At 58.9% G+C, this 53,672-nt stretch carries 61 protein-coding genes and 2 tRNA genes (1 of these 63 running past the window's edge); 23 read left to right on the forward strand and 40 right to left on the reverse strand.

Annotated elements, in window-relative coordinates; all coding sequences use genetic code 11:
• Positions 1-52 precede the first annotated feature (52 nt).
• Positions 53-244, reverse strand: coding sequence for a hypothetical protein (locus tag AACR93_RS07150; protein ID WP_043850296.1), 192 nt, complete (start codon positions 242-244; stop codon positions 53-55).
• 244 nt (positions 245-488) lie between these two features.
• Here AACR93_RS07150 and AACR93_RS07155 point away from each other — a divergent pair, with 244 nt between their 5' ends.
• The 7 genes from AACR93_RS07155 to AACR93_RS07185 all read left to right on the forward strand — a co-directional run bounded on the left by AACR93_RS07155 (position 489) and on the right by AACR93_RS07185 (position 5,650).
• Positions 489-1,037 carry a hypothetical protein gene (locus tag AACR93_RS07155; RefSeq protein WP_043850297.1) on the forward strand — a complete coding sequence of 183 codons (549 nt, stop codon included), beginning with the start codon at positions 489-491 and terminating at the stop codon, positions 1,035-1,037.
• Positions 1,034-1,336, forward strand: a complete 303-nt coding sequence (locus AACR93_RS07160) for a YkvA family protein (protein ID WP_052497052.1) — start codon at positions 1,034-1,036, stop codon at positions 1,334-1,336. Before AACR93_RS07155 ends, AACR93_RS07160 begins: the two co-directional genes overlap by 4 nt.
• Positions 1,337-1,358: 22 nt before the next feature.
• Complete coding sequence (locus AACR93_RS07165) at positions 1,359-1,985, forward strand: hypothetical protein (protein ID WP_052497053.1); 627 nt, start codon at positions 1,359-1,361, stop codon at positions 1,983-1,985.
• The gene (locus tag AACR93_RS07170) at positions 1,982-2,434 is read left to right on the forward strand and encodes a DUF2787 family protein (RefSeq protein ID WP_052497054.1); all 453 of its coding nucleotides are present in this window, start codon (positions 1,982-1,984) and stop codon (positions 2,432-2,434) included. Before AACR93_RS07165 ends, AACR93_RS07170 begins: the two co-directional genes overlap by 4 nt.
• A 490-nt stretch (positions 2,435-2,924) precedes the next feature.
• Positions 2,925-4,166: a tyrosine-type recombinase/integrase gene (locus AACR93_RS07175; protein WP_043850298.1), complete on the forward strand. Its 1,242-nt coding sequence runs from the start codon at positions 2,925-2,927 to the stop codon at positions 4,164-4,166.
• Between the two features lie 284 nt (positions 4,167-4,450).
• Positions 4,451-5,344: a helix-turn-helix transcriptional regulator gene (locus AACR93_RS07180; protein ID WP_043850299.1), complete on the forward strand. Its 894-nt coding sequence runs from the start codon at positions 4,451-4,453 to the stop codon at positions 5,342-5,344.
• A gap of 126 nt (positions 5,345-5,470) precedes the next feature.
• Positions 5,471-5,650: a hypothetical protein gene (locus AACR93_RS07185; RefSeq protein WP_029304370.1), complete on the forward strand. Its 180-nt coding sequence runs from the start codon at positions 5,471-5,473 to the stop codon at positions 5,648-5,650.
• 360 nt (positions 5,651-6,010) lie between these two features.
• On the opposite strand, the gene AACR93_RS07190 is transcribed toward AACR93_RS07185, so the two are convergent.
• Complete coding sequence (locus AACR93_RS07190; RefSeq protein ID WP_197077940.1) at positions 6,011-7,912, reverse strand: DUF927 domain-containing protein; 1,902 nt, start codon at positions 7,910-7,912, stop codon at positions 6,011-6,013.
• Between the two features lie 505 nt (positions 7,913-8,417).
• The gene (locus AACR93_RS07195) at positions 8,418-9,569 is read right to left on the reverse strand and encodes a tyrosine-type recombinase/integrase (protein ID WP_042658476.1); all 1,152 of its coding nucleotides are present in this window, start codon (positions 9,567-9,569) and stop codon (positions 8,418-8,420) included.
• A 732-nt stretch (positions 9,570-10,301) separates the two neighbouring features.
• Here AACR93_RS07195 and AACR93_RS07200 point away from each other — a divergent pair.
• Positions 10,302-10,377: transfer RNA gene (locus AACR93_RS07200), tRNA-Phe, on the forward strand.
• A 4-nt stretch (positions 10,378-10,381) separates the two neighbouring features.
• Positions 10,382-10,457 (forward strand) — tRNA-Asn (locus AACR93_RS07205).
• A 40-nt stretch (positions 10,458-10,497) separates the two neighbouring features.
• Here AACR93_RS07205 and AACR93_RS07210 read toward each other — a convergent pair.
• Positions 10,498-10,632 (reverse strand): hypothetical protein, encoded by a 135-nt coding sequence (locus AACR93_RS07210; protein ID WP_269429846.1) that lies wholly within the window; start codon positions 10,630-10,632, stop codon positions 10,498-10,500.
• Positions 10,633-10,895: 263 nt separating this feature from the next.
• Between AACR93_RS07210 and AACR93_RS07215 the strand changes: the two genes are divergently transcribed.
• On the forward strand, positions 10,896-12,170 hold the full coding sequence (locus tag AACR93_RS07215) for an alpha/beta fold hydrolase (protein ID WP_043850301.1): 1,275 nt from the start codon (positions 10,896-10,898) through the stop codon (positions 12,168-12,170).
• 76 nt (positions 12,171-12,246) lie between these two features.
• Here the strand turns inward: AACR93_RS07215 and AACR93_RS07220 are convergent, their stop codons facing one another.
• From AACR93_RS07220 to AACR93_RS07300, 17 genes are read right to left on the reverse strand one after another with little or no spacing between them, the layout of a single operon-like run.
• The gene (locus tag AACR93_RS07220) at positions 12,247-13,488 is read right to left on the reverse strand and encodes a beta-ketoacyl-ACP synthase (RefSeq protein ID WP_043850302.1); all 1,242 of its coding nucleotides are present in this window, start codon (positions 13,486-13,488) and stop codon (positions 12,247-12,249) included.
• Positions 13,485-14,210: a 3-ketoacyl-ACP reductase FabG2 gene (locus tag AACR93_RS07225; protein WP_043850303.1), complete on the reverse strand. Its 726-nt coding sequence runs from the start codon at positions 14,208-14,210 to the stop codon at positions 13,485-13,487. The genes AACR93_RS07220 and AACR93_RS07225 overlap by 4 nt, the downstream gene beginning before the upstream one ends.
• Positions 14,207-14,665 (reverse strand): ApeP family dehydratase, encoded by a 459-nt coding sequence (locus tag AACR93_RS07230; RefSeq protein WP_043850304.1) that lies wholly within the window; start codon positions 14,663-14,665, stop codon positions 14,207-14,209. Before AACR93_RS07230 ends, AACR93_RS07225 begins: the two co-directional genes overlap by 4 nt.
• The gene (locus tag AACR93_RS07235; protein ID WP_043850305.1) at positions 14,662-15,828 is read right to left on the reverse strand and encodes a beta-ketoacyl-[acyl-carrier-protein] synthase family protein; all 1,167 of its coding nucleotides are present in this window, start codon (positions 15,826-15,828) and stop codon (positions 14,662-14,664) included. The genes AACR93_RS07230 and AACR93_RS07235 overlap by 4 nt, the downstream gene beginning before the upstream one ends.
• The gene (locus AACR93_RS07240; protein WP_156152918.1) at positions 15,825-16,379 is read right to left on the reverse strand and encodes a DUF3261 domain-containing protein; all 555 of its coding nucleotides are present in this window, start codon (positions 16,377-16,379) and stop codon (positions 15,825-15,827) included. Before AACR93_RS07240 ends, AACR93_RS07235 begins: the two co-directional genes overlap by 4 nt.
• On the reverse strand, positions 16,379-18,694 hold the full coding sequence (locus AACR93_RS07245; RefSeq protein WP_052497055.1) for an MMPL family transporter: 2,316 nt from the start codon (positions 18,692-18,694) through the stop codon (positions 16,379-16,381). Before AACR93_RS07245 ends, AACR93_RS07240 begins: the two co-directional genes overlap by 1 nt.
• Positions 18,681-19,277 (reverse strand): outer membrane lipoprotein carrier protein LolA, encoded by a 597-nt coding sequence (locus tag AACR93_RS07250; RefSeq protein WP_043850352.1) that lies wholly within the window; start codon positions 19,275-19,277, stop codon positions 18,681-18,683. The genes AACR93_RS07245 and AACR93_RS07250 overlap by 14 nt, the downstream gene beginning before the upstream one ends.
• Positions 19,277-19,699, reverse strand: a complete 423-nt coding sequence (locus tag AACR93_RS07255; RefSeq protein WP_442853468.1) for an acyl-CoA thioesterase — start codon at positions 19,697-19,699, stop codon at positions 19,277-19,279. The genes AACR93_RS07250 and AACR93_RS07255 overlap by 1 nt, the downstream gene beginning before the upstream one ends.
• A complete protein-coding gene (locus AACR93_RS07260; RefSeq protein ID WP_442853469.1) occupies positions 19,692-21,242 on the reverse strand; it encodes an HAL/PAL/TAL family ammonia-lyase in 1,551 nt (516 codons plus the stop codon). Before AACR93_RS07260 ends, AACR93_RS07255 begins: the two co-directional genes overlap by 8 nt.
• Positions 21,243-21,249: 7 nt before the next feature.
• Positions 21,250-22,926 carry a glycosyltransferase family 2 protein gene (locus AACR93_RS07265; protein WP_043850310.1) on the reverse strand — a complete coding sequence of 559 codons (1,677 nt, stop codon included), beginning with the start codon at positions 22,924-22,926 and terminating at the stop codon, positions 21,250-21,252.
• Positions 22,923-23,288, reverse strand: coding sequence for an ApeI family dehydratase (locus AACR93_RS07270; RefSeq protein WP_043850311.1), 366 nt, complete (start codon positions 23,286-23,288; stop codon positions 22,923-22,925). The genes AACR93_RS07265 and AACR93_RS07270 overlap by 4 nt, the downstream gene beginning before the upstream one ends.
• Positions 23,288-24,679 (reverse strand): AMP-binding protein, encoded by a 1,392-nt coding sequence (locus tag AACR93_RS07275; protein ID WP_043850312.1) that lies wholly within the window; start codon positions 24,677-24,679, stop codon positions 23,288-23,290. Before AACR93_RS07275 ends, AACR93_RS07270 begins: the two co-directional genes overlap by 1 nt.
• Positions 24,676-25,239, reverse strand: a complete 564-nt coding sequence (locus AACR93_RS07280; RefSeq protein WP_043850313.1) for a hypothetical protein — start codon at positions 25,237-25,239, stop codon at positions 24,676-24,678. Before AACR93_RS07280 ends, AACR93_RS07275 begins: the two co-directional genes overlap by 4 nt.
• Complete coding sequence (locus tag AACR93_RS07285) at positions 25,239-25,484, reverse strand: acyl carrier protein (protein WP_033114589.1); 246 nt, start codon at positions 25,482-25,484, stop codon at positions 25,239-25,241. The genes AACR93_RS07280 and AACR93_RS07285 overlap by 1 nt, the downstream gene beginning before the upstream one ends.
• Before the next feature lie 5 nt (positions 25,485-25,489).
• Positions 25,490-25,750 carry a phosphopantetheine-binding protein gene (locus AACR93_RS07290; protein ID WP_033114590.1) on the reverse strand — a complete coding sequence of 87 codons (261 nt, stop codon included), beginning with the start codon at positions 25,748-25,750 and terminating at the stop codon, positions 25,490-25,492.
• Positions 25,731-26,525, reverse strand: a complete 795-nt coding sequence (locus tag AACR93_RS07295; protein WP_043850314.1) for a lysophospholipid acyltransferase family protein — start codon at positions 26,523-26,525, stop codon at positions 25,731-25,733. The genes AACR93_RS07290 and AACR93_RS07295 overlap by 20 nt, the downstream gene beginning before the upstream one ends.
• A complete protein-coding gene (locus tag AACR93_RS07300) occupies positions 26,510-27,223 on the reverse strand; it encodes a beta-ketoacyl synthase chain length factor (protein WP_043850315.1) in 714 nt (237 codons plus the stop codon). Before AACR93_RS07300 ends, AACR93_RS07295 begins: the two co-directional genes overlap by 16 nt.
• Before the next feature lie 252 nt (positions 27,224-27,475).
• On the opposite strand from AACR93_RS07300, the gene AACR93_RS07305 reads away from it, so the two are divergent.
• Genes AACR93_RS07305 through AACR93_RS07315 form a run of 3 tightly spaced genes read left to right on the forward strand, consistent with a single transcriptional unit; the run spans position 27,476 to position 29,176 of the window.
• Positions 27,476-27,871 carry a hypothetical protein gene (locus tag AACR93_RS07305; protein ID WP_043850316.1) on the forward strand — a complete coding sequence of 132 codons (396 nt, stop codon included), beginning with the start codon at positions 27,476-27,478 and terminating at the stop codon, positions 27,869-27,871.
• 12 nt (positions 27,872-27,883) lie between these two features.
• The gene (locus AACR93_RS07310) at positions 27,884-28,945 is read left to right on the forward strand and encodes a methyltransferase (protein WP_043850317.1); all 1,062 of its coding nucleotides are present in this window, start codon (positions 27,884-27,886) and stop codon (positions 28,943-28,945) included.
• 18 nt (positions 28,946-28,963) lie between these two features.
• Entirely contained in the window at positions 28,964-29,176 is a 213-nt protein-coding gene (locus tag AACR93_RS07315) for a hypothetical protein (RefSeq protein ID WP_050513450.1), read from the forward strand.
• Between the two features lie 41 nt (positions 29,177-29,217).
• Here AACR93_RS07315 and AACR93_RS07320 read toward each other — a convergent pair whose 3' ends face one another.
• Both AACR93_RS07320 and AACR93_RS07325 read right to left on the reverse strand, forming a co-directional pair.
• Positions 29,218-30,126: a pseudouridine-5'-phosphate glycosidase gene (locus AACR93_RS07320; protein ID WP_043850318.1), complete on the reverse strand. Its 909-nt coding sequence runs from the start codon at positions 30,124-30,126 to the stop codon at positions 29,218-29,220.
• Positions 30,120-31,211, reverse strand: a complete 1,092-nt coding sequence (locus tag AACR93_RS07325) for a PfkB family carbohydrate kinase (protein WP_043850319.1) — start codon at positions 31,209-31,211, stop codon at positions 30,120-30,122. Before AACR93_RS07325 ends, AACR93_RS07320 begins: the two co-directional genes overlap by 7 nt.
• Before the next feature lie 203 nt (positions 31,212-31,414).
• Between AACR93_RS07325 and AACR93_RS07330 the strand changes: the two genes are divergently transcribed.
• On the forward strand, positions 31,415-31,879 hold the full coding sequence (locus tag AACR93_RS07330; protein ID WP_043850320.1) for an RNA methyltransferase: 465 nt from the start codon (positions 31,415-31,417) through the stop codon (positions 31,877-31,879).
• Positions 31,880-31,885: 6 nt separating this feature from the next.
• Here the strand turns inward: AACR93_RS07330 and AACR93_RS07335 are convergent, their stop codons facing one another.
• Complete coding sequence (locus AACR93_RS07335; RefSeq protein ID WP_043850353.1) at positions 31,886-32,638, reverse strand: substrate-binding periplasmic protein; 753 nt, start codon at positions 32,636-32,638, stop codon at positions 31,886-31,888.
• Positions 32,639-32,833: 195 nt separating this feature from the next.
• Between AACR93_RS07335 and AACR93_RS07340 the strand changes: the two genes are divergently transcribed.
• Positions 32,834-33,265 carry a universal stress protein gene (locus tag AACR93_RS07340; RefSeq protein WP_033114597.1) on the forward strand — a complete coding sequence of 144 codons (432 nt, stop codon included), beginning with the start codon at positions 32,834-32,836 and terminating at the stop codon, positions 33,263-33,265.
• Positions 33,266-33,332: 67 nt separating this feature from the next.
• Here AACR93_RS07340 and AACR93_RS07345 read toward each other — a convergent pair whose 3' ends face one another.
• The 4 genes from AACR93_RS07345 to crp all read right to left on the reverse strand — a co-directional run bounded on the left by AACR93_RS07345 (position 33,333) and on the right by crp (position 37,133).
• Complete coding sequence (locus AACR93_RS07345; protein WP_043850321.1) at positions 33,333-33,968, reverse strand: murein L,D-transpeptidase catalytic domain family protein; 636 nt, start codon at positions 33,966-33,968, stop codon at positions 33,333-33,335.
• Between the two features lie 176 nt (positions 33,969-34,144).
• A complete protein-coding gene (locus AACR93_RS07350; protein ID WP_043850322.1) occupies positions 34,145-35,257 on the reverse strand; it encodes a porin in 1,113 nt (370 codons plus the stop codon).
• 328 nt (positions 35,258-35,585) lie between these two features.
• Positions 35,586-36,386: a putative RNA methyltransferase gene (locus tag AACR93_RS07355; RefSeq protein WP_043850323.1), complete on the reverse strand. Its 801-nt coding sequence runs from the start codon at positions 36,384-36,386 to the stop codon at positions 35,586-35,588.
• 108 nt (positions 36,387-36,494) lie between these two features.
• Complete coding sequence (gene crp, locus AACR93_RS07360; RefSeq protein ID WP_005335304.1) at positions 36,495-37,133, reverse strand: cAMP-activated global transcriptional regulator CRP; 639 nt, start codon at positions 37,131-37,133, stop codon at positions 36,495-36,497.
• Between the two features lie 333 nt (positions 37,134-37,466).
• Between crp and AACR93_RS07365 the strand changes: the two genes are divergently transcribed.
• Together AACR93_RS07365 and AACR93_RS07370 are read left to right on the forward strand one after the other, a co-directional pair.
• Entirely contained in the window at positions 37,467-37,871 is a 405-nt protein-coding gene (locus AACR93_RS07365; protein WP_033114601.1) for an OsmC family protein, read from the forward strand.
• Positions 37,872-37,920: 49 nt separating this feature from the next.
• Positions 37,921-38,217 carry an MliC family protein gene (locus AACR93_RS07370; RefSeq protein WP_043850324.1) on the forward strand — a complete coding sequence of 99 codons (297 nt, stop codon included), beginning with the start codon at positions 37,921-37,923 and terminating at the stop codon, positions 38,215-38,217.
• 88 nt (positions 38,218-38,305) lie between these two features.
• Here the strand turns inward: AACR93_RS07370 and AACR93_RS07375 are convergent, their stop codons facing one another.
• From AACR93_RS07375 to AACR93_RS07385, 3 genes are read right to left on the reverse strand one after another with little or no spacing between them, the layout of a single operon-like run.
• A complete protein-coding gene (locus tag AACR93_RS07375) occupies positions 38,306-38,839 on the reverse strand; it encodes a DUF4136 domain-containing protein (RefSeq protein ID WP_043850325.1) in 534 nt (177 codons plus the stop codon).
• 16 nt (positions 38,840-38,855) lie between these two features.
• On the reverse strand, positions 38,856-39,725 hold the full coding sequence (locus tag AACR93_RS07380; RefSeq protein WP_041210528.1) for a phosphoribulokinase: 870 nt from the start codon (positions 39,723-39,725) through the stop codon (positions 38,856-38,858).
• A gap of 52 nt (positions 39,726-39,777) precedes the next feature.
• Positions 39,778-40,002 carry a YheU family protein gene (locus AACR93_RS07385; protein WP_041210529.1) on the reverse strand — a complete coding sequence of 75 codons (225 nt, stop codon included), beginning with the start codon at positions 40,000-40,002 and terminating at the stop codon, positions 39,778-39,780.
• 97 nt (positions 40,003-40,099) lie between these two features.
• Here AACR93_RS07385 and AACR93_RS07390 point away from each other — a divergent pair, with 97 nt between their 5' ends.
• Positions 40,100-41,251 (forward strand): GGDEF domain-containing protein, encoded by a 1,152-nt coding sequence (locus AACR93_RS07390; protein ID WP_043850326.1) that lies wholly within the window; start codon positions 40,100-40,102, stop codon positions 41,249-41,251.
• On the opposite strand, the gene AACR93_RS07395 is transcribed toward AACR93_RS07390, so the two are convergent.
• The 3 genes from AACR93_RS07395 to AACR93_RS07405 all read right to left on the reverse strand — a co-directional run bounded on the left by AACR93_RS07395 (position 41,230) and on the right by AACR93_RS07405 (position 43,992).
• Positions 41,230-42,216: a hydrolase gene (locus tag AACR93_RS07395; protein ID WP_043850327.1), complete on the reverse strand. Its 987-nt coding sequence runs from the start codon at positions 42,214-42,216 to the stop codon at positions 41,230-41,232. The genes AACR93_RS07390 and AACR93_RS07395 overlap by 22 nt on opposite strands.
• A 67-nt stretch (positions 42,217-42,283) precedes the next feature.
• Entirely contained in the window at positions 42,284-43,183 is a 900-nt protein-coding gene (locus AACR93_RS07400; protein ID WP_041210532.1) for a chemotaxis protein, read from the reverse strand.
• A gap of 158 nt (positions 43,184-43,341) precedes the next feature.
• Positions 43,342-43,992: a hypothetical protein gene (locus AACR93_RS07405; protein ID WP_043850328.1), complete on the reverse strand. Its 651-nt coding sequence runs from the start codon at positions 43,990-43,992 to the stop codon at positions 43,342-43,344.
• 39 nt (positions 43,993-44,031) lie between these two features.
• Between AACR93_RS07405 and AACR93_RS07410 the strand changes: the two genes are divergently transcribed.
• A complete protein-coding gene (locus AACR93_RS07410; RefSeq protein WP_033114610.1) occupies positions 44,032-44,235 on the forward strand; it encodes a YheV family putative zinc ribbon protein in 204 nt (67 codons plus the stop codon).
• Between the two features lie 143 nt (positions 44,236-44,378).
• On the forward strand, positions 44,379-45,050 hold the full coding sequence (slyD, locus tag AACR93_RS07415) for a peptidylprolyl isomerase (RefSeq protein WP_043850329.1): 672 nt from the start codon (positions 44,379-44,381) through the stop codon (positions 45,048-45,050).
• Between the two features lie 83 nt (positions 45,051-45,133).
• Here slyD and AACR93_RS07420 read toward each other — a convergent pair whose 3' ends face one another.
• Both AACR93_RS07420 and AACR93_RS07425 read right to left on the reverse strand, forming a co-directional pair.
• On the reverse strand, positions 45,134-45,349 hold the full coding sequence (locus AACR93_RS07420) for a SlyX family protein (RefSeq protein ID WP_033114612.1): 216 nt from the start codon (positions 45,347-45,349) through the stop codon (positions 45,134-45,136).
• A 14-nt stretch (positions 45,350-45,363) separates the two neighbouring features.
• Complete coding sequence (locus AACR93_RS07425; protein WP_043850330.1) at positions 45,364-46,332, reverse strand: WD40 repeat domain-containing protein; 969 nt, start codon at positions 46,330-46,332, stop codon at positions 45,364-45,366.
• Between the two features lie 118 nt (positions 46,333-46,450).
• Between AACR93_RS07425 and fkpA the strand changes: the two genes are divergently transcribed.
• Positions 46,451-47,245 carry an FKBP-type peptidyl-prolyl cis-trans isomerase gene (fkpA, locus tag AACR93_RS07430; RefSeq protein WP_041210536.1) on the forward strand — a complete coding sequence of 265 codons (795 nt, stop codon included), beginning with the start codon at positions 46,451-46,453 and terminating at the stop codon, positions 47,243-47,245.
• 150 nt (positions 47,246-47,395) lie between these two features.
• A complete protein-coding gene (locus tag AACR93_RS07435; protein ID WP_043850331.1) occupies positions 47,396-48,802 on the forward strand; it encodes a sigma-54-dependent transcriptional regulator in 1,407 nt (468 codons plus the stop codon).
• A gap of 56 nt (positions 48,803-48,858) precedes the next feature.
• Here AACR93_RS07435 and AACR93_RS07440 read toward each other — a convergent pair whose 3' ends face one another.
• The 3 genes from AACR93_RS07440 to AACR93_RS07450 all read right to left on the reverse strand — a co-directional run bounded on the left by AACR93_RS07440 (position 48,859) and on the right by AACR93_RS07450 (position 50,677).
• Complete coding sequence (locus AACR93_RS07440) at positions 48,859-49,728, reverse strand: tetratricopeptide repeat protein (RefSeq protein ID WP_043850332.1); 870 nt, start codon at positions 49,726-49,728, stop codon at positions 48,859-48,861.
• Positions 49,729-49,841: 113 nt separating this feature from the next.
• Positions 49,842-50,177, reverse strand: coding sequence for a hypothetical protein (locus AACR93_RS07445; RefSeq protein ID WP_042030818.1), 336 nt, complete (start codon positions 50,175-50,177; stop codon positions 49,842-49,844).
• A 155-nt stretch (positions 50,178-50,332) separates the two neighbouring features.
• Positions 50,333-50,677, reverse strand: a complete 345-nt coding sequence (locus AACR93_RS07450; RefSeq protein ID WP_043850333.1) for a DUF2956 domain-containing protein — start codon at positions 50,675-50,677, stop codon at positions 50,333-50,335.
• 259 nt (positions 50,678-50,936) lie between these two features.
• Here AACR93_RS07450 and ushA point away from each other — a divergent pair, with 259 nt between their 5' ends.
• Positions 50,937-52,661, forward strand: coding sequence for a bifunctional UDP-sugar hydrolase/5'-nucleotidase UshA (gene ushA, locus AACR93_RS07455; protein WP_043850334.1), 1,725 nt, complete (start codon positions 50,937-50,939; stop codon positions 52,659-52,661).
• A 457-nt stretch (positions 52,662-53,118) separates the two neighbouring features.
• On the opposite strand, the gene AACR93_RS07460 is transcribed toward ushA, so the two are convergent.
• Positions 53,119-53,672, reverse strand: the 3' portion of a protein-coding gene (locus AACR93_RS07460; RefSeq protein WP_043850335.1) for a Tim44 domain-containing protein. 307 nt of this gene lie beyond the right edge of the window; 554 of the gene's 861 nt are visible here — the last part of the coding sequence; the start codon falls outside the window, past its right edge; the stop codon is at positions 53,119-53,121.

Genomic DNA, 53,672 nt, shown 5'->3' on the forward strand with positions numbered 1-53,672 from the left:
GAAGAATCCCTGTCCGCATACTTTCCGGAAATGGTGTTCACAGATTCCGGAATCACTGTTCAACTTCACCGGAATACGCACCGATGTGGACATGTTCAAGATCTTCGCCGAAAACAAACATCAATGCGCCGTTTATCTTGTCGTCAAACCGACGCAAATCTAATTGTTCGCGATAGTCACAACTCACTAGCTCATTGGCTTGATAGTCGTCAATGGTGGGATGATAGTAATGTGGGTAATGCATGATGACTCCTTGTTCATCAGGGTGGGATTAGAGGGCATGAAAATTTGCCCCTATATGTATGTTCAAACGCCAAACCCCTTTATCTGACTGGCCTTTTTCAAAACCACTTTTTACCCGCTATCGCTTGCTGGTAATCCTGATTTGCAGCCCTCCCCTTGCCGTAAAAGCCCCTTTCTCAAACATATATGAATTCCTTGATCCCCCATGACCATGCAGGTCTGGGCAATCCAAGGAGAATATATCTATGTCTGAATTGTCATTGTTCGATGCGGTTGGTGAAGGCAAAACAGCAACGCAGGATTATCTCGATACTCTGTCTCGGGCTTTGCAGCGTCATCATCAACTGGTCAAAGCCATTCGCATCTACGGTCGTTATGTACCGGAGTCCCTGCCCATGCCCGGTTTACCGGTGCTGGTCGCCGTGTTTAACCACACCAATATCTATGCCTTGCACCAACTCCCCTCCGCTCAGATAGGGCAATTGGTGTTGTCCATTGCCTCGTTCTCCGGTCAAGCCACCCATGATGTCGAGTCCGGGGTGTTTGAGGAGGTCTGGAACATGGGGGCCAGCAGTTTTACCACCGACAGCGCCGAGCAGGCAGTGTACTGGTTGCCGTTACCGGAGAGCTGGATTGCTCTGGATGGTTCGCAGTCGGTGTTGAGTGACAAGGCTCATCCGGTGTTCAAGCTGTTGCACGTTACCGGTCGCGACTCCGGTCCGGTCGTGGATATCAGTGACGGCGTGGTGAGCCTGGCACTGGAGTCTGAATGGGATGGGGAGTGGGCCGCATGACCGATATCAATCGCTCCTCGTTGCTCGCCAAGCTCAAGCATATCAAGGGCATGAAGTTACTGGTTGAGCAGGCTGTCCTGCTTTACCTGTTGATGACCGACGAACAAACGCCGATGTGGGTCAAGACCATCGTGGTCAGCGCCCTCGCCTACCTGTTGTGTCCGGTCGATGCGATACCGGACTTTCTGCCCGGTGTCGGTCTCACCGATGACTTAGGGGTAATCAGCGGAGCCATAGCCTCGCTAGGCAGTCACATCCATCAGGGTCATCGCAGCAAAGCGGCTGACTTCTTTAAGTAATCCATTCTCAAGGAAAATCATCATGACTAAAGCCACTCAACCGGCAGCGCTGGCTGCTCCGGTCTGGACTGTTATTAAATCGGCCAAGGCTCCGAAGATGAGTTCTCGGGCCAATGGTCTCTTGCACTATGAGGTTGGCAAAAACGACGAGGGTCGTTATGCATTGCGCATTACCGCCAACGACACGGGCGGTCTGTTCAGCAAGCACTGGTTATCTCTGGATGACATTCTGGCGCTGTTGGATTTGCTCAAGGATGCGCCCTTTAAATCGGTAGCCCTCAAGGCGTTGTTTGTTCGTGGCAGTGCCAACAACCACGGTTTCCTGGCTGCCGTTCTGCGAGCTGAGAAGCTGTTGCTTGCTGCCGAGCCCAACTCCCCCTTCCATCGGATTGGGTTGTCATTGAGCGACTGGTTAACTCAGCTGGGTGAACCGGCGTCTATGGATAAACCGACCCGCAAGGGAAAGGCCAAGGGCCAGAAGGGACAAGAGACCTCGGACAGTGCCACAGGTAACGAACCATGCGATGAGCCCCCGTTTTTGGAAACAGCCAATGACGAGGCCAGTTTGTCAGACAAGATGGATGAGACCGGGGCCGATTCTGAAACCGAAACCGGTGACACTGCGGCCAGTGAGGAGACTCACCAATGAATCGCCGTGACCCAATCAATAACCGTGACATAGCACTGAACTGGCAGGGGTTGCCCCTGCCGGTTTCATTGAAGCTCGCGGTATGTCTGACTGAGCTGCTGAACACCCACAAGCCCACATGGCAGCAAGCGCGTGCTGTGACGATGAACTTTCGTGACCCGAGCTATGGCCCGGAGAGTGGTGGTTTTCATCCCGTGGAAATCCGTCTGCAACGCCGAGGAAATCTATGGTCCTTGGTCTATATGACGGACTTTTCCTATGTCGGTATGGGGGATTACGCAGAGCTGGCCAAGGAGGTGGATTTTGATTTCTCAAGCCAGGAAGGGTTGGTTGCTCATGTTCATATCGTGCCGCTGTCTGAGCTGCATGAGTTCTATGAGCTGTGGGAGAGCAACTTCCTGAGCTACCTGTCGCTGGGCGTCTACACCCTCACCCTCTCGTGTGAATAATCCCCCTGTTATTCCCGCAAATTTCACGGGTTCACGGGGTTGGAACGGAAAAGCCCAATCACGCCAAGGGAAAAACCTGTCCCGTGACTCCCCATTTTTGCGGGGCAGACACGGGGCGCAATCCGAATTTACGGGGCAACCCGGTCACATCAATATCCCACCCACTATTCCCGCAAATTTCGCGGGTTCACGGGGTTGAGATGGAAAAGTCTAATCACTCAAAGGGAAAAACGCGCCCCGTTTCCCCCCGTTTGTGCGGGGCGGACACGGGGCTCGGTAGCATTTTTACGGGATCGGACCGGGTAGCGACCGGGGCGGCCATCTGTTCACTCACCTTTCCCGCGTTGTCATCGTGCCGGGCCAACCAGGCCAAGGCGCGATGAGCAACGACCACTTCAATCGCCAAGCCAGAGACGGGGATTTGGCCTCCTTTCCACTGTGAAGGGGGCCTATGCCGTGTCTAACCAGCTCACATGTTGAGGAGCGAACCATGAACGAAACACCTACCCGATTTAAATTCACCAATCGGCGAATTGCCGATCTACCCCCTAACCCAGATGACGCTCGCAGTACCGAAGCGGAGTATTCAGATACTGATGTGACCGGTCTGCGCTGTCTGGTGGGCAAAGGGGAAGGCCGCCGCAAGTTCCTGCTGCGTTATCAGATACATGGGCGCAAACGGGCGATTGCGCTGGGGCACTATCCCGCATTGGATGTCAGCGTGGCTCGCAAGCTGGCGCTCGACTACAAACGCAAGATCGCCGAAGGCGTTGATCCACAGCAGGCCAAGGAGGACAAGCGCAACCAGAAGACCCTGAGCAATTTGTTTCAGGAAGACTATCTGCCCTATCTGCAATCGAGAAATCGCAGTTGGAAGACGGATGAACATCGCTTCCGTAATCACCTACGGCCAATCTTCGGCAACCTGATCCCGGAAGAGATCACCGTTACCCGCATCCAGAACATGCAACAGATGCTGCTCAAGCGCCTCACCCCGGCCACCAGCAATCGCGTCTTGGCATTGCTCAAGGCCATCATGACCTGGGCGACCCGTGCCGGGCTGATTAAAGAGAATCCCGCAGCCTTGGTGTCGTTGCTGCGAGAGAACAATCGGCGCGAACGCTACTTCACTCCAGATGAAATCCGTCGCCTGTTCCGGGCTGCTGATCGGCATGAAAGTTTCTATACCGGTCAGTACGTCAAGATGTTGCTGCTCACCGGCTTGCGCCGGGCCGAGCTGGCAAGGGCCAAATGGCAGCACTACAACAAGGAGGACAAGACCCTATACATTCCACACACCAAGAACGGCCATAGCCGTGTGTTGCACCTGAACCATATGGCGGTGGAGCTGTTGAACTACTTACCGGTGACACAGGGAAATCCCTACCTGTTTCCCGGCAAGCGGCAAGGGCAGCCATTGCAGAATCCCACCAAGGGGTTTCAACGGATGCTGGCGCGAGCCGGTATAGATAAGGAGGGGGTTTGCTTGCACACCTGTCGTCATTCGGTCGCGGCGTTGATTGTCTCCAACGGCGGCACCCTGTTTGATGTGCAATCCCAGCTTGGGCACCGGAGCAGTCAGACATCACTGCGTTATGCTCACCTGCATAACACGCGGATGCAGCAGACCAGCCAGAAAATAGCCAACTGCATCCATGATGCCCTGACCAACTCTGTACCATCCAAGCCGCTGCCGCTTCCCGAAGAGGGCGAGTGGGTTCAGGCCAGCTAGATATGTCGGTATCTCATCCAGTGGTGAGATACCGATATTGCTGTTTAGCAGCCCAATGATCCGTTTTCAGCGACCGTCCCGACAAACCGCTACACAAAACCTGTCGTCGTTTATGAGCCTTCTCAATCGCTCCTCGCCGGTTGATAACAAAACCCCTCACCTGATGACAAAAGCCCATCGCCGATGATGGATTCTGCGAAAAACTGCCTGCCATCCAATTCGTCACGCCGTGTCGCGGCCTGTTTGGATAATCCGCGACACGGTTATTTCCCTTCTGTGATGGTATGCACGAACACGACAAGATTGCTCAGCGCCTCGGTATGCTCCTCACCCGCCTGTACAGCGGTGAGAGGCTACACCTGAGTGATCTGGCCACCGAGTACAACGTCACCGTGCGCACCCTGCAGCGGGATTTCAATCAACGCCTCAGCTATCTACCGATAGAGCACCGCAGCCAGCAATACTGGCTGGATCCGGAGTTTCTCAATCACAAGAACGACAGAAAACTGCGAAAGCTGGCCGAACAGTTGGGCATCACCGACCTGTTCCCCCACGCCAGTGAACATCGTTTGGGTCAGCTGCTGGACAGAGGCAACCCCAGCCTCTTCGCCATCAAGGGATTCGATGGTCAATCAGCTGACTCACTGAGCCATCAGTTACCGGTATTAGAGCAGGCACTGACCCAGCATCTACAATGCTGGCTCATCACCAAAGACCAGCGCAAGCAGCTGTTTAGCCCCTATCAGCTCGTCAACTACAAGGGTACTTGGCACTTGGTCGGTGTCAGCGAGGGGAGGTTGCAAGCCTATCCGCTGAGCAACATCACACTGGTTGAGCTATCGCAACAGACCTTCACCCGTGACGCGTACATTCAACGACAGATCGATACCGACCCGACGCTCTGGCGCTCCGGCATGATCGAGGTGCTCCTCAAGGCCAGTGCCTCCATCGCCATCAACTTTCAGCATCGCCCGTTGCTGCCCGAGCAGGAGATTGTCAAAACCCTAGATGACGGTGCGCTGTTATTGAGCAGTCGCGTACTCGATGCCAATCAGATTCTGCCCGTCGTCAAATCTTGGATGCCGGAACTCACCGTGATCTCGCCCGGCTTTATCCATGAGCAGATCGTCCGTGATTTACGCCATTTATTGACCCTGATGAGTCAGGCTCCGCCCTGATTCATTTGTGACAAAGATCCCAGTTTATACATCTGGCGACAGCGCCTGACATGCTGCGACACCACCTGTCGCCGCTGTTCTGCATTGTCGTCAACCATCAAGCAGTAGCAATCCAAGGAGTGATGCATGAGTAAAATGATCCAGATGAAAGAGTCCACCGCAAAGCGCGAGGTGAAGCAGGAATACGGCCTGACCGAAACGGATGGCCAGGCTTTCTGGGATCGGGTGAACCGGGTGATCGGTGAATCCCGAGAGGAAGTCGATAATGAAGACCGCGTTCCTGCCGGATATGAAGTGTATCGATAACGTCAACGCGTACATGTTAGTTGGTCATTAGTTGACTCCTGTGAGCGATATCTGCCACGAAACGCTCGTAACGACAAAGCGGCCAGTTCTACTGGCCTCTTTTTTTTTTTGGACCGTTCGACAGCACCGGCTGAGATCACACCAGTGAGCAATACTGGGGTAATCCCCGCATGCCGAGGCACCTGTATCGCGGTTTAGCGACCCAATGAGCCGTTTTGGCCGCACCGCCCTCCAAACCTCCGCAACAAGATCATCCTGGCCTTCTCGGCCTGCTAAAACGTTCCTCCCCTTGCTGCCTGCTTTTGCCACCGGATCCCATAAAAGCAAAGGGGCCAGTTCGCACTGGCCCCCTTTCATTTTTTAGAATTTTTCGACTTCCACCGATATCTCTGGCATGTCTGGTGAGGACTCAACCATCACGCACCCCGTCTCGCTCGTCGCGCGGCGGGTGAAACTCGGAGCGGGGGAGCCAGGGGCCGTTGATGAACCAGTACTGCAAGGTTGGACGAGGCTCTCAGTCCGTTCATCAAATAGCGGGCTTCTAAATTGAAATACCTTGTTCACCGAGAATACGTAATAATTGCCAGGAAGGCTGTCTATTACGATCTCTTTGACATATCGTCCGTCAGCATAGTGCACTATGTACCCGTTTTCACGAAGCCACTTCATGACCAGCTTCGGCTTGCTTGTCAACAGTTTCTGAAGCTGGGTCATTTCGACATAAAGCTTTCCGTCTTCCGTGAATCCTAATAGCTCCCGCACTTCCATGGATGGCTTGCCGATGTGGATCTTTCTTCGTTGCTCGGAGAGCGTATCCAATAACCGATAAGCCTCTCTGGTGACATCATCCATGATGCCTTCCATCGACATGAGCCACCGTCGGAAGCATACCAAAACTGCATTATCTGCATACGCCACATCAAACGGCAGAATACCTAGCTCAACGGCCAATCGCCCCGCTGCCATGACGTTTGCGAAGCAACCAGCACCACGAGCAGCAAGAGGCGGAGGGTTTTCTAATCCCGAGCGACTCATCAGCAACTCTTGGCACTCCTCACGCTTAGCAGCAAAGATAACCGCTAAATCAGCAGGGGTATCGATGTCTGGCATATTCAACAGCGCCTGAATATATGCAGGCATCGCCGTACCGTAGTACTGAGAGGTTGCAGCTTTAAGGCCATTCACCCGGCAACGAGTCAGCTCAAGGCTCTCACCCGCCAGCGCGACATCCTCCGCCATCATCTCAATATCCAGCAGTCTGACGAATATCCCCCCTTTAGTGCCCGCCTTGCTCCGCTCTAGCAGTTCCTTGAAGGATTCCTCCCCCGAAGAGGGAGCACAAACATTCGATGCCAATGGGCTCCTATTACCTGTGCCCTTCAAATTGCCAAGCACTCTCGACTGTCCACCCGTCACCGAATAGGCAAACTGAAGCGGATCGTTACTAGACAATGAGCCCAGTTCATCCAAACAAATGCCAATGCCAGTTCGTTGTTGAAACATGCCTTTGAACCCAGCAGATGTTCCGTCCCATTTCACAATCGCCGTTGCGGGGCCCGCACTTGGGTCAGATGCCACGCCTGACACACTCTGCCCCACTTGTAGAAGCGTCGTTTTGCCACAAGAGCTTGCACCATAGAAGTGAAAAATCATGGTCCCTGTATTTGATAACTTCATGAATACATTGGATAGATTTGCCATGATTGCAAAGAGCATAGTTGGTGACTCTTTGACAGGAAGCGCGACGTTCTCTTTCCACTCCAGCAACGTTCCATTCGAGTGGATAGCGTCATGCTCACCAGGCGCGGACAGCAGCTCGTGCTGAGGACCACTATAGCCCGTTTTGTAAATTGACCGACCTACCCAGACATAGCAGGGATGTTCGCTAACAAACCCCGCTTGCAGATGCTGATGGACCACGCTGATATCTTGGATACTGATGCTGGCGGACATGTATGACAGTAGCCCCTCCTCCCGTGCACCTGGGCATTCAATCCCCGCGCGGTATAGCGCAGCCCTCACTGTTTTGTAGTCCTGAATCACCCTATCGAATAATAGGTCGATGCGCTGGCATTGCTTCCGCTCATCCAGATACATGAAACGAACACCACTGATGTCTGTACTGTCAGCTTGGAGTATCGATACCGGCAGCAATGGCTTACCGAGTATCGTTTTTGGCTTGCCATGATCGCTAGCCAATTTCCCCCACGGGGACATCGCAAACCCATCAGGAATAGCTATCGAATGAACCGGTTTTTTCATCTCCGGCTCAGACCTGGAAAGCACCACGCCATCTAGGTCACACACAGTCCCATCAGAGGCAATCGAGCAACGCCCCTCGTTGTACAACCTGTATTCTGCTGAACACTGATCCAGCATAAGAAGCTCACGCCGAACAAAAGACTCATATTGAGTCTCATTGTCAGGATATGGCTGACAACATTCGTGCTGTTCGGACAATGGGCTCACAGCATCGGGGGCAATATTCGCTCGATGAGCATCACCATGGTGTGCATCAAGGTTCGTGTCCTCCACCAGTAACGGCAGCGAGTCAGGAGCGACTGCAGGGTGCGATTCTGGCGCTGATGCCTCCTGATCCGAGTCCGGTACCGAGTCTGTCGGCGGTACACCCTGACTTGCCATCCTATCAAGAGATGCTTGAGTCCCTGGACGACGGGCAAAAAGCCTCGGGGGGTTATCACTACTAGATCTGGGTCTACGCATAATTCTTTATGGGGGAGTCTCCTCCCCCATTCTCCAAAAATTGTTAACAGGTGATGCGTGGGAGGTCCCACAAGGTGTGTAATTCGTTGACGGCCTTGACCAGCGTGGTGTCGTGGAGGCGTGCGTATCGCTCAGTCATTTTCGGCGAGCTATGGCCTAGGACTTTTTGCAGTACATCCAGCGAGCAACCTTGGTTTAACAGCGATGTAGCGACGGTATGGCGGGCGTCATGCATGCGCACTCCTGATAGTCCGCAATCATTGCAGACCCGGTACCAATACCGCCGAGGTTCGGAAATCTGAGAGACACTATCCTGGCCTCTAAAGAGCAGACCGGTTGTGCCATGGCGCTGGAATTGGAGTTGAATCAACTCCAGCGCGAAATGATTAAGTGGTATGAGCCTTTCTCGACCAGACTTACTGGTGGGCAAATACGCAATCTTTCGATTGAGATTACAATCTTGAAGCTGTAGCGCTCGTGCCTCACCCAGCCTGCACCCTGTTGCAAACAGGAACAGCAGAAGCCTAGCTTTTTCATCGTCGATGTCTTTCATCAAACGATGGACCACCTTATTCACCACCTCATCAGGCAACCCCTTGGGTGGCAAAACAGCTTCATGCTTTGCCGGAATACCTGCTGCTGGCGAGGACTTGAGAATGCCACGTTCTACAGCGAAGGACATGATGGCCTTTACCTGTGCCAAGTAGCGGTTCCGCGTGGCGACAGAGCACGTTTTATTTGATTCTGTAAGAAAATCCTCGATGTCGAAACGGGTTACTCTGTTTAATGGCTTGAGCCCTAGAGCTGCCACGATCGGCTTTACCCGAGACTCGATGGTTTTATATGACCGATGAGTTGCTCGTACTGAAGGCAAGTATTTATCATGTATAAACTGTTCTACTGACAAGCTCGAAAGATAGGTTTGGTTGAATCCCACAGGATCCAGTACAAACTCCGCTTTTAGCTTTCTTGCCTGCTCACGTATCTCTTTAACGCTGACTTCGTCCGTGCTCGCAATTTTTAACCGATAACGGACTTTATTTTTGGTGAAACTAAGACAACCAACCTTGCGACCAGTGGCATAAGTAATCCACGTAAGGGAACGCTCGTATTTATCTTTGCTTTCACGCTGCTTTGAACTGCACTCCTCCAACTTGGTACTATCTACAGTTGGAGCTACAGCCTGTTCGGGCATCGCACCTCCTATCATCTAGAGCCCCCACAGTGGTGACTCATGACAAGAATGTTGGACGAAGAAAAACCGAAATGGAAGACCAGCTCCAGAGCGTAACCATCCGATAATGCCTTATAAAAACAGACTTCCCTGCACATGGTATGTTTTGTGCTTTACAAAATCCCCCTATAGCCGGAGAGTCGAAATCAGTTTTTGCCCCCCTCTAAAGAATCAGAAAATCACAACTCAATAGAGTCCAATTTTTGACAGAAAAATATTTTATTTTTTTCCGTCCCCCCCGATGCCCTGCTCACTTTATGAGCTAAAAGACTACATTGAGCACAAGTATTTACTTCCCCTACAGCTCTTGCTGTAGGGGGTTATCACTCTTCTTCAAACGCAGATACGGAAGTTGAGCGACCGGAGGTCCTTCGGTATCGACGCACCAAACCCTGTCTGGTCAATTTCTGGTAACTTTTCAGCGCACAAAAAACATGCACGTTAGTTCATCCGTTTTTTGACAAAAAATGGACTCACTTGTTGGAGGCTCGGGATGGGTGAGAGAGCGAAAAGGTAATTCTATAAAGGGAAAAAACCTCGATAGAAGCACCTGCCGACAACCGGATCCCGGTGTGGAGTCAGGGGCTCCTTGCACACTATCTCGCCACTTGGTTCACCCTATGCAAAAACATGCCAGAAACTGGGGCTGCAAGGTTGACACCCCAGTCCAGAAAGGGTTTAATGCGCGCCGTTGCCCAGATAGCTCAGTCGGTAGAGCAGGGGATTGAAAATCCCCGTGTCGGCGGTTCGATTCCGTCTCTGGGCACCACAATTCCTCCTTAGTTCAGTCGGTAGAACGGCGGACTGTTAATCCGTATGTCACTGGTTCAAGTCCAGTAGGAGGAGCCAAATTCGAAAAGCCCGCTCAATCGAGCGGGCTTTTTCATTTCTAGTTGCCGTTGCACGCGGCTAAAAAGAGCGTCGCGCCACAGGTGGCACTGAACAGCAACATGCCGGTCTGCAACATGCTGCCAGGGCATGGTTTTTTCTCTCTTTTTCCGGCCTTGATCCACTTCGGTTTCATCACGTTCCCTTATCCATTTTGACGGCCTGAATACCTGCACTCCTCTGCAGGCTCGCCATCTTTGTTGAATGGGGGCATGGCGTCAATCTCCCGGCCAGGAGAATAATTCAGCAAGCAATCTCCTCCCTGACAACGTGGTTCAATCCTCTTTTTTGCACCCTTTGAACCAGCCTCCACATTCGCAAAAAGCGGCATGACCCGGCTGGCGAGCAGGGCTAAGATGGGGCTTAGCCTATTCCGACCTCGACATGGAGAGAGTCAAGATGAGCAGCCCACTGCACTACGTACTGGACGGCATCCACTGCGAGCCGCACTTTTTTACCGTTCCACTCGATCACGACGATCCCGATGGCGAGAGCCTGACTCTCTTTGCCCGCACTTTGTGCCGCAAGGATCGGCTCGATGACAAGCTCCCCTGGCTGCTCTTTTTGCAGGGCGGCCCCGGTTTCGGGGCGCCGCGCCCAAGCGCTAACAGTGGTTGGCTCAAGCGGGCGCTTGAGGAGTTTCGGGTGGTACTGCTCGATCAGCGGGGCACCGGCATGTCGAGCCCTATCCACGGGCATATCCTGGCCAAAATGACCCCAGCCGAGCAGGCGCACTATCTCAGCCATTTTCGCGCCGACAACATAGTGCGGGACGCCGAATTTATCCGACTGGAGCTGAGTCCCTCCCACCGCTGGAGCCTGCTGGGTCAGAGCTTTGGCGGCTTCTGCTGCCTGACCTACCTCTCGCTCTTTCCCGACAGCCTGCGGGAGGTCTATATCACTGGCGGCATCGCGCCGATTGGCCGCAGCGCAGAGGAGGTCTACCGCACCACCTATCTGCGGGTGGCCGACAAGAATCGCGCCTTCTTTGCCCGCTTCCCCCATGCCCAGCCCATCGCCAACCGGCTGGCCAACCACCTGCACCAGCACGATGTGAGGCTGCCCAATGGTCAGCGCCTGACGGTGGAGCAGTTCCAGCAGCAGGGGCTGGATCTGGGGGCCACGGGGGCTTTCGAGGAGCTTTACTATCTGCTGGAAGAGGCCTTTATCGGCGACAAGCTGAGTCCGGCATTTCTCTATCAGGTGCAGAGCATGCAGCCCTTCAATACCAATCCGCTGTTCGCCATCCTGCACGAGGCCATATATGCCGAAGGAGAGGCGACTCGCTGGGCCGCCGCCCGGGTCAGAGAGGAACTTCCCGAACTGAACTGGGCACCCGGCAAGGATTTTGCCTTTACTGGCGAGATGATCTTCCCCTGGATGTTCGAGCAGTTCCGCGAGTTGCTGCCCCTCAAAGAGGCTGCCCATCTGTTGGCCAACAAGGCGGATTGGGGGCCGCTCTATGACCCGGCCCAGCTGGCCCGCAACAAGGTGCCGGTGGCCTGCGCCGTCTATGCCGAGGATATGTACGTGGAGTTTGACTACAGTCGCGAGACGCTGCGGGGCTTGGGTAGCAGCCGTGCCTGGATCACCAACGAGTATGAGCACAACGGCTTGCGGGCTGATGGTGAGGTGGTGCTCGACAAACTCATCGCCCTGAACCGGGATCGTTGAGGCGGATAGAGACGCCGGATTGCGGATAAAACAAGGGGCCATATCGGCCCCTTTTTCGTGCTCGCTGTGATGTTACTTATTTTGTTTCATCGTGCCAGCGGCGGAAGATGAGCGAGGTGTTGATGCCACCGAAGGCGAAGTTGTTGGACATCAGATACTCGATCTCCAGCTGGCGTCCCTGACCCGTGATGTGGTCGAGGGGCTCGCAGGCAGGATCCGGGTTGGCCAGATTGAGGGTCGGGGCAAACCAGCCATCGTGCAGCATCTCAAGCGACAGCCAGGCTTCGATGGCGCCACAGGCACCGAGGGTATGGCCGAAGTAGCTCTTGAGCGAGGAGATGGGGGTCTGGTCACCGAAGATGGCGGCAGTCGCCTGGCTCTCGGCGATATCGCCCCGCTCGGTGGCGGTGCCGTGAGCACTGATATAGCCAATCTGCTCGGGACGCAGCCCGGCCTGATCCAGCGCCATCTGCATGCAGAGCTGCATGGTCTGGCTCTGGGGCTGGGTGACATGGGCCGCATCGCAGTTGGTGGCAAAGCCGACCAGCTCGGCGATGATGTGGGCGCCGCGGGCGAGGGCATGCTCCAGCTCTTCGAGCACCAGAGTGGCAGCCCCTTCACCGATCACCAGTCCGTCGCGATCCCGGTCAAACGGGCGTGGGGTGAGCTCGGGGGTATCGTTGAGCTGACTGGTGGCAAACAGGGTGTCGAACACCACCGCCTCGGAGGGGCAGAGCTCCTCCGCGCCACCTGCCACCATCACGGTCTGGTAGCCGTGGCGGATCGCCTCGTAGGCGTAGCCGATCCCCTGGCTGCCCGAGGTGCATGCGCTGGATGTCGGGATGACCCGGCCTCGCAGGCCGAAGAAGAGGCCGGTGTTGACCGCCGTCGTGTGCGGCATCATCTGCACATAGGTGGTGGCGGTGATGTTGGCGGTGGTCTTGTCGTTGAGCATGGCGCCAAAGGCGCTGATGGGCGCCGTGCTGCCGGTGGAGGAGCCATAGGCGATACCGGTGCGGCCATCGCTCAGCACCGGCTCGTTCAGCAACTTCGCCTGCTCCAGCGCGAGCTCGGAGGCCACGGTCGACATCTCGGAAACTCGTCCCATGGCGCGGATCTTCTTGCGCGGATAGTGGGCCGGCAGGGCAAAGTCGCTGATCGGTGCGGCCAGCCGGGTGTTGAGCCCGTCATAGACCCCCCACTCGTGCATGGTGACCACGGCGTTGCGTCCTGCCTGCAGGCGCGGTTTGACGCTGGCCCAGTCGTTGCCAAAGGCGGTCACACCGGCCATGCCGGTGACTACGACCCGTCGATTCATATCAGGCCTCCGTTGATGGAAATAACTTGCCGGGTGACATAGCCGGCGATGTCGGACATCAGGTAGGAGACCAGACCGGCTACCTCCTCTGCCTGTCCCATGCGTTTGAGAGGGATCATCTTGAGCGCTTCGCCCTCTACTTCCGAGCTGACCATGCCGGTGTCGATAAGGCCGGGGGCCACGCAGTTGACCGTGATCCGCCGTTTGGCGAGTTCCAGTGCCAGCGCCTTGGTGGCGCCGATAAGGCCGGCCTTGGAGGCGCTGTAGTTGACCTGACCGCGGTTGCCCATGATACCGGAGACCGAGGAGAGGGTGACGATACGTCCGCCGCGGCGCAGTCCGATCATTGGCATGATGCAGGGCTTGAGCAGGTTGTAGAAACCGTCGAGGTTGGTGTGGATGACATCATCCCACTCGTTGTCGGTGAGCGCCGGGAAGGCCCCGTCACGCACGATGCCGGCATTGCAGACCACGCCGTAGTAAGCGCCGTGTTGCTCGATGTCGGCTTCAAGGCGTGCTCGGCACAGCTCGCGATCGCCGATATCGAACTGGATGAGGCGCCCGCTGCCGCCCTGGGCGGTGATCTCGTCGAGGGTCGCCTGCGCTCCCTGTTGGTCGCTGTGGTAGTGGACGACTACGGTGAAACCATCGGCCGCCAGCTTGAGGGCGATGGCGCGGCCAATTCCCTTGCTGGCGCCGCTAACCAGTACGGTCGAGTTCATTGTTTCTGCTCCAGTAAATCTGTCAGTTGTGCCTCGGTGGGCTGATAGGTGCTCAGGCGGGCTCTGGCGCACTCGCGATCCCCAAGCCAGATGCTGCATTCAAAGCTGGCCATCCCGCCATCCTGCAGCAGGCAGTGGGCCTCGATGCGTAGCCGGCTGCCGGCGGCAAAGAGGGGCAGTTCGCTCTGGTATTTGCGGGTGCCGAGCAGCATGCCGATCCGCACCGGCTCATGGTGGCTGTGTGCCTGCATGCCGGCCCAGGCGGCGATGGTTTGCGCCATCAGTTCGATGCCGCACCAGCCGGGCAGATCGCCGTTGTCATCGAGCAGCAGCGCCTGCCGTGCTCCCACCACCGTTTCGCAGCAGACACTCTGCTCGTCGTGCGCTGTGACGCGTTCGAGCAGCAGCATTGGCGCGCGATGGGGAAGCAGTTGTTCTATGGGAGGAAAAGTCATGATGCCTCTTTGCCAAAAATCAGGCTGACGTTGTTGCCACCAAAGGCAAACGAGTTGGACATGATGATATCGACCGGCCCCTGCTCCTGCACAAGGGCGATGGGGGCCAGTGCCGGATCGGCCGTTTCACCCTGCGGTGGCAGCGGCAGGCTACGTTCGATCAGCAGGCAGCAGAGCGCCGCTTCGGTCGCACCGGCAGCCCCGAGGGTGTGGCCGGTCAGCACCTTGGTCGAGCTGACCGGGACCTTGCTCGGGAAGAGGCGCGCCAGCGCGCGGCTCTCCATCTCGTCGTTGAGGCGGGTGGCAGTGCCGTGGGCATTGACGTAGCCGATCCGCTCAGCCTCAAGGCCGGCACGAGTCAGCGCCATCCGCATTGCCCGCTCGGCCCCTTCCCCTTGCGGGTGCGGCGCCGAGATATGCCAGGCATCCGATGACTCTCCATCTCCCAGCAGGGCTAGCGGAGCGGGCTCCAGGCTCACCAGAAACAGGGCCGCTCCTTCGCCGATGTTGATGCCGTCGCGTCCGGCGGCAAACGGCAGGCAGCGCTGTTCGCTCAGGGACTCGAGACTGTCAAAGCCGTTGAGGGTGAGGCCGCACAGAGAGTCGGCCCCACCGACCAGCGCCACATTGGCCTGACCGCTGGCCAGCAGGCGGCGGGCGGTAATGAAGGCGCGCGCGCTTGAGGAACAGGCGGTCGAGATGGTCATCGCCGGCCCCTCAAGGTCAAGGTGAGCGGCGAGAAACAGCGAGGGTGAGCCGAGCTCCTGCTGCACATAGTCAAACTGTGGCGGCAGCGCTTCACCACGCTCGCTCGCTGCAACGGCCACCTCGGCCTCGCCGATGCCGGAGGTGCTGGTGCCGAGCACCAGCGCCACCCGCTGCGATCCGACGCGGGCGATAGCGGCATTCACTTGGTCTTCGATATCGGCCAGCGCAGCGAGCAGCAACCGGTTGTTGCGCGAATCGTAGGGGGGATGCGTCACCGCTGGCAACGGATGGCGCACCCGACCCACCGGCGAGGTGCGGCCATCGACCAGCGTCCAGCGCTCACCATCGAGCGGGCTGGCGCCACGGGTGCGCCACGCCTTGAGGGCGGCACTCACCTCATCCTTGCCACGGCCGAGGGCGTTGATGAGGCTGTAGGCGTGAATGTAGAGGGTCATTGCGCCAGATTCTCCAGTTGCAGGCGGTAGCCAAAGCGGTGCTGGGTCAGGCTGACCGGCTCGCGCTGGCCTTGCCAGTGCTGATAGCGGATCTCGGTGACCAGCACGCCTTCAGGGTCGGTGAGGCGGCGAACATCCCCCTCATCGACCAGCTGCCAGCCCGCCGGCAGACGGGATTGCCACTCGGCCAGCGGCCAGTAGCAGAGCATCACGTCGGCCAGTACCTGAGCCGGCGGGGGCAGGGCGTTGCCGGGCAGGGGGAGCAGCCGCTCGCTGTGAATGCCGCGCTGGTCGTACTGCACCTTGAACAGGCGCGCCCCGGTCGGCATCAGCCCGACCAGGGTGATGCCCTGCTGGCTGGCCTCCAGAGCGGTGAGCAGCTGATACTGCTTGCCCTTGACGCTGGCGATCAGCAGTTGCTGACGGTTTAGCGGTTCGGCGCGCTGGGGCGCCGGCAGCGAGAGGGGGACGCCCGGGGCGATAAACGCCTCTATCCCCTGCTGGCTGCTGCAACCGGTCAGCAGCACCAGCAGCAAGTACCAGTATCTCATCATGACTCCGCAGCTGGCCGCGGGGCCAGCACCATGGGGGATAACAGAAACGCGGTGAAGATCCCGCCGCTCAGCACAATCCCGAAACCGGCGATGGCCGGGGTGTTGCTGAGCGCCAGCAGGCCAAAGGCCAGCAGGGTGGTGAGGTGGGCCAGCAGGATGGCGAGCAGGGTCGATTGCTGGCGGGCAGGCTCGCTGCCGCAGTGGGCGAAGAAGAGCCCGTAATCGATGCCGATGCCGAAGATAAGGCTCAGCGCCAGCACGCCAAAGAGGGTGAGCGGCTGGCCACTGAAGCCGAGCAGCGCCAGCCCCATGGCGATGGCCAGCCCGTTGACCAGCAGGATGCGCAGGGTCAGGCGCCAGCCGATGCGATGCCAGAGCAGCCCCATCACCAGCACCACCGCGACCAGCAGCAGCTCGGCGAGCTTGAGGCGGTAATCGGCAAAGAGCTGGCTCCACTGGCTGCGCTGATCCTGCCAGATCACCCCGTCATGCTCGTCGGCCAGACGGGCCAGCGCGGCGGCATCGTGAATGCCGGCCAGCGGCACCCAGACCCCGACCCGGCCATCGGGCAGGGCGTACCAGAGCAGGCGGCTCCCTTCGCTGACCGGGCTGGTTAGCCACGCCTCGGGGGTCAGCAGGTCCAGGGGCCGAGCGCTGGCCTCCACCGGCACCCCGGCCGCCTTGAGGGCGGAAATGACACCCGGTTGCAGCGCCATGATGGCCTGATGATCCGCCTGCTGACGAACCTTCGAGGGGATCCACTGGCTGATGGCAACAAACTGGTCGAGCACCTTGTGCTGGCGGGCCAACTCAAGCTGGCCAGCCAGCGTCTCGAGGCGGGTGAGGGCCTGCTCGCCATTGCTGCCCACCACCAGATAGCCGGTCATGCCGCCCTGCTGGCCGGTCAGTTGCTGGATCTGGCGCTCCTGCGCCTGCAGTTCGTGGGGCAGGGGTTGCAGCTTCTGGATATCGTCATCGACCGCGAGGCGGCTGATGCCGATGGCGCTGATCACCAGCACCAGTAGCGGCAGCCAGCGGCGCAGGCCGCTCGGGCGCTGCCACGCCTCAATCCAGCGCACCTGCCAGTGGCGGATGGGCAAAGCTCCCTGCGGCAGGTCGCCCAGCCAGTAGGGGAAGAGCAGCAGCACGGTCAGGAAGGCGGCCAGCAAGCCGGCCAGCGCGCAGATGGCGAGCTGCTGCAGCCCCGGGAAGGGGGCGAGCCAGAGCAGGGCATAGCCGATCAGGGTAGTGAGCAGCGCCAGACTCAGCCCTGGCAGCAGGTGGGCACGGGTCTGCGCCGGTGTTTCGTGGCCATGCAGGCGCCGCTCGCTCAGGAAGTGGATGGCATAGTCGATGGAGATGCCGATAAGGCTTGAGCTGATCACCAGGGTGAAGACGTGGATCTCGCCAAACACCAGCAGTACGGCGCCGAGCCCCCATAGCATCCCCATCGTCAGCGGCAGCAGGGAGAGCTGCAGGGCGCGCACGGAGCGAAATGCCAGCCAGATGAGCACAATGACCCCGATCAGCGAGCCCAGCCCGATGGTCGAGATATCCTGCTCGGCGAGCGAACTGGCGTGCTGGCTGTAGAAGAGAGTGCCGCGGCGCAGCAGTTCGACGCCCGGATAGTGCTGGCGCAACTGCTGCTCGGCGGCTGCCAGTTCGGTGAGCAGTTGGCGGTTGCGCGCCATGTCGAAAGCGGAGAGGTTGAGTTCGGCCCGCACCATATACCAGCGGCGGCCATCCGGCCCGGTGCTGCTGAGCCAACCCTTTTCGTCCAGCTGCATCGGACTCTTCTGCTCCAGCACCGCAGCGCGGGTCAGCAGCAGGGGATCGGCCTGCCACTCGGCGCGCGAGACGCCGCCGAAGGGGGAGTAGATCTGCCCCAGCACCCACTGGCTCCACCCCTCAGGGCCACTGGCCAGCCGCGCCCGCGCGCTTGGCGTGAGGTGTTGCCACGCCATCTGTCGCATGTAGCTCTGCCAGGCACCGGCAAGGGTCGGCTGGGCCGCTTTAAGATGTTCCAGTGAGTTGATGGCGGCCAGCTGCTTGCTCCACGCGGTCGCGGCGGCTTCACCATTTTCGCCGGCGGGCAGGCTCACCAGCCACACCAGCTGCCGGTCGAGGTTGGCGAGCAGTCCGGCCCGGATTTCCGGATGCCACTGCTGGTGCTCCTCTTTGGGCAGCAGATCCATCACGCTGGTATTGAAGCGGGCGCGGGGCAGGGCCAGCGCCAGGGAAAGGCAGACCGCCACGCAGAGCAGCAGCCACAATCGCCCCAGCAGGCGCCACTGTTTCTCAGTGAGCATCAAAACGGGATTGCTCCTCGGCACTCAGGGGCAGGGTTTTAAGCTGCCAGTCAACAAAACGGATCAGGGTGACATCCCCCTGTTTGTCATGGATGGCGAGAGAGGCGAGCTCGTGACGCCCCTTGAGCACCAGACTGGCGAAGACCTTGTCGAGAGGCGAGCGGATGGGCTCTAGAGTCAGGGTCCACTCCTCCCCCTCGCTGGCGAGTTTGTGGCGAAAGTAGTTATCCAGCGCCGCTTCGCTCGGGTCGAACAGGGCCAGCATCAGGTTGCTGAACTCAAGCAGTTGCGGGCTGTCGAGGGTCTGGGCCGGTTGACCGGGCAACTGCTGCACCATGCGCGTCGGGGTGAGAGTCAGCGTCAGGGGAAAGGGTTTCTGCTGCTGCCACCAGAGCCCCTTGCCCTTCACCAGCAGCAGCTCGCCGCTGGAGCGCAGCGCCTGAGTGAGGCCGCTTATCTGGCGCTCCTGCTCGAAGCGGGCGCTGCGGGCATCGGCCGCCGTGAGCTGTTGCTGCACATCGGCCAGGGTGATTGCCAGTGTGGGCCATGAGAGCAGAGCCAGCAGCAGAAGGGTGAAGCGGGCCATCATTCGCTCACCCCCAGCTTGTCGAGCAGCACCTGCGGTGAGGCGAGGCACATCTCGCCGCTCTGCTTGCTGACTGCCACCTGCACCGAGTACCCCTTGCTGGTGCGCTTGCCACTCTGCGGGTCATAGAGGAGGTAATCGATCTTGAGGCGGTGCTGGTACTCGACCAGGGTGGCGCGCACCCGCACCGTCTGGCCAAAGCGCAGCGGGGCTATGTACTTCATCCGCACATCGATGACCGGCCACAGATAGCCGGAGGCCTCCATCTGCGGGTAGTTGTAGTCGATGCGATCGAGCAGGGCGCAGCGGGCCAGCTCGATGTAGCGCAGGTAGTGGCCGTGCCAGGCGACGGCCATCATGTCCACGTCGTGGAAGGGAACGGTGACATCGACTTCGGCACTCAGCTGCCAGGACTCAGACATGGGACACCTCGTCATAAATCGGGTAGTGGCGTGCCTGCAGGCGGGCCATCATGGCGCGCAGTTCGGCCTCCAGCGGGCGATCTTCGCAGAGGAAGGGGTGATCGCGGCGTACCGCCTCGACAGTGGTTGCGAGCGCCGGACTGAGGGTGGTCAGGTCATGGCCCCGCAGGGCGAGGCGCAGCTCGACTCCCTGCACCGCCGCCAGCAGGCTGGCGCTGGCTACCTGTTCGGTCAGGGTCAGCACCCGCAGCGCATCGCGAGCGGCGATGGTGCCCATGCTCACCTTGTCCTGATTGTGGCACTCGGTCGAGCGCGAGAAGACGCTGGCTGGCATGGTGTGCTTGAGCGCCTCCGCAGTCCAGGCCGAGGCGCCAATTTGCACCGCCTTGAAGCCGTGGTTGATAAAGCGGCGCTCGGCACTTGCGCCGGAGAGGTTGCTCGGTAGCCCCTGATTGAACTTGCTGTCGACCAGCTGGGCCAGCTGACGGTCGAGCAGATCGGCCAGATTGGCCACCGCCACCTTCATGCTGTCCATCGCCATGGCGATATGGCCGCCGTAGAAGTGACCGCCGTGCATCACATGCTCCCCGTCACCGTCGATGAGGGGGTTGTCGTTGGCACTGTTGAGCTCGTTTTCGATAAGCGTGCGCCACCAGGGCAGGCTGTCGGCCACCACGCCGATGACGTGGGGGGCGCAGCGCAGGGAGTAGCGATCCTGTAGCCGGTTGCTGTGGTGCGGCAGCTCGCCGCTCTGCAGATCGGCGCGCAGCCAGGCAGCGATTTGCTGCTGGCCCGGGTGGGGCTTGGCGGCAAACAGGCGCTCGTCAAAGTGGAAGGCGTTGCCCTCCATCGCCACGCTCACCAGCGCCGTGATGCGGGTGCAGAGCCGCATCAGGTAGTCGCAGCGGGAGTAGGCAAGGCAGGCGAGGGCCGTCATCACCGAGGTGCCGTTCATCAGTGCCAGCCCCTCTTTCGGGCGCAGCTGGAGCGGTGTGATGCCGAGCTCGCGATAGAGCTCGGCCGCACTGGTCAGCTCCCCGTTGCGGTAGAGTTCTCGCTCGCCGATCAGCGCTGCCGCCACGTAGGAGAGCGGAGTGAGATCGCCGCTGGCACCGACCGAACCCTCTTCGGGAATGCGCGGCAACAGGTCTTGCTCCAGCAGCCAGGTGAGCCGCTCGAGCAGGGGCAGGCTGACGCCGGAAACTCCCTGTGCCAGCGAGTTGAGGCGGGTAGCCAGCACGGCGCGGGTGGCGGCCAGACTGAGGTTTTCGCCCATGCCACAGCCGTGAAAGCGGGTCAGATGCAGGGGCAGGGTATCGACCAGATCGAGTGGTACCGCCCGGGTGACCGAGTCGCCATAGCCCGTGGTGACCCCGTAGATCACCCCTTCCTCGGCGAGCAGCCGGTCAAGATAGTCGGCCCCGCGCTGGATGCGGGCCCGGAACTCGGGGGCCGGGTTGAGGCGTGGCGTGGCGCGACGCTCGGCCAGCGCGACGACCTCTTCGATGGTGAGGGGGCGGGCCCCGAAATGGATCTCGTGCATGCCTTGATCAGTCCTGCTCATCGGTCAGATGCCAAAAGTCGAAAAAGTTGAACCACTCCAGCGGCGCACGCAGGCAGTGGTGTTCCAGCCGGTTGGCGTAGTGCTGTACCCGGGCCTCGAGTTGCTGCTGGCGCCCGGCCCGCGGCAGGGGCGAGCCGTCGGCGAACGGCTCGAAGTGCACCCGAAAGCGCCCCTGCTCCCGCAGCCCGAACATCAGGTAGGTGGGGCAGCCGAGGATGGCCGACAGCGCAAACGGGCCGAGCGGGAAGGGGGCCTTGGCACCGAGAAAATCGGCCCAGACCACCCGTTTCTCTTTGGTCACCGAGGTGCGATCGCCGACGATCACCACCCACTCCCCCGCCTCGATGCGCGATTTGAGCATGATGGCGGTATCGGCCCCCAGCTCCTGTACCTGTACCAGATTGAGGCCGGAGTCGGGGTTCACCTCCTGCAGCAGGGTGTTGAAGCGGGCTGCGTGGCGGGTAAAGACCAGCGCCGTGATGCGTACCCCTTGCGCCTTGCTGCCAAGGGCGCGACACAGCTCCAGATTGCCCAGATGGGAGCCGATGATGAGGGCTCCCTTGCCGCGAGCCGCCTCGTAATGGTGCGGGTTCACCAGCTCGATGTCGTCGAGGCCGATGTCGCCGCGCCAGGCGGCCAGTTTGTCGAGCGCCGCCTCGCCAAAGCGCAGGAAGTGGCGCAGGCTCCCCACCGGTTCGGGCAGCGGCTGGTTGAGCTCGGCGGCGCGAGCGGTGAGGCGGGCCAGATAGTCGCGGGAGGCCTCGCGCTGGCTGCGACCGGTCAGCCAGAAGTAGCAGATGACTGGCAGCAGCAGGGCCTTGAAGCCCGGACGGCCGAGCAGCCGGTAGCTCCAGAGCATGGTGCGAATGCCGAGCAGGGTGCCGCGCTCCGGGGTGCGTGACCAGTGTTCCCGTCCGCGCTTCAACAGCTGGCCGGGGGCGCGCAACAGGCTGGCTGCACCATCGCGCAGCAGGGTCAGCACCAGACGGGTGTGCATCCAGGAGATGCGCAGGTTGTCGTGCAGCGGGTTGAAATGGGAGAGGCCGTTCTCGGGGTAGTGCACCTTGACCGGAACAAAGCGCACTGCCACGCCGCGCCAGTGCAGGCGCACCATGATTTCGATGTCGAAATCCATCCGCTCGCCGAGAGTGCACTGCTCAAGCAGCGCGCAGCTCGTCTCGACCGGATAGACGCGAAGGCCGCACATGCTGTCCTTGATCTCGAAGGAGAGTGTCTCAATCCAGACCCAGACATGAGTCAGGTAGCGGCCGTAGAGGCGCCCCTTTGGCACAGATTCATCGTATTCGGGGGCGCCGGAGATGAGCGCCTGCGGGAAGCGCTCTGATTCGGCCAGCAGCTCTGGCAGGCGGGATAGATCGTGCTGGCCATCTGCATCGACCTGCAGGGCGTGGCTGAAGCCGCGCGCTCTGGCTGCCAGCAGCGCCGTTTTGACCGCGCCCCCCTTGCCCCGGTTGTGCGGATGGCGAAGCAACGTGACCCAACCGGCGTGTTCGGTTGCCAGCTGATCGAGCAGGACGGCGGCCGCCGGCTCGCTGCCATCATCGACCAGCAGGCAGGGAAGTTCGAGCGGCGCGAGTTCACGCAGCACCGCCGCGAGAGGGGCTGCGTGGTTGTAGCAGGGGATGATGATGCAGGGCGTCACGATAGCTTGACCCGTCCACTGCTTGCGATCGGCAGCGTATCGACATCCTCTGCGCTGCCGAGACGATATTCAAAGCGCAGCTGGCCGTCGCCATGAGCGCGCAATATCAGCCAGCAGTGATCATCCGGGCGCAGCGGGCGTTGGAACTTGAGTTGGTCCATCCCCTGAAACTCGCCGGTGAGCAGCTTCTCTGCGCGGGCGAAGTGAATGGCCAGTTGCAGCTGGGTGACCCCGGGCAGCAGGGGCGCGCCGGGAAAATGGCCTGCAAACCAGGGCAGGTCGGCACTCAGGTGCAGCAGCAGCTGCACGCTATCGGAGGTGGCCTGACGTGCCAGCAGGGCGGGCAGCAGTGAACTATCCATCAGGTGGGTACTCCGGGTTGTTGCAGTGGCGTCTGGTCAAACGCCTGACGCAGCACCACACCGTCGCGTTTGCCCGCGCCGGTCAGGGGCAGCGCCGGAAAAAGTCTGATGCTGCGCGGCAGCGCCACCGGCTCGAGCCAGGGGCGCAGCTGGCGGCGCAACTGTTGCAAGAAGGCGCCGTGGCCAAGGCGGGTGAAGCTCTGCACTCCCTGCTGGCTGAGCACCAGTGCGACGCCAAGCACCTGGCGTCCGCCCTGCTCAAGGGGCAAGACGGCAGCATCGAGAACCCCTTCAAGCGCCTTGATGCGCAGCTCGACATCGTCGAGCGAGATGCGTTTTTCCTCGAGCTTGACGATGCGATCGCGCCTGCCAAGCAGGTGAAAGCGGCCTGCTGCGCCTTTGTCGCCATCATCACACAGAGCGATGCGATCGCTGCCGACCCAGGGCTCAGGCTCATCCATAAAGGGTGAGCGCAACAGCAGAGTCTGCTCTTCGTCACAGCTGACAGTGACACCGGCAAAAGGGGTCCAGGGGATATCGGGCGCAGCGCTCTGGCGCCAGCCGATGCCGCCGGTCTCGCTGCTGCCGTAGATCTCCACCGGCAAGGGGCCGAGCAGCGCCGCACACTGGCGTGCATCTTCATAGGCGAGCGGGCCGCCGGAGGAGAAGATCTGCCGGCAGCCGCTTCCCGCAAGGGCGGGATCGAGCCGCGACAGGAAGGCGGGCGAGCTGACCAGTACCCACGGCTCTTTCTGGCTGGCCAGTTGCTCCGGATAGTCGGTCTGGCTGCGGGCAAACGGAATGCCGAGCGCCAGCGGCAGCAGGATGCGAAAGAGCAGGCCGTAGATGTGCTGATGGCTGACGCTGGAGAAGAGCCGCACTCCCCCAAGGTGCTGATGCCACAGGGCGATCTGGGTACGTACCTCTGCCTCAAGCAGCGCCCAGGGTTTGGTGATCCCCTTGGGCTGGCCGGTTGAACCCGAGGTGTAGAGAGTGATCTCGGGGGCCAGCGTTGCTATCGCTTCCGTGGCTGGCAATGGCTCGCAGGCTGTAACGGCATCGATGGGCAGCACGGTGCATGGGAGCTGCAGTGGTTCATCGCAAAGCAGTCCATCGAAGGCATCTTGACCCAGCAGCTCCTGCAAGCCGGCGAGGCGCTGGTGGCCGGGCAGCACCACGGCTCGCCCAGCCATGGCGCAGGCGAGCAGCGCCTGACAAAAGTGGTAGCTGTCTCCGGTGCAGATGGCCCAGCGCTGCGCCGGCAGTGCGGTGAGCTGGCGGGCGAGCAGCAAGGCGCTCTGGCGCAGTTGTGCCAGCGTCCACACTCGCTTGCCATCGAAGGTGACGACGCGGTTGCCATCTGCCTGCAGCAGTTCATCGAGCAGGGTCATGCGCTATCCCGTTTCATCACGCGCTGGCGCACCAGCCATTCACCGCCCATCAGCACGCCCATCAGCAGATAGCTGACAAGGCCGTTGTAGAGGCTCCAGAGCGCCAGATCGCCGTGCCAGACAGTCCAGCCAGAAAAGAGGCCGTTACCGATAAAAAAGAGGCACCACACCCGGGTCACCTTGCGGGTGTAGCGGACTCCCCGCTCCGGCAGATCCGGTGTGGTGAGGCGGGCCAGCCGCTCAACCAGCGTCATAGGTTGAGTGAGGCTCCAGCCAAACACTCCCAGCAGGGTCGCGTTGACGGCAATGGGGTAGTAAAGCAGCCAGTCGTGCTCGCGAAACCAGAGGTTGAGGCCGATCAGCAACAGGCCGACGGCCCCGAGCCAGCGGGTCGCCCAGCGCCAAGCGCCCGGCAGGGCTGCGCCGGCAAACAGGCGAATGGCAAACAGCGGCAACAGCAGCAGAGCCAGCAGGCCTCTCTCCCCGTGTGACAGGCCAAGATAGACCAGCAGGGGATAGAGCAGCAGCAAGACGCCCGCCAGCAGGTTGATGCGACGCATTACTCGGCGAGCAGGCGTTCGACGGCGTCGACCACGTCGGCGACGGTGCGTACCGACTTGAACTCTTCCGGCTTGATCTTCTTGCCGGTCAGTTTTTGCAGGTGCACCACCAGATCGATGGCGTCGATGCTGTCGAGCTCGAGTTGTTGATAGAGCTTGGCATCCATGGTGACGTCTTCGGGGTCGATTTCGAACAGCTCGACCAGGGCGCGGCGAATTTCGTTGAAGATCTCATCTCTGGTCATGGCGATTATCCCCGCTGCTGGTTGACGAGGGCAGCCAGGGCTGCAACAGAGGCAAAGTGACGACGGGTATTCTCGTCATCAGCCGAGAGCACGATGCCGTAGCGTCCCTTGATCGCCAGTCCCAGCTCCAGCGCATCGATGGAGTCGAGGCCGAGACCGTCATTGAAGAGCGGGGCGTCGGTGTCGATATCGGCAGTCGTCATGCCTTCGAGGTTGAGGCTGTCGATGATAAGTTGTTTGATTTCTTCAGTTAGTGTTTGTTGCATCTTGAGTCCATACAGAGGCGGATTGGGCCGGGCTCAATACCCGTTTGAAATAGTGAGTGAGATGCCGCGCGGCCAGCGAAGGGGCCTCTTCGTGCGGCATCAGATCCCGAGCCTGACACTGTGGCAGAAACTCTACCGTAAAGAGTGGCTTGTGCGCGGGAACATGGAACCATTTGTGCTGTTTGGTCAGAAACGGGGCCGAGCAGTGAATGCGAACCGGTTGTAGCCTGGCCTGACAACGGACGGCCAGATGGGCTGCGCCGCGCTGCAGTTGCAGCGGCTCGCCGGGGGTTGTGCGGGTGCCTTCCGGAAAGACCAGCAGTACCGCACCTTGTTGCAGGCGTTCACAACATACCGGTAATAATGTTTCGGCCGCGGCATTGGGAATATAACCGGCGGCCCGCACGATGCCGGCGACAAACGGATTATGCCAGAGCGCCTCTTTGACAATACAGTCGCACTCCGGCATGTAGGCCGCCAGCAATACATAATCGAGCAGGCTGGGGTGGTTGGCCAATACCAATACGCCACTCAGTTGTTGGGGAATATTGTTAAAGCGATAATCCAGCACCCTTAATTGCCTGAGCACATTGAGGAAAAAACGAAAACTTATTCTGATGGTGCTTTGGGTAAGGTGGCGACGCGTTTCCCCGCGTACCAATAACCAGAGCAGTGGAAACCAGACCAGCGTCAGCAGCAGGCAGCCAATGCCGAACAGGGTAAATCCCAGCATGGTACCAATCAGGCGCCAGAGCCGGTTTAATTGCGCTGCCATAGCCACTCCCTGCGACCGTCGGTGAGCCGAAATTGTGGCATGTCGTCCAGCAAGGCGCGCCAGCACGCGAGTGCATCGCCCTTGCCGGTTGCGCCAGTGTCCGTCGCCAGCGCACTCCCCTGCCACTCATCGCCCCGGCTCAGCAACAGCGCCACCGCATGGGGCGGCGGTTCATCACCGAGCCAGGGTTGGCTAAATGCCGGCAGCGTCCCCTCAAAGGCCACCACCAGTACCCGTTCCATACCGTCGGCGAGCATGCCGATGGCTTCCTGCAGGGCCGCGGCAAAGGTACCGCTCCCCGCTGCCAGCGAGCTCATGGGGATGGGCTGCTTGCCCTGAATGGAGGTCAGCCCGGCCGCCGTGTTGTGTACTGACTGGGAGAAATCGGTTGGGGAGAGGCTGCGCGCCTGTGCCAGTGCAGTCAGCAGGCCAATGGAGCGATCCAGCTCCCCGTGGCGGCTGGCAAACACGGTTCCCTCTACCGTATGGCGCGACATCATATCGAGGGCCACTTCTACCGCAAGGCGGCTACCCAGGCTCATGCGGCGTGCCACCATCATGGGGATGTGAGGCGTTGCCACAGGCGATTGCGTTGGCCAGATCCCCTCTTTCGCCCACTCTTGCCACTGCTCCCGGGTGGTGAGCCCCGGCGCCAGCGCGCAACTTTCAACGATGGAAAAAGAGGAATTCTTGTACACGAAACAACCTTGACAGGGTGATGCTAACGGGGAGACTCGACCACGGGCTCCACCAGTGGTTCAGCTCCAGTTAAGGATTTGAATAGGACGTGCATATTACCACCATTTCAAATCAAGAACAGGGGCAAGCAGTGACGCAAGTTACAAGTATGAAGAAAGTATTCACCCTCACCTTTATTTATTGAAAGGACACACATTTTATTGTCTCATTGGGTCGGCTTTGACAGGTTCCAATTACAAAGGGTTACAAAAATGAAAATGCTCAAAATTATTATCAGCGCATTAACACTGCTGTTGGTTGCCGGTTGTTCAACTTCCCAGCCGGTCATGAATATGACCAATAGTCTGGTTCCGGCCAATCTGAGTGAAAAGGATGTTTCTCGCGCCATTATTAATGCTGGTGTTAGTAAGAAGTGGGTAATGCGTGAAGAGCAGCCCGGGTTAATTACTGGCCATATTCAGGTTCGCCAACATCAGGCCAATATCAGCATTCCTTATAACACCGTTAATTACTCCATTAATTATGTGAGCAGCGTCAATTTGGATGACAAGGGTAAAGGAAAAATCCACCGCAATTACAACCGCTGGATTATTGGGCTTAACGAAGCAATTCAAATCGAATTGAATCGCGCCAGCAGCAGCAAGTAAGGTCGGTGTCTCTTGAATCACTATCAGGCGGATCGTCATAACGCACTGGATGCCATCAGTCAGGCCCAGCGGATCGCTTTTGCTCCCATGCTGTTTCAGGCAGCCTGGAGCTTGCGTGAGTTCGGCATTCTGGCGTTTCTAGCCAAAGAGCGGCAAGGGGCGACCGCTGCGCAGATCGCCGAGGCGACCGGCTTGACCGAGTATGCGGTCAGTGTACTGCTCGACATGGGGCTGGGGGGCGGCATCTGCCACCTCAACGGGGAGTGCTACCTGCTGGACAAGGTGGGTCACTATCTGTTAAGCGACCCCATGACCCGGGTCAACATGGATTTTGTCCAGCACGTCTGTTACAAGCCCCTTGCCCACCTGCAGCAGGCCATCGAAAGTGGCACGCCTGCCGGGCTCAAGGAGTTTGGCGACTGGTCAAATCTCTATGCCCATCTCAAGGATCTGCCGGAGCCTGCGCGCAGCAGCTGGTTTCGTTTCGATCACTTCTATTCGGACTGGGCGTTCAAGCAGGCGCAGGATCTGGTGCTTGGATACGAGCCGCGTCACCTCTACGATCTGGGGGGCAATACCGGCAAGTGGGCCATCTCGTGTGCTCGGCGCAGTCCCGAACTGCAGGTGACCATTCTCGATCTGCCCGAGCAGATTGCCATGGCCAGCGAGCAGATCCGAGCCGCGGGGCTTGCCGAGCGGGTGCAGGGGTATCCGGTCAATCTGCTCTCGGAGCAAACGCTGCCCGGTGAGGCGGACATCTGGTGGATGAGCCAGTTTCTCGACTGCTTCAGCCATGACGAGATTGTGGCCATGCTGCGGCGGATCAGAAGCAGCATGAAGGAGGGGGCCAGGTTGTGCATTCTGGAGCTGTTCTGGGATCGGCAGCCGTTTGAGGCGGCGAGTTTCAGCCTCAACGCCACCTCTCTCTACTTTACCTGTCTGGCCAATGGCAACAGTCGCTTCTACCACTCCAAGGAGTTGTACCAGTGTCTGCGCGAGGCCGAGTTCCATGTCGAGGAGGATCACGACATTCCGGGGCCGGGCCATACCCTGCTGGTTGCCAAGCCACTGTGATACGCCGGGAGAAGTGACATGAGCACAGTACAGATGAAATGCGTTCTGCTGATTGCGGGCGTGCTGCTGACGGGGTGTGCCGAGATGAAGGGGGTTGGTCGAACGATTGGCCATACCTCTCGTGATGTCACCCGGGAGATCGGTCATACGACCCGTGATGTGACCAAGGAGATAGGTCACGGCACGCGCGATACCGTCAAGGGCATCGGCAACGAGATTAAAAACATGTAATAGCAGGAGGGCCAACAGGCCCTCCTTTCATTTGCGCTTGATTACAGCGCGGCGGCGATGCGGGCACCGAGCGCCGCGTTGTTCAGTACCAGCTGGATGTTGGCCGCCAGCGAGTTGCCGCCGGTCAGCTCGCAGACACGTGCCAGCAGGAAGGGGGTTGACGCTTTGCCCTTGATCCCCTGCTCGTCCGCTTCATGGTGCGCCCGGGCAATGGCTGCGTCGATGTCGGTTTTCGGCATGGCGTGTGCAGTCGGGATGGGGTTGGCCACCACGGCGCCGCCCGCCAGTCCCAGCTCCCACTTGAGGCGCAGCGCCTCGGCGATGGCCGCCGGACTCTCCAGTCGATAATCAACCTTGAAGCCGCTCTCGCGGGTGTAGAAGGCGGGCAACTCTTCGGTTTGATAGCCGATCACCGGCACCCCTTGCGTCTCCAGATACTCCAGAGTCAGCCCGATATCGAGAATTGATTTGGCACCGGCACAGACTACGGCCACCGGCGTTTGTGCCAATTCCTGCAGGTCGGCCGAGATATCGAAGGTCTCCTGCGCGCCGCGATGTACCCCGCCAATGCCACCGGTGGCAAAGACCCGGATCCCCGCCATGGCAGCGATGATCATGGTGGAGGCGACCGTGGTGGCTCCCATTCCCTTGCGCGCCAGTACGAACGGAATGTCGCGGCGGCTGCACTTGGTCACGCTGTGGCCAGCCCGGCCCAGCGCTTCCAGCGCACCGGCATCCAGACCCACCTTGAGGCTGCCGTCGAGGATGGCGATGGTCGCCGGAATGGCACCGTTATCGCGCACCACCTGCTCCACCTGACGGGCCGTCTCCACGTTCTGCGGATAGGGCATGCCGTGGGAGATGATGGTTGATTCGAGGGCGACGACCGGTTTGCCGGCGGCCAGCGCGGCAGCAACTTCCGGTTGGATATCGAGGTAAGCGTTCAGCATGAGTACTCCTCCAGTATGCGGTCAACGGCGGTCTTGCTCAGACCGGAAAAAACGGTATCGGAACAATTGACGGTGAGGGCGGCGCAGCCCAGGGCAAAGCGGGTGGTCTGGGCAATGTCGAGCTCTTGCAGCCAGGCGTGGGCGAGGCCAGCCATAAAGGCATCCCCGCCGCCGGTGACGTTGAGTACCGGACTGCCCAGCACCGGCAGGTGGCCCTGCTGCTCGCCATCGCTGTAGAAGATCCCCTGTTCACCCAGACTGAGGAACAGTCGCTTGACCCCGGCGCGGTGGAACCAGGCAGCCACCATGGGCCAGGTTTCGGGCCCGGCGATGGTCATGCCGCACAGCTGCTCGGCTTCGCTGCGATTGGGTTTGAGGGTGTGGATCTTGCCGAGCCAGGGGCGGATCTTCTCCACCTTGGCCACCGAAACAGTATCGACAAAGATGGCGTGCTCACCTTGCCGCTCGAACAGCCAATCAAGGGTGTGAATGGCCAGATTGGTGTCGAGCACCCAGAGCCGGGCACCGCCGAGAAAGCCGCCGAGCGGGGTCAGGCGGGCAGGAGTGAGCTGCTCGATAATGGCCATGTCATTGATGGCACAGCTCATTTCGCCGCTGCCATCATGCAGGCTGAGATAACAGGAGGTGGTGTGGCCGTCCAGCACCAGAGTCTGGCGCACATCGACGCCGGCCCGCTGGCTTACCTCCAGCAGATGATGACCATACTGGTCGTTGCCGACTGCAGTCAGCAGTCGGGTATCGCTGCCGAGCCGCGCCAGATTCTCGGCGATATTGCGGCCAACACCACCGGCCGAGGTGCGCACCTTGCCCGGATTGGAGTCGCCGAGCAGCAGGTTGTCGTGGCTGGTGCCGCAAATATCCATATTGGCACCGCCGATCACCACCACGTAGGGACCCTCTCGCAGTACATAACCTCTGCCTTGCACATACCCCTGCCGGATCAGGCTTGAGATGTGGCTGGCCAGCGCAGAGCGGCTGATGCCGAGGCGATCGGCCAGCTCCTGCTGGGCAATCATGGGATCCTGACGCAGCAGGGCGAGGATCTCTTGTTCACGCTCAGTCATAGACAAACATCCATTTACAAACGTTTGTCCATTATTGCTGGGAAACGTTTGTCGGCTATCGGTTTGTACAAAATTTGTCGGCTTGCGCACAAAAAATCGACATCCGTGATGGGGCGACGAGTCGTTGAGCCTGGTGAGGTACTTTTAACGGGTCGATGACCCCGCTGCGGCTTATAATGGTCGCCGCAAGATGAGGAGAGATGATGGACAAGAGAGCATTCTGCTGCGTAGGGCTGGTCAATCCCAAATCCCCGGAAAATGTCGGTGCCGTGATGCGGGCTGCCGGTTGCTACGGGGTGGATGAGGTCTACTACACCGGCAACCGCTTCGAGCTGGCGCGCCGCTTTGCCACCGATACCAAGCAGATGGTGGAGAAGATCCCGTTGCTCGGGGTGGATGACCTGCTGCAATTCATGCCAGAAGGGTGTGTTCCCGTGGTGGTCGATCTGATCGACGGCGCTACGCCGCTCCCCGACTATGTCCATCCGGAGCGCGCTTTTTATATCTTCGGGCCGGAGGATGGCACCCTGGATCCCAAGCTCTATGGCGCGGTGAAAGATGTGGTTTATGTGCCGACCCAAGGCTGCATGAATCTGGCTGCCTCGGTCAATGTGATCCTCTATGACCGCTTGGCCAAGGGGTATGGCCACCACAGGCAGAAAGAGTAGGAAGATTTACCGGATGGGGGCTACTTTTGCCTTCTGCTCCATCTCCTTGATAAAGCCCTGGTAATAGTCGTAGAGCAGATGGCGCCGATAGATATTGGCCAGCTCGCCGCTGCGGATCAGATTGACCATCTCCCTATCCCAAAGCTGCTGTAGTGCTTCCCCTCGCTCGCTGTCGCTAAAAACAGGATAGGTGGGGATCCAGCGTAAAAAGATGCGGCTCATGCTGGTGGGGGGCGGATTGGCTACGTGCAGCACACCGACGGTCATGTAATAGCGATAGCGCTCCTTCTCGAGCAGCTGGAGGGCCATCTCGTAGCTGTCCACTTCATGCCAGTTCATGGGTACTGATATGTATTTGTCCAGCGCCCAGCCCCGCTGCCATAACACCTGCTGGCCAGCCAGACTCTGCTCCCCCTGCCATTTCGGCTGCCACTGCTTGAGCATGATGACAGAGAGATCGTCCGCTGAATCTGGGTATTCCGGCATACGCACATCGCCCAGTTCATGTTGATAGACTCCCAGTGCCATGTCCCCCTTGTTGCGGGTCACCATGGCGAGGGCACGCTTGTAGGGAACAATATGGGGGACGATGGTGTAACCATGGGGTTGATAGATGCTGTTGACCAAATCAAGGTAGAACCCTTGTCCATCGGTTTGACAGAAACCGGGCCAGTTGTCGCAATAGACGTGAAGTGATTCTGCGCGGCAGAAGAGAGATGCGCAGAGATAACAGACCAACAGACAACCGATACGCAGTATGGTCACAATCGGCCTCTCGAGGGCAGCTAAAAAGGGGGGAGTTGATACCTTATTTTACACCATGCGCTCTCCGGGAGGCGCGGTAACCATGCCTTTGAATGCTCGTTTTGCGACAGGGTCGAGAGTTATTTGCAGTCGGGTTGATATGATCTCGTTGAGATTCAATAGCACCCCAATCAGTAGAGGAGACTGCTTATGCCATCGATCAAGACACTGCTTTGTCCCGTCGACTTTTCTCAAATGTCCAAAGCGGTTCTCGACTATGCCGTATTCATGGCGCAAAGCCATGACGCCCGGTTAAAGCTGGTTCACGTCGTCGATCAACTGCATGGTTTTGACAGCTACAAGATCCTGCACATGACTGCTGTCGAGATTACTCACGAGATGGAGCGTCAGGCCAGAACCCAGCTCAAGGAGCTGGTGGCTACCTTGCCGATTCCCGCCACGTTTGACATCCGTTTTGGCCGCGCGGCCGATGAGATTGTCATTCAGGCCAATGATGATGAGGCGGATCTCATCGTGATGGGGAGCCATGGCCGCTCCGGCATCAGCCACCTGCTGGTGGGCAGCGTTGCCGAATCTGTGGTACGTCATGCCCCTTGTCCGGTGCTGGTCGTTCGCCAATAAAACGAGCTGTACGGTTATTTAAAAACAAGTGTTCAAGAAAAGGGCCAGCGGTTGCTGGCCCTTTTCTTTATCCGTGAGCGTAGATCACGCTCCCTCCCTTGATGGTATCTATGATGGCTCTGGCCTGCTCCTGGGGAAGGGCAGGGCAACCCCAGCTTCTGCCCAGCTTGTCATATTTGAGCAGATGGCGCGGGCTGGCATAGTCTGCTCCGTGCACCACGATGGCTCGCTTGCGGGCATTGCTGTTCAGACCCGGAGTCAGACCATCCAGCCGCAATGAGTAGCCATGCTTGCCAAGATAGGTTTCGGCGGTGCGATAGACACCGAGCGAGCTTTTCATCGAGTTGGGCTGGTTGGAGAATTGATGGGCGGCCAGTTCGCCAGAGTTGCGACCGTGGCTGACCCAGGTGTAGTAGAGCAGTTTGTAGCGTTTCATATCGATGACCAGCAGCCGGCGCAGAGTAGATGGTTTGCTGTAATCGATAATGGTCAGAATAGATTTGTTTTTATGGCGCACGCTCTGGTAGCTATTGAGCGCTTTGCGAAAGGTTTGTTGATCAAGTTTGCCGGCGAGGCCGAGCTGACGGTAGAGGCTCTTGTCCCAGCTTGCCTGCGCGGGGGCGGTAAAACCGAGACTTCCCAACAGCAGCGACAGTATCAACCACATCTGCCACCAGATCTTGTTCCTGAACAGTCGTTTCATCCGTGAATGTCCTTCTGTGCACCATTTTTGTATGCAGATAGCGGCACTTGGCAACTCTCCGCTCGATAGTTATATGCAAGGTGCTGAAAAGGCGCAATAAAAAACCGGCCGCAAGCGGCCGGAAGAAATTCAAACAGTAGACATTGATTTCACAGGTATAACTGACTTCTAAAAACTTAGAAGTTGTACTGCAGGGCTACAGCAACAACGTCATCGGTGTTCTGACCCAGGGAGTTGACGGACTTACCATCTACGGAATCCAGCAGGTTCAGTTTGTAGTCGACGTAAGCGTTGAAGTTGTCGGTAAAGTTGTACCAGGCACCGATAGATACGTACTCGGTGTAGGTATCATCGATACCGTGAGCGCCATCTTTCACGTCAGTGCGCAGGTAGGCCAGAGAAGGCTTGAACTTGCCGATGGTGTACTGGGCAACAGCTTCGTAACCATCCATCTTCTCGGCGTAGCCGTTCTTGACGAACAGGTGATCTTCACCGTGGGAGTAGGTAGCGGCCAAGTAGAGGTTATCAGCAGCGTACTTGGCACCAAAGCCCATCAGCTTGGCATCTTTCTCGCCACCGAAGGCAGCGTATTTAGCCTGCTCGTCGGTCTTGCCTGCCTGGTTGTATACGGCACCCAGGCTCAGACCCATGTTGAAGTCATAGTTGGCGGAGAAGGCAAAGCCCTCTTTGGAACCGGTGCTGTTCCAGTTGGTGCCAGCAACATACGGGTTGTTACCGTTGAAGGATTGGTTGATTTCGCTGCGGCCGGAGTTCTGCGGATCGTTGTTACCGGTGAACTGGGCGCCCAGGGTCAGACCCTGATAGGTGTAGATGTACTGGGCCAGGCCATTGGTACGACCGGTACCGAATACTTCGGTATTTTTACCCAGGCCGTCACCGCCCCACTCGGGCAGTACGTCGGTGTAGTTGTTAACGGCTTTGGTGAACAGGCCATCCTGACGACCGTAGCTGAAGGCACCGAAGCGGTCGTGCTTGATACCGGCGTAGGCATAACGCAGTTCATCGTTGTCAGAACCGGAAGTCGGCAGGTTGTATTCGGCAAAACCGAACGCTTTCATTTCCGGAGCAATTTTGGTTTCGCCTGCAACGTGCAGACGGAAATAGCTCTGGTCACCTTCGGCGCTGTTGTTGTCAGTGCCATAGTAAGCACCTTGAGCGCGGCCGCCGATGTCCAGCTTGGTGTCGTTCTGGTTGTACACAGTAGCAGCATGGGCACCGCTCGCCAGCAGCAGGCTGGAGATGGCCATAGTCAGTGCAGACTTCTTCATATGCTTATTCCTCTGATGTAAACACTTCCGAACCTGTATTCGGTTCTGTTAAATCGGAAATGGTCCGATAGCCACACGGTAGGCGCCCTAACCTTGACTGGCGCTGAATCTATCTGTGTTTAATTGGCGCCATAAGGAGATGAATATGTTGAGTATGTCAGGTTTGTACAGTTTAAAAGTCTAGTTAATTCAGATTGTTAGTTTTTTAATCTGAGTTTGGCTGGGGGGAGGGCAAAGGGGGAGAGCAATGATTGAGCGTGTGAACCAAATCACGTTTTGATGTTCAAAGGGGGTCGGCGAGAGCAGGGTGCCTGCTCTCGCAGTGTGATCAGAGCGGTTTTTGCCACAGGGTCAGCAGCAGATCCTGTTCCAGTTCGTCCGGGCCCTGATGGGTGAACGCGTGGCGCTGCTCACCCGTGGCCCGCCAGCCGAGGCGGCTGGTTTCCAGAATAAAGCTGCGCAGTCCCTGATCGAGAGTCTGGGAGAATTGAGCGCGTTGCTGCGCAATCTTGGTCAGGCCTGCGAGGGCCGGCCAGCTGAGCGGGTGTTCCATGCTGATCGGGTTGAGGCTGACTCTTAGTTGCCACTGATGGCGGGGGCCTGGCTGCAGATAGAGCAGATAGCCGCCCGGTGTCAGCCAGTTGACCAGCTGTTCGGTTTTGATCTTGAGGTCGTTGACCAGCAGCAAGTCAGCGGAGTTTGGCATAAGCGGGGCTTTGGCTGGATCGGCAATGACGAAACTGCCGTCAGGCTGCGCCTTGGTGGCGGCAAAGATGGCATTCTTGGCGATATCGACGCCGGCAAACTGCCAGCCCGGCAGGCGTTCGGCCAGCGCGCGGCAGTAGTAGCCCTCGCCACAGCCCAGATGGATCAGTTCGCGCGGCTCGAGGGGGGTGAGCAGGCTGGCCATTGCTTCGACCAGCGGCAGCTGGTGGCCCTGTTCGAGAAAGTGACGCTTGGCGCGCATCAACGCCCGGCTGTCGCTGTCCTTGGGGTTTTTCTTGCCGGGGATGAGATCCAGATAGCCTTCCGGGGCGGGATCAAAGTGGTGCTTGTTGTCGCAGTAGCGACCCTTTGAGGCTTCATGCAGATGAAGCTGGCTGCGGCAACGGGGACATTGAAGGTGCATAGCGATTCTCTTGGCGAAAGCTGGAACGGGCGTTCGGGATTATAGGGGAGGTGATCAAAAAAGGCTGCCGTAGCAGCCTTTTGGAGCCAGTGGTCCGGGACCTGTGGATCAGCGGGTACCGAATACCACAATGGTTTTACCGTGGGCAGAGATGAGTTCCTGCTCTTCCAGCATCTTGAGGATGCGGCCAACGGTTTCACGGGAGCAGCCGACGATCTGGCCGATCTCCTGACGGGTGATCTTGATCTGCATGCCATCCGGGTGGGTCATGGCATCCGGCTGTTTGGCCAGGTTCAGCAGGGTCTGGGCAATCCGGCCGGTTACATCCAGGAAGGCGAGGTTACCCACTTTCTGGCTGGTGTGCTGCAGGCGCTTGGCCATCTGGCCGGAGAGGCGCATCAGGATATCCGGGTTGACCTGGATCAGCTGACGGAACTTCTTGTAGGAGATCTCGGCAACTTCGCAGGAGCCCTTGGCGCGTACCCAGGCAGAGCGCTCGGGATTTTCGTTCTCTTCGAACATACCCATCTCGCCGAGGAAATCCCCCTGGTTGAGATAGGAGAGGATCATCTCTTTGCCCTCGTCGTCCTTGATCAGCACGGCAACCGTGCCCTTGACGATGTAGTAGAGGGTTTCCGCTTTTTCACCCGCGTGGATCAGGGTGCTCTTGGCGGGGTACTTATGAATGTGGCAGTGCGACAAGAACCATTCCAGGGTGGGATCGCTTTGCGGTTTGCCAATAACCATGAGAATTCCTCTGTAGTGTCTTTTTATGGACTCGAGCGTCCAGGCAAGCAGCCAACTCTTGCCATTCCTTGTATTAGTCGCAGTAGGATAAGAGCCTTTGTCTGTGCTGACAAGGCTTTGCGCCCTTTTGAATAGAGCCCTTTGAGTAATGCCTGCTGCGCCGCTTCAGCCATTCTAGGGAAGATAGGGAGGGGAGATGTTGATTTTGATCTATTAACCTCCCAATCATCTTGCCCCTGTGGTTGCCCGGTCGGGTGAAGAGATGCCGAAGCCGTGATGGCTGGGGTATGCTAGGAGCATCATGAGCACAGGCTTAACCAAAGAGGATGCGAGATGAAAGCCAAGGTCAGCTGGGTTGAAGGGATGAAGTTTGTCGGGGAGAGCGAATCAGGGCACAAGGTGATCCTGGATGGCGCCAACCCGGGCGAGGGGGCCAGCCCGCTGGAGATGGTGTTGCTGGCCGTGGGTGGTTGCAGCTCCATCGACGTGGTATCCATTCTGGAGAAGGCGCGTCAGGTCGTGACGGCTTGCCATGTTGAACTCGACGGTGAGCGGGTTGACAGCGTGCCCCGGGTCTTTGAAAAGATTAATCTCCATTTTGTGGTGACCGGCAAGGGGCTGGCAGAAAAGCAGGTCGCCAGAGCGGTCGAGTTGTCGATGGAGAAATATTGTTCTGTTTCCCTGATGTTGGAAAAAGCGGTACAAATTACCCATAGTTATCAAATTCTTGAGGCTTGATAACCGAAGCGTTGTTCCATCGATAACGCCATGACATAAGGAAAGTGCAATGAAAAAAATAATCGCTCTGCTTCCCCTGTTGGGTCTGGCTGCGTGCACCAGCCCGCAACCCACCAAGTATCAGTACAGTCAGTACCAGTGCGGGGAAGAGCTGTTGGCCATTACCTATGATGCTCAGGCTGACATGGTGCAGTTCCCCTATGCCGGGGTCTATCACAAGCTGGGCCGTGTCGAATCGGATAACGGTGCCAAATATTCCGACGGTGTGACCACCTTCTGGAATCAGGACAAACAGGCACTGTTGACTCAGAAAGGGGTGACCCTGCTCACCTGCAAGCTGAAGTAATTCCGGCGCATTCCAGCAAAAAGAGCGGCTTGTCATCTGACAAGCCGCTCTTTTTTATTCAAATCATCAGCAAAAAATGATGAGGGCGTCAGTGGGTGGGGACTGGTGCCAGCAGTTTGGCCGCGAGCTGCTGGCTGAGAGCCTGGCGCTGGTTATCGGCAATGGCGGCATCGCTGGCCAGCGAGATGACACTGCTCCATACGGCTTTCTGGGTTTTGCGGTCGAGCAGCACTATGGCCAGGGTGCCTTTGCGCTGATCCGGTGCGGCCTGCACCCCGGGTGTCATGCCAAGGCGGGCAAAAATCTGGCCATCGCTGATATCCTTGTCACCCGCTACACCGATAGCGACCCAGAGATCCGCCTCATCAAGGGGAACACTCTGCCACCCCTTGCCATTGAGTTCTTTACTGACCGCATTCTGGATGGGTTCGAGCCACCCTTCGGCCTGATTGCCGGCAAACTGATACTGTTCGGCCAGGGCGTAGCGCGGAGTGGCGCCGAAGGTCCAGTCACCGAGCGAGCGAGCCACCATGGTTCCGGGTTCAAACGTTGGTGCTGACGGCCCGCTGCTGCAGCCACCCAGCAGGGCGAACAGCACCACAGAGAGAGAGGCAAAGCGCATCATAAGCTCCTTTGTATCAGGTGATTTTGCCCGTTTCGAGCAGTTGCTGGATCAGCGGCTTGAGGATTAGCTCCATCGCAAAGCCCATTTTGCCACCCGGAACCACGATGGTGTTCATCCGCGACATAAATGAGCCGTCGATCATCGAAAGCAGGTAGGGGAAATCTACCTGTTTGATGCCGCGAAACCGGATCACCAGCATACTCTCGTCCAGGCTCGGGATCACCTTGGCGCTGAAAGGGTTGGAGGTATCCACAGTCGGAACCCGCTGGAAGTTGATGTGGGTGCGGGAAAACTGCGGGGTGATGAAGTTGATGTAGTCATCCATGGAGCGGACGATGGAGTCGGTTACCGCCTCACGGGAGTGGCCCCGCTCCGAGGTGTCGCGAATGAGCTTCTGGATCCACTCCAGGTTGACGATGGGCACTACGCCGATGAGAAAGTCCACGTGGCGAGCCACATTGTGATCTTCGGTGACCACACCGCCGTGCAACCCCTCATAGAAGAGCAGATCGGTATCGTTCGGCAGATGCTGCCAGGGGGTGAAGGTGCCGGGCATCTGGTTGAAGGGCACCGCTTCATCAAAGCTGTGCAGATAGCGGCGGTACTGGCCGGTGCCATCCTGGCCATAGCCCTGAAAGAAACTCTCCAGTAGCCCGAAATCATTGGCCTCGGGGCCGAAATAGCTGATATGGCGCCCCTGTTCGCGCGCCTTGCGGATCGCTACGTCCATCTCGGGGCGGGTATAGCGGTGAAAACTGTCGCCCTCGACCACTGCCGCCTGGTAACCAAGCTGATGAAACATGGAGCGAAAGGCGATAGTGGAGGTGGAGGTGCCGGCACCGGATGAACCGGTGACGGCAATAATGGGGTGCTTGGCCGACATAGAATTCTCTCTTCCTTGGAAATTCCGTTATAAAGGCAGGCTTCGGGTTCGGTCAAGCCGACTCGTCAAAGCGATCTTTGGGCACAATATTGACCGACTCGTGCAGCTCGCTGTAGACGATCACCGCCTTGCCTTGCTGTAATTGGCTGCGCACTTCCTCAACCTTGGTACCCAGTGATACATCCTGTTCGCCATACTCGGTTCCTTCCTGCAGTACGAAATGTTCGATCAGGTTGGTCAGGGTGTCGGCATCCAACTCTTGCCAGGGAATTATCATGAAGGGATCTCGATGCAAAAATATATAACCACCGAGCTATTGTTGTGTTGAATTGCGCGAGTGCAACCAATTTCTACTTTTTTCGCCGGAGTCCGAGATGTTGTCTGAAGAGCAGCGCAGTGCGCCGTTAACCCTGGCGGATCATCTGGATCAGGCGCGCCGGCAGGCCATTGGTCGCGGCATGGTGTGGTTCTGGCTGCTGAACTGGCTGGTGGTGCTGTTTCTGGCGATTCGCTATGAGGTTTACAGTCAGGCAGGCCTTGCCAGTGATCACATGCTGCCATGGAGTTTTCAGAGTGAGTTGGCCCTGGTGATGGTGGCATTGTTGTTGCTGCCTGTTATCAGCCTGTTTTGTGACCATCTGCAGGATTGTACCTGGTTACGGATCGCGGCGCTGGTGATGGTGGTCTGGGGGGGGATCTGGACCCTGCATATCTACACCCTTGGCCAGGTTGAGCTGCGTGGCGGCCTCAGTTATGCCCATGGGATCATGCGGCTCAACCTGCTGGCGGCACTCATCGCGTTTTATCCCGACCGCAAGGTGTTTTACGGCTATCTCTTGGGGCCGCTGACTGCTGGCGTGGGAATCGAGCTTTTTTTAAAGGTCGATTTTCCCCAGATCTATCTGCTTGGCGTGCTGTTCGGCATTATTGCACTGGAGGTGGGACGACGAATGCTCAACCGCTGGTTCGAGCTGGCGATCGTGCGCGAACACGAGAATCTGGTTCTGCTGCGCCGTCTTGACCGGCTGGCCAAGCAGGATCCGCTGACCGGCGTTGCCAACCGGCGTCACTTCAATGTCGAGCTGGAGCGGGGGCTCACTCATAGCGGTGAGAGTGGTATGCCTCTCTCTCTCATTCTTATTGATGTGGACTACTTCAAGCGTTTCAACGACCGCTATGGGCATCAGGCCGGAGATATATGTCTCAAGGAGGTGGCAACTGCGCTCACCCATTCGGTTCGTACTCCGTCAGATTTGGTTGCCCGTTATGGTGGTGAGGAGTTTGTCCTGTTGCTGCTGGATGCGGATCAGCAGGGGGCTCGTGAGGTGGCGCGGCGGCTGCAGGACGGGATGGCCAGCCTGCAGCTGGAGCATCAGGCGTCCGATGTCGCCTCCTGGGTGACGGTGAGTCAGGGGATTGCCACACTGCTGCCCGGTGAAAGTGCAAGCCAGCTGCTGGAGCGGGCTGATCAGGCGCTCTATCGGGCCAAGGAGTCGGGGCGCAATCAGTTCTGTGTCGCGGCCTGACTCTGTTCGGCGATCCAGCGGCTGATCCGCTCGTCCAGCCAGAAGCGGGGACGCCACGGAGTGCCGTGCAGGAAGCCGACATGACCGCCACGGCGGCTCAATTCATAGCGCACATGGGGCGAGAGCTGCTCGGGGCGCGGGATGACGGCATCGGACATAAATGGATCGTCGGCGGCGTGCAGGATCAGGGTGGGGATGGGGATCTGGTCCAGCAGCGGCAACCCCGAGCAGCTCTGGTAGTAGTGGCTGGCGCTGTGAAAACCGTGCAGCGGCGCGGTTACCAGCTCGTCAAAGTCACGCAGAGTGGCTATTTCTTGCACTTGTTTCGGTTGCCAGCGCTCGCCCGCTTTTTGCTGCTGGCTGATCTTGTTCAACAGATTGCGGCGCATGGTGCGCAGCAGGTAGTTCTGGTAGACCTTGGAAAATCCCTGATTGACCCGCTCGGCACAGCTGGCCAGTTGCAGCGGGGCCGAGACCACCACCGCCGCCTTCACCGCCGTAGGGCAGGCGCGCGCCAGCAGATTGACCAGCATATTGCCCCCCAGTGAGAAACCGATGGCGATCAATGGCTTGTCCGGAAAACGCCGGCTCAGCTCGGCAATGACCTCCTGGGCATCGTCGATGGCGCCGGAGTGATAAGCCTGCAGATGGCGGTTTGGTTCGCCACTGCAGCCACGAAAGTGCATCAGTACCGCCGCCATTCCCTGTTGTTGCAGATGGCCAAACAACCCCTTGGCGTAGTGGGAGTGGATGCTTCCCTCCAGGCCATGAAATACCACCACCAGCGGCTGCGTATCAGCCGTGATTTCTCCGCTCCATGCGAGATCGACAAAATCCCCGTCAGTCAGTTCGAAGCGCTCGGCCACAAATCGTGCCGGAGTCCGGCGCAGCCATTTGGGCAGAATGGTTTGCAGATGGGGATTGCGAGCCCACCAGGGGGCGTGGAAGTGGCTTTCTGTGAGCATGGCGATGATCCGCTACGGCGATAATGAGATGACAAACCGGCGAGCAGGGCTGCCCGCCGGATGGGGATTAGACCAGCAGTTTGTCGTGGTGCTCGGCACCGCGCAGCATTGCCTGGATCAGCTCGTTGGCCTCAAACTTGGTCAGCGCCTCGTGGGCGCCCACCTGATGGGCACGTTCGACACTGATTTCGCTCGAGAGGGAGGTGTGCAAAATGATGTAGGCGCCAGCCAGCTTGCTGTCGCTTTGCACCTCGAAGGCGAGCTCGTAGCCATCGAGCCCCGGCATCTCGATATCGCTCACCAGAATGTCGATCGGTGTTTTCTGGCTGGCTCGCTCCTGCATCAGGGCCAGCGCGTCCTTGCCGTTGGTGCTCACCTCATAGGGGATATTGATGTAGTCGAGTGCCGCCATCAGCTGACGACGGGCGACGGAGGAGTCATCCACCAGCAGGATCCGCATCGGCTTGATCCGTTCGCGCTGCACATCGGTCAGCACCGGATAGAGGTGGCTCGGGTCATCGGGGTAGACCCGCGACAGGATGAGTTCGACGTCCAGCAGTTGGATCAGCTGATCGTTGACCCGGGTTACCCCGGTCACAAAGACGTTGTGACCCAGCGACGCGGGAGGCGGCTCGATATCGCGCCAGTTGCACTCGGTGATCTTGTCGATACCGCGCACCAGAAAACCGACCAGAGTGCGGCGGCAATCGGTGATGATGATAAAGCAGTGCGGCATCTCCTCCTTGCTGATGGGGCGATAGCCCACCGCCATCGCCATGTCGATCACCGGAATGGTGGAACCACGCATGTTGGCCGCCCCCAACACGGTGGGGTGAGAGTGGGGCATGGCCGTCAGCTGGGTATAGGGCACTATCTCCTTCACCTTGAGAGTGCCGATGGCAAAAGATTGCTTGGCAGAGAGATGAAACAGCAACATGCCCTGTGATTGGTTGGCTTTGCTCGTCATGGCAGGTGTCCTGTTGGTCGAAACTGTGGCTGTCATTTCTGGCCTCTAGCATAAAGGATTGCGGGGGTGATGGCCCCTTTGTTAACGGCCATCTGGCAAAAAGCTGGACTCAATCAGCCAAGATTTTAGCTCATTGGCTTTGGACGGCCCTATTCCCCCTAATCTTGTACTACTCCCCAGCGCTGGCAGGCAGCTTGCAGAGTGGCCTCATCGCCATAACCCAGTTTGTTGGCGACCTGAGCGGCTTTGCTGCCCCCTTTGAGCAGTCTGAGTGCCTGCAGTAGTTGCCACTGTTGTTGCAGCTCTTCCCCTGCCAGCGGTGCATCGCCACGTTGCTGCCACTCTGCCAGGGCTCGAGCTTCGCCGCGGGCCAAAGCCTGCCAGCATTGCTGCAGCGCTTCATTATCCTGTGGCTGGATGGTGCACTGCAGCAACTCATCGAGGATCACCTGCAGGCGGTGGCCATAGGCCCCTTGCCACTCTTGCGGCCGTTGCCACAGGGCAAGGGAGTCGAGCAGGGCATTGAGCAGGGGCGTGGCTTGCAGCCAGCCTGCCTGCTGCGGCTGGGTTACGCGCAAAGAGACGTTCAGCTGATCGTAATCACAACCGCTGAGCGGGCTGAAGGCGGCCAGTGCATCGGCACAGAGCCAGAAGCAACTGCCAGCCGGCAGCAGGAGTTCATGCTGACCAAGTCTCAGCAGTGCCGCGCCCCGGGTGATCCGCAGCAGTTGTCCGACCGGCGTGCGTTTGCGGTTGCCAGCCTGCAGGCCGTGACAGGAAAAATGGTGATACTCGATGGCGTGATGCATGTAAAAACCCTGATATGATGCTGCCTGGAGGTAACAAATATGGAAACCAGACGTAAAAAACGCTTCATTGCCGGTGCGGTTTGCCCGGCGTGCGGCAAGTTGGACAACATGATGCTGTATATGGAGCATGGAGTCGAGAAGGTGACCTGCGTCGCGTGCGGTGATACCCAGGTGCAGACGCCGGAAGAGGTGGAGCGGGTAACCCGTGAAGCCGAAGAGGTGATCGGCGTATTTCGTCCCTGATAGCCCTGAAGAGTGCAGGGCGTTGTTGCCCAAACTGGTGGCATCGCCGATTTTTTCATCGCCCGCTGACGGGGCATGGCATATGCGCGGCCCGCTTTTTAGGTTATTCTGGGCCCGTTTTTTTCTATCCGCAGGATCCTGACATGAAAGTAGCTCCTCTGAGCGTGGTTACGCTGGAATACACAGTCACCGACGAGCACGGTGAAGTCATCGACAGCACTGTCGGCAAAGAGCCGCTGGTCTATCTGCACGGCACCCGTTATCTGGTTTCCGGCCTCGAAGCCGAGCTGGAAGGTCGTGCGGTAGGTGAAGCCTTCGAAGTGACCCTGACCCCGAGCCAGGCCTACGGCGAATACGACGAGTCTCTGGTGCAGGAAGTGCCGGGCGAGCTGTTCGACGGCATGGAAGTCTCCGAAGGGGATACTTTCGTGGCTGAAACCGATGACGGTCATCGTCCGGTGACTGTAGTTGAAGTGTCCGAAGAGTTCGTCAAGGTAGATGGCAACCATCCGCTGGCTGGCGTGACTCTGGGCTTCAAGGTCGAGATCAAGGACGTGCGTGCTGCCACTGCCGAAGAGCTGGCTCACGGCCACGTTCACGGTGCCGGCGGTTGCGGTCACGACCATGGTCATGACCACGATCACGGCCATGGCGGTTGCTGCGGTGGTCACGGTCACGACCGCGACGAAGAGCACGCTCACGGCGGTTGCTGTGGCGGTGCCGGTCACAGCCACGAGCATGACCACGGCGACGACCATGGTCATGGCGGCTGCTGCGGTGGTGGCGGTTGTGGTGGCAAGGGCCATCACCACTGATCACGGCCACGCTGATGATAAAAAAACCCGCGATTTATCGCGGGTTTTTTATTGGGCAACATTTGCCGGACAGAGAGCACTCATCAGTAGTGAGGGGGCGGGGTCTCTTCGGCCATGCTGGCGATCTGGCTCGGTTGCACGCTCTTGAGCTTGTCGATCAGCAGCTGGATCTGGTGCTTGAGCCGGTCGAGCTCGCGCCCCTGGGTGGTGACCTCGTCGTTGAGCAGCTCTATGGTGTACTCCGCATAGGCGAGACGGGTTTCCAGGGTTTCGATGCGTTCGTTTAAATGCTGACTCATGGGCCTGCGGGTCCTTACTTGATGGTCCAGATTTCGGCCAGGCCACTGGAGCTGGCGCTGACAAGGTGGCTATTGTCGCGCAAAGCCACGCCGTAGACCACTGCACTGGGCGGTTTTACCTTGGGATGGGGCGAAACCAGCCAGCTCTGCAACAGGGCGCCATCGCTCACCTGCCATAGCGAGAGCTGACGGGAGGGGGCGCCGGTGATGAGCCATTTGCCGTCATTGGCGAAGCGGGCGCTGGTGTAGACCTCGAACCTGTGCCCGAATTGCAGTTGGCTCACCTCTTTGCCGGTTTTCAGATCCCAGATGCTGCCCCGGCTGCTGTCGGCGGTGAAGGCGTAGCGACCGCTCGGCTCCAGCCGTGCCATTACCACCCGGCCACCATGGTTGAAGCGCCAGACCACCTGACCGCTGCGGGTATCCCACAGATAGGCGCTGTAGTCATTGCCACCGGTCAGGGCGTAGCGGCCGTTGGCGGAGAGATCCACCGTATTGATCTGCTCGGTGTGACCGAGAAACTGCAGGCGCCGTCCGGTTTGGGTGTCGACCCACTCCGCTTTGCCATCTTCACGTCCGATCAGCACATTGCGTCCATCTGCCGAGAGGGCAATGTCCCTCAGCCTGGATTCAGGAAGCGAGTAGTAGCCTTGCGATTGGCCGTTCTGGAGCTGCCAGATGGCAAAGGTGGTGGCTGTGGCGGTCACGGCGTGACTATCCCCTTGCGCAAAACGGACGATGGAGACCAGATCATCGGGGGAGTCGGATTGTTTCCAGCGCCAGCGCTGGCGGTTCCGCTCCAGATCCCAGACCACGACCCCCTGGCCGAGGCTGGAGACGATGGCCTGCTTGCCGTCACTGGCCAGATCGGCGGCCAGCAGACCCGAGCTGGCGAGGGAAAGTTGCCGGTCTGGTCGGGCACTCTGCTCGCAGCCGGTGAGCATGAGGCAGAGGCCTAGCAGATAAATGGCACTTTTTATCATTTTTGATGTCTCACGCTTTTGTTACCTGCAATCACGGCGTTAGTATAAGGCGCTTATCACGATAAACCTCTCATTTCACGATGGAACCGAGAGCGGTATTTGGAGTTTGGAGAAACTGATGAACAAATTTCTGAAGGTGTCCCTGTTGGCTGCGGCGGTTGCCGTAGGTCTGACTGCTTGCCAAAAAGACGAGAAGCCGGCTGCCAATAGCGCCGAGGTGAAGGCAGAGGCCAGCAAACCGGCAGCGTCTACCAAGGCGCAGAGCTTTGAAGAGCAATCCGGTTACGCCATCGGCCTCTCCATGGGTCGCTACATTGCCAACACCCTGGAGCGCCAGCAGGAGCTGGGTATCAAGCTGGACAACGCCGTCATCCTGAAAGGGGTCACCGATGGTCTGGGCAAAGAAGCCAAGATGACCGACGAAGAGATCCAGAAAGTACTGCAGCAGTACGACGCCAAGATCAACGAGCTGACCAAGGCCAAAGCCGAGAAAGATGCCGTTGATAATCTGAAGAAAGGTGAAGAGTTCCTGGCCGCCAACGCCAAGAAAGAGGGTGTGAAGAGCACCGAATCCGGCCTGCAGTATCAGGTCGAGAAGATGGGCACTGGCGCCAAGCCGAAAGCGACCGACATCGTCAAGGTTCACTACACCGGTACTCTGACCGATGGCACCAAGTTCGACAGCTCCGTTGATCGTGGCGAGCCGGCAACCTTCCCGCTCAACCAGGTTATCCCGGGCTGGACCGAGGGCGTACAGCTGATGCCGGTTGGCTCCAAGTTCAAGTTCTTCCTGCCATCCAAGCTGGCCTACGGCGAGCACGGTGCTGGCTCCATCCCGGCTAACGCCGTGCTGGTGTTTGACGTCGAACTGCTGGCTATCGAGAAGCCGGCTGCAGAAGACGCCAAGAAGTAATTCCTGTGTATCGATGAAAACGGCTCCTTAAGGAGCCGTTTTTACTTGTGCATCCTCTCGTTTCGCGGGATAAACTGAGAGCATTGCGCATGGGATATCAGCGGTAGCGCTAAAAATAAAGAACAAAATCAATTAACAAGGATCAATCCTGTGGCTGAGAACGCACCCCGTGTCCTGTTGGTGGAAGATACCCGGAGTCTGGCTGTAGTTTATGAGCAGTACCTGCGCCAGGATGGCTATGAGGTGGTGCTGGCCGATTGCGGACAGCAGGCGCTGGAGGTGTTGCTGACGACCCCCCCTCCGGTGGTGCTGCTCGACCTTGAGTTGCCCGACATGTCGGGCATGGAGATCCTGCAACAGATCACCGAACAGCAGCTTCCCTGCGCCGTGGTGGTGATCACCGCCCACGGCTCGGTGGATGTGGCGGTGGAGGCGATGCGTCTCGGTGCCTTCGACTTTCTGACCAAGCCGTTTGACAGCAAGCGGCTCTGCGCCACAGCCCGCAATGCCTTGAAACACCAGCAGTTGAGCTCGCTGGTTGCCCACTATCGCGAGAACTTCGAGCGGCAATCCTTTTTCGGTTTTATCGGTGCCTCCATGGCGATGCAGGCGGTTTATCGCATCATCGAGAGCGCGGCGCCGAGCAAGGCGACCGTCTTTATCACCGGCGAGAGCGGTACCGGCAAGGAGGTGTGCGCCGAGGCGATCCACCAGTGCAGCCCGCGCCGCGAGCAGCCCTTTATCGCCCTCAACTGCGCCGCTATTCCCCACGATCTGATGGAGAGCGAGATCTTCGGCCATGTGAAGGGCTCCTTCACCGGTGCTCAGGGCGATCGCAAAGGGGCTGCCAGTCTGGCGGATGGTGGCACCCTGTTTCTCGACGAGATCTGCGAGATGGATCTCGACCTGCAGAGCAAGCTGCTGCGCTTTATCCAGACCGGCACCCTGCAGCGGGTCGGCAGCGGCAAACTGGAAACCGTGGATGTGCGCTTTATCTGCGCCACCAACCGGGACCCGCTGCTGGAAGTGAAAGCGGGCCGTTTTCGCGAGGATCTCTACTACCGGCTCCACGTTATCCCTCTCTATCTGCCGCCGCTCAGGGAGCGGGGCGAAGATATTCTGCTGCTGGCCCGCAGCCTGCTGCAGAACTATGCGAAGGAGGAGAACAAGCGCTTTCGCGACTTCGATGCCGCCGCGGCGCGGGTGCTGCTCGACTACCCCTGGCCCGGCAACGTGCGCGAGCTGCAGAACGTGGTGCGCAATATCGTCGTGCTCAATGACAAGGAGCTGGTCAGCCCGGATATCCTGCCGCCGCCCCTCAACGGTGTGCGGACTCTTTCTGTTACCGCGGCAGCAACCCAGCAACCCGCTGCAACATCCGCCACTCCCGCAGTTGGCGGGCCGATCCGGCCGCTCTGGCTGGTGGAGAAAGAGGTGATAGAGCAGGCCATCGCCAGCTGTGACGGCAATATTCCCAAGGCGGCGGCGCTGCTGGAGATCAGCCCCTCCACCATCTATCGCAAGAAGCAGGGGTGGGAAGAGGCCAACCTGGCCTGAACCAGCTTGCCAAAAGAGAAGGGCGGCCAGAGAGCCGCCCTTCTCTTTTGAGTCGTTCAGAGTTTGGCGAGGCGTTTGAGCCGGGCCAGCCGCTCAGCCTCATGGCTCTTGCTCCAGCTATCGCGCGAGAGCAGAAACCAGGCGCGGGCAAAGTATTCGGCCGCCGCCGGATCATCCAGCGCCAGCGCATTCTCCCCCAGCTCCTCGAACAGATCTCCATCTTCCGCAGCGCCGGCGTCGCTCATATCGGCTTTAAGCTGGGTCAGTTCTGCCATCGCTTGTTGATGCAGACCCATGGCCCGGCTCAGGCGGGCCAGACTCCAGCGGGCGATAAAAGCCTTGCCCTGCTCCTGATGTGCTTCATGCCAGCTCAGACACTTCTGCTGCAGCGCTTTTGCCTCCTCAAATCGCCCCAGCTCGAACAGGGTCCAGCCCAGATTATGGTAAATGGCGGGTAGCCAGCTGCGCACCCGCTCATCCGGGCTGCGCTCGGCCAGCTCCATCCCCAACTGATGCCAGCGGCTCTGCTGTGGCGGCGGCACCGTCATGGCCACCATCTGGGCGGCATCGATGGCGAGATAGAGCTCCTTGCTCTTGAGCCCTTGCTGCCAGGCCTGCTCAAACTGCGCTTTGGCCTGACTCTGATCGCCAGTGGCCTGGAACAGGCGGCCCCGCTCGATATGCAATCTGACCCGGGCTCTGGGGGTAGCCCCGGTGAGGCGCTTCTCTACGTCATCAAGGGTCTGTCTGGCTTGCTCTGGCTGGTGTTGCAGAGCGAGGGTGCGGGCAATCTGGGTCAGCAGCTCCAGCTCCAGTTGCAAATCCTGATCGGCGCGCGCTGCGGGCAACAGGGCATCGAAGCGCTGGGCAGTGGCGACGGGATCCTGATAGTCCCATAGCGCCATGAAATCGGGCGGATTCTCCATCTGGCCTCCTGGCTGGCGATCCTTGCACCAAGATGCCTGCAGGTTATTGATTGCACAAGGGGCGCTCGTCACAGAGCGCCCCTTGAGTCATGTCAGCGTCAGCGGCCAGCTGGTCAGTAGACCATGGCCAGGCTCATCAGCATCAGACCGAGGGCGGCAAAGGCTCCCTCCTTGATGGCCAGACGTGGCACCAGTGCCTTGGGCAGGCCCGGAAACAGGCTCAGGGCAAAGCCAAGGCCCGGCATCAGCCAGTGGAAGGCGGGATTGCGCAGGGCGGGATCGGCGGCGCCATTGATGATGATCAACAGAATAAAGAGGGTAAAGGCGGGCAGAATAAACCAGCGCACTGTGCCGGCGGCAACGGCCCGCAGCGGTGAGATGCGATAGAGCAGCATGGTCACCAGAAAGAGGACAAAGGGGGCCAGCAGGTAGAGCGGAGCGGGGTTCATAACGAATTTCCTGAAAACAGATGACCAGACAGTCTGGGTTGGCGACAGCTTGGGCTGGGGCAAACAGAGGCGGGATTTAATCAGCCTTCAATTAGCCTGACCAGCCTGATGGCCCTGCTCTGTGAAGCGGATCCCGGACAAAGGTTTGCGGCCTCTTAGCGCAACCACAACCAGACGGCGACAAAGCCGAGCCAGCTGGCGGCCAGCAGTGCCCATGGCAGCGGATGGTGGCGAGTGACCTCGATGACCTCAAGGGCTTCATCCTGTTCGTCGTCTTGCTGCGCGTGCTGGCTCTGTTTCGCTTTGGTCTGCAGCTTCTTCTGGCGACTGGCTTCACGAGCCCGCGCCTTCATCTGCTTTTTATACTCGTCGATCCCTTTCTGGATCCCCTGAGCGATAAGCTGGGTCTGCTCTTTGGTCTGCCCCGGCTTCTGGTTGGCACGGGCAATTTTCATCGCCTCCTGCTGGGTCTCGGGGGAAATCTTGTCGTACTTGGCCATCAACACACTCCTCGGGCATGGGGGAGGGAGTATGCCATAAAACCGCGTTTCGTGGCGCTTGGCACGGCATGGCCGCAAATGAGTAACGTCTCAATAAAAACATTTAAAAATCAGTCGAGAAGCGGATGTTGGGCCAGTGATCACAATTAACAGAATTTGTGAGTCATCGATGAAAAATGGCCACTGGTTGTTTGTTATATTTGCGCCCGACCTGCTGGATAGGGTCGCTAAATAACAAAACAATCAAGGTGATATGGAAATGAATAATAACTTTATCAAAGGCGGCGTGGCCCTGGCCGTGTTTGCTGCACTGACTGGCTGTAATACCTCAAAAAACGACAGCGTGGCACCCTGCACCGAAAATGTCTGCAAACTGACCATTCTGCACACCAACGATACCCACGGCCGTTTCTGGAACAACGCGGAAAACGAATATGGCATGGCGGCCCAGAAGACGCTGGTCGAGCGGCTGCGTAGCGAGGCCAAGGCGGCTGGCAGCGATGTGCTGGTGCTCTCCGGCGGTGACGTGAATACCGGGGTGCCCGAGTCGGATCTGCAGGATGCCGAACCCGATTTCATGGCGATGAACAGCATCCGTTACGACGCCATGGCGGTGGGCAACCACGAATTCGACAACCCCCTCAGCGTGATCGAGAAGCAGCGTCAGTGGGCCAAGTTCCCCATGCTCTCTGCCAACATCTATGACAAGGCGAGCGGCAAGCACTACTTCGACCCCTACAAGGTGTTCAAGTTGGAGAGCGGTCTCAAGGTTGCCGTACTGGGCCTGACCACCGAGGATACCGCCCAGCTGGTGGACCCCAACAACGTGAAAACCCTGGAGTTTCGCGATCCGACCACGGAAGCTGCCGCACTGGGTAAGCAGATCCGTGACAAGAAGGAGGCCAATCTGGTCTTCGCCATCACCCACATGGGCCACTATGCCGATGGCCAGCACGGCAGCAACGCGCCGGGCGATGTGGAGATGGCTCGCAAGCTGCCGGTTGGCACCCTGGATGCCATTATTGGCGGCCACTCCCAGAATCCGGTCTGTATGGAACCGGGTACCGCCAACAAGTACGCTAACTTCAAGCCGGGTGATACCTGCCTGCCGGATCAGCAGAATGGCACCTGGATCATGCAGGCTCATGAGTGGGGCAAATATGTGGGTCGTGCCCAGTTTGACTACCAGAATGGCAAGCTGACCCTGACCAGCTATGAGCTGATCCCGGTCAACCTCATCAAGCGCAATGCCAAGGGCGAGGCGATCGATGCCAACGGTGCTGTGACCAAAGACACCAGCAAGATGCAGTTCGTGCAGGACGAGATCGTTAAGGATCCCGAGCTCTACAGTACTCTGCTCGCCTATCAGGAGAAGGGTCAGCAGGAGCTCAGCGTGGTGATCGGTTCCACCGATGGGCTGCTGGTCGGCGATCGCAACTCGGTGCGCAAAAAGCAGACCAACCTTGGTCGCCTGATCACGACGGCCACCACCGGCAAGCTGGGCGTTGACTTCGGTATCGTCAACTCGGGCGGTGTGCGTGACAGCATCCCGGCTGGCGACATTACCTATCGCAGCGTGCTGCTGGTACACCCCTTTGGCAACACGGTCAACAAGGCGGTGATGAAGGGAAGCGAGCTGGCGACCTATCTGGGTCAGGTTGCCACCAAAACCCGCAACACCGGTGGTTACGCCCAGTTTGGCGGCATCAATATGGCGGTGGATTGCCAGGCCAAGAGCGTGAATATCACCAGCATCGGTGGCAAGGCGTTTGACCCGGCAGCCACTTACAGCTTCGCTATCCCGAGCTTCAGTGCCTCCGGTGGCGATGGTTATCCGAAGATCGATACCATCAACGCCGGCCTGGTCGATGCAGCCGTGCTGAAGGAGTACATCGAGGTCAAGAAGACCATCAACGTTGCCGACTATCAGCCGGCCAACGAGGTGAGCTATCTGAACTCTACTTCTGCGGAAGGGTGCAACTAAGCAACCTTGCATAGCCATCACAGGAGCCGTACTTGGCGGCTCCATTCAAACAGATCCCCGTGCCTTGCCCGGGGATTTTTTTATCTTGTGGCGATGACCTGATCCGCTTGTGCTGTTGCTGCTTGGCTCTTTACCTCCCTGCTACAAGCCGTTCTGCCGTCCATACTCGACGTTTACCGCTCTGCGACCTCTTGGCTGGATCGGCCATATCCCTTTGATGGCGCACTGGCAGCGCTAAAGGCACAAGGAGATGCGCATCCTGCCACTATAAATTTAATTTATAGATTTTCCTGAAATGGCATCGTTTTGACTTATACCAAACCGGTGGCAGAAGAGAGGCTCTGCCAGATCCGTTTATTGGCCCTGACAAACCCTCCGCCGATTTGTGGGGCCAGACCGTGAGGCAAAAAAAGAGGCAGCTGGATGGCTGCCTCTTTTGTCCCGGATGAGCGTCGCTTTACAGCTGCTCGATACCAACGATATGCCAGGGGGCATTGTTCTTGGCCAGATCGCGTTCGAGGTGCCACACCTCTTTGATCTCTTCCTCGACCTGCTCCTGACGGTCCATGTAGCGGCCGCTGAAGCGCACGCTCACCTGGGCCCAGTCGCTGCCGTAGTCGGCGCGCACCAGCTGGGTGTCGACATACATCACTTCGGTATGCTGGTCGCCAGTCAGTTCGGCGCGCTCGGCTTTGAGCTGCTCGAAAAGCTCGGGGCTGACGTACTCGCGCACTTTTTCCAGATCGTTCTTGTTCCACGCCTCTTGCAGGGTGCGGTAGTGGTCGCGGGCACCGGCCAGGAAGCCGTTCATGTCAAAGCCCGGCGGCAGGCGGAACGGCACATCGCTGTCGGCAAAGCCGGTCGCTTGCGGGGCGCTGTGGCTCTGCTCGAACTGCTGCGGGGCTGCGCTCTGGGGCGGCTGATAGCCGGCATAGGCCGTCTGTTGCGGTTGTGGCGCTCCCATCTTGCCCCGGCGCATGGCGCGGAACAGGAACACGGCACCCAGTGCCA

It is taken from the genome of Aeromonas sp. L_1B5_3 (assembly GCF_963866575.1).
Taxonomy (GTDB): domain Bacteria; phylum Pseudomonadota; class Gammaproteobacteria; order Enterobacterales; family Aeromonadaceae; genus Aeromonas; species Aeromonas jandaei.

Excerpts from the sequence above, each read along its gene's own strand:
- AACR93_RS07255 (WP_442853468.1), bottom strand. The coding sequence starts at position 19,699 with ATGTCTGAGTCCTGGCAGCTGAGTGCCGAAGTCGATGTCACCGTTCCC.
- AACR93_RS07155 (WP_043850297.1), top strand. The coding sequence starts at position 489 with ATGTCTGAATTGTCATTGTTCGATGCGGTTGGTGAAGGCAAAACAGCA.
- AACR93_RS07375 (WP_043850325.1), bottom strand. The coding sequence starts at position 38,839 with ATGCGCTTTGCCTCTCTCTCTGTGGTGCTGTTCGCCCTGCTGGGTGGC.
- AACR93_RS07410 (WP_033114610.1), top strand. The coding sequence starts at position 44,032 with ATGGAAACCAGACGTAAAAAACGCTTCATTGCCGGTGCGGTTTGCCCG.
- AACR93_RS07340 (WP_033114597.1), top strand. The coding sequence starts at position 32,834 with ATGCCATCGATCAAGACACTGCTTTGTCCCGTCGACTTTTCTCAAATG.
- slyD (WP_043850329.1), top strand. The coding sequence starts at position 44,379 with ATGAAAGTAGCTCCTCTGAGCGTGGTTACGCTGGAATACACAGTCACC.
- AACR93_RS07270 (WP_043850311.1), bottom strand. The coding sequence starts at position 23,288 with ATGGATAGTTCACTGCTGCCCGCCCTGCTGGCACGTCAGGCCACCTCC.
- AACR93_RS07250 (WP_043850352.1), bottom strand. The coding sequence starts at position 19,277 with ATGGCCCGCTTCACCCTTCTGCTGCTGGCTCTGCTCTCATGGCCCACA.
- AACR93_RS07235 (WP_043850305.1), bottom strand. The coding sequence starts at position 15,828 with ATGACCCTCTACATTCACGCCTACAGCCTCATCAACGCCCTCGGCCGT.
- AACR93_RS07440 (WP_043850332.1), bottom strand. The coding sequence starts at position 49,728 with ATGGAGAATCCGCCCGATTTCATGGCGCTATGGGACTATCAGGATCCC.
- AACR93_RS07225 (WP_043850303.1), bottom strand. The coding sequence starts at position 14,210 with ATGAACTCGACCGTACTGGTTAGCGGCGCCAGCAAGGGAATTGGCCGC.
- AACR93_RS07190 (WP_197077940.1), bottom strand. The coding sequence starts at position 7,912 with ATGAAAAAACCGGTTCATTCGATAGCTATTCCTGATGGGTTTGCGATG.
- AACR93_RS07260 (WP_442853469.1), bottom strand. The coding sequence starts at position 21,242 with ATGCACGAGATCCATTTCGGGGCCCGCCCCCTCACCATCGAAGAGGTC.
- AACR93_RS07450 (WP_043850333.1), bottom strand. The coding sequence starts at position 50,677 with ATGGCCAAGTACGACAAGATTTCCCCCGAGACCCAGCAGGAGGCGATG.
- AACR93_RS07445 (WP_042030818.1), bottom strand. The coding sequence starts at position 50,177 with ATGAACCCCGCTCCGCTCTACCTGCTGGCCCCCTTTGTCCTCTTTCTG.
- AACR93_RS07330 (WP_043850320.1), top strand. The coding sequence starts at position 31,415 with ATGGACAAGAGAGCATTCTGCTGCGTAGGGCTGGTCAATCCCAAATCC.
- AACR93_RS07210 (WP_269429846.1), bottom strand. The coding sequence starts at position 10,632 with ATGAAACCGAAGTGGATCAAGGCCGGAAAAAGAGAGAAAAAACCATGC.
- AACR93_RS07180 (WP_043850299.1), top strand. The coding sequence starts at position 4,451 with ATGCACGAACACGACAAGATTGCTCAGCGCCTCGGTATGCTCCTCACC.
- AACR93_RS07230 (WP_043850304.1), bottom strand. The coding sequence starts at position 14,665 with ATGACTTTTCCTCCCATAGAACAACTGCTTCCCCATCGCGCGCCAATG.
- AACR93_RS07160 (WP_052497052.1), top strand. The coding sequence starts at position 1,034 with ATGACCGATATCAATCGCTCCTCGTTGCTCGCCAAGCTCAAGCATATC.
- AACR93_RS07395 (WP_043850327.1), bottom strand. The coding sequence starts at position 42,216 with ATGCTCACAGAAAGCCACTTCCACGCCCCCTGGTGGGCTCGCAATCCC.
- crp (WP_005335304.1), bottom strand. The coding sequence starts at position 37,133 with ATGGTTATTGGCAAACCGCAAAGCGATCCCACCCTGGAATGGTTCTTG.
- AACR93_RS07150 (WP_043850296.1), bottom strand. The coding sequence starts at position 244 with ATGCATTACCCACATTACTATCATCCCACCATTGACGACTATCAAGCC.
- AACR93_RS07420 (WP_033114612.1), bottom strand. The coding sequence starts at position 45,349 with ATGAGTCAGCATTTAAACGAACGCATCGAAACCCTGGAAACCCGTCTC.
- AACR93_RS07425 (WP_043850330.1), bottom strand. The coding sequence starts at position 46,332 with ATGATAAAAAGTGCCATTTATCTGCTAGGCCTCTGCCTCATGCTCACC.
- AACR93_RS07355 (WP_043850323.1), bottom strand. The coding sequence starts at position 36,386 with ATGCACCTTCAATGTCCCCGTTGCCGCAGCCAGCTTCATCTGCATGAA.
- AACR93_RS07295 (WP_043850314.1), bottom strand. The coding sequence starts at position 26,525 with ATGGCAGCGCAATTAAACCGGCTCTGGCGCCTGATTGGTACCATGCTG.
- AACR93_RS07165 (WP_052497053.1), top strand. The coding sequence starts at position 1,359 with ATGACTAAAGCCACTCAACCGGCAGCGCTGGCTGCTCCGGTCTGGACT.
- AACR93_RS07220 (WP_043850302.1), bottom strand. The coding sequence starts at position 13,488 with ATGAATCGACGGGTCGTAGTCACCGGCATGGCCGGTGTGACCGCCTTT.
- AACR93_RS07175 (WP_043850298.1), top strand. The coding sequence starts at position 2,925 with ATGAACGAAACACCTACCCGATTTAAATTCACCAATCGGCGAATTGCC.
- AACR93_RS07325 (WP_043850319.1), bottom strand. The coding sequence starts at position 31,211 with ATGACTGAGCGTGAACAAGAGATCCTCGCCCTGCTGCGTCAGGATCCC.
- AACR93_RS07185 (WP_029304370.1), top strand. The coding sequence starts at position 5,471 with ATGAGTAAAATGATCCAGATGAAAGAGTCCACCGCAAAGCGCGAGGTG.
- AACR93_RS07350 (WP_043850322.1), bottom strand. The coding sequence starts at position 35,257 with ATGAAGAAGTCTGCACTGACTATGGCCATCTCCAGCCTGCTGCTGGCG.
- ushA (WP_043850334.1), top strand. The coding sequence starts at position 50,937 with ATGAATAATAACTTTATCAAAGGCGGCGTGGCCCTGGCCGTGTTTGCT.
- AACR93_RS07290 (WP_033114590.1), bottom strand. The coding sequence starts at position 25,750 with ATGCAACAAACACTAACTGAAGAAATCAAACAACTTATCATCGACAGC.
- AACR93_RS07195 (WP_042658476.1), bottom strand. The coding sequence starts at position 9,569 with ATGCCCGAACAGGCTGTAGCTCCAACTGTAGATAGTACCAAGTTGGAG.
- AACR93_RS07285 (WP_033114589.1), bottom strand. The coding sequence starts at position 25,484 with ATGACCAGAGATGAGATCTTCAACGAAATTCGCCGCGCCCTGGTCGAG.
- AACR93_RS07380 (WP_041210528.1), bottom strand. The coding sequence starts at position 39,725 with ATGTCGGCCAAGCACCCCATTATTGCCGTCACCGGTTCATCCGGTGCC.
- AACR93_RS07305 (WP_043850316.1), top strand. The coding sequence starts at position 27,476 with ATGAAAATGCTCAAAATTATTATCAGCGCATTAACACTGCTGTTGGTT.
- AACR93_RS07275 (WP_043850312.1), bottom strand. The coding sequence starts at position 24,679 with ATGACCCTGCTCGATGAACTGCTGCAGGCAGATGGCAACCGCGTCGTC.
- AACR93_RS07280 (WP_043850313.1), bottom strand. The coding sequence starts at position 25,239 with ATGCGTCGCATCAACCTGCTGGCGGGCGTCTTGCTGCTGCTCTATCCC.
- AACR93_RS07385 (WP_041210529.1), bottom strand. The coding sequence starts at position 40,002 with ATGATAATTCCCTGGCAAGAGTTGGATGCCGACACCCTGACCAACCTG.
- AACR93_RS07215 (WP_043850301.1), top strand. The coding sequence starts at position 10,896 with ATGAGCAGCCCACTGCACTACGTACTGGACGGCATCCACTGCGAGCCG.
- AACR93_RS07370 (WP_043850324.1), top strand. The coding sequence starts at position 37,921 with ATGAAAAAAATAATCGCTCTGCTTCCCCTGTTGGGTCTGGCTGCGTGC.
- AACR93_RS07345 (WP_043850321.1), bottom strand. The coding sequence starts at position 33,968 with ATGAAACGACTGTTCAGGAACAAGATCTGGTGGCAGATGTGGTTGATA.
- AACR93_RS07315 (WP_050513450.1), top strand. The coding sequence starts at position 28,964 with ATGAGCACAGTACAGATGAAATGCGTTCTGCTGATTGCGGGCGTGCTG.
- AACR93_RS07320 (WP_043850318.1), bottom strand. The coding sequence starts at position 30,126 with ATGCTGAACGCTTACCTCGATATCCAACCGGAAGTTGCTGCCGCGCTG.
- AACR93_RS07400 (WP_041210532.1), bottom strand. The coding sequence starts at position 43,183 with ATGACGAGCAAAGCCAACCAATCACAGGGCATGTTGCTGTTTCATCTC.
- AACR93_RS07390 (WP_043850326.1), top strand. The coding sequence starts at position 40,100 with ATGTTGTCTGAAGAGCAGCGCAGTGCGCCGTTAACCCTGGCGGATCAT.
- AACR93_RS07405 (WP_043850328.1), bottom strand. The coding sequence starts at position 43,992 with ATGCATCACGCCATCGAGTATCACCATTTTTCCTGTCACGGCCTGCAG.
- fkpA (WP_041210536.1), top strand. The coding sequence starts at position 46,451 with ATGAACAAATTTCTGAAGGTGTCCCTGTTGGCTGCGGCGGTTGCCGTA.
- AACR93_RS07170 (WP_052497054.1), top strand. The coding sequence starts at position 1,982 with ATGAATCGCCGTGACCCAATCAATAACCGTGACATAGCACTGAACTGG.
- AACR93_RS07365 (WP_033114601.1), top strand. The coding sequence starts at position 37,467 with ATGAAAGCCAAGGTCAGCTGGGTTGAAGGGATGAAGTTTGTCGGGGAG.
- AACR93_RS07240 (WP_156152918.1), bottom strand. The coding sequence starts at position 16,379 with ATGAGATACTGGTACTTGCTGCTGGTGCTGCTGACCGGTTGCAGCAGC.